This is a genomic window from Desulforamulus profundi, assembly GCF_002607855.1.
This window is the reverse complement of sequence record NZ_AWQQ01000091.1, coordinates 1-57,671: the sequence shown is the minus strand read 5'-3', so window position 1 is coordinate 57,671 and position 57,671 is coordinate 1. Positions and strand designations below refer to the sequence as shown.

At 50.6% G+C, this 57,671-nt stretch carries 51 protein-coding genes, 4 tRNA genes, 13 pseudogenes and 1 other annotated feature (1 of these 69 running past the window's edge); of the genes and pseudogenes, 57 read left to right on the top strand and 11 right to left on the bottom strand.

Annotation, left to right across the window (positions count from 1 at the left end):
• The 13 genes and pseudogenes from P378_RS14335 to P378_RS14275 all read left to right on the top strand — a co-directional run.
• A protein-coding gene (locus P378_RS14335; protein WP_099083721.1) for a prephenate dehydrogenase crosses the window boundary here: on the top strand, positions 1-807 show its 3' portion. The gene continues 129 nt to the left of window position 1, outside the view; 807 of the gene's 936 nt are visible here — the last part of the coding sequence; its start codon lies off the left edge, out of view; it ends in the stop codon at positions 805-807.
• An 11-nt stretch (positions 808-818) separates the two neighbouring features.
• Positions 819-2,107: pseudogene (gene aroA / locus P378_RS14330) on the top strand (3-phosphoshikimate 1-carboxyvinyltransferase).
• 247 nt (positions 2,108-2,354) lie between these two features.
• Positions 2,355-3,023 (top strand): (d)CMP kinase, encoded by a 669-nt coding sequence (cmk, locus tag P378_RS14325; protein WP_099083788.1) that lies wholly within the window; start codon positions 2,355-2,357, stop codon positions 3,021-3,023.
• A 9-nt stretch (positions 3,024-3,032) separates the two neighbouring features.
• Positions 3,033-3,611 (top strand): lysophospholipid acyltransferase family protein, encoded by a 579-nt coding sequence (locus P378_RS14320; RefSeq protein WP_099083720.1) that lies wholly within the window; start codon positions 3,033-3,035, stop codon positions 3,609-3,611.
• Between the two features lie 68 nt (positions 3,612-3,679).
• Positions 3,680-5,701, top strand: a complete 2,022-nt coding sequence (locus tag P378_RS14315; RefSeq protein WP_180261126.1) for a bifunctional 4-hydroxy-3-methylbut-2-enyl diphosphate reductase/30S ribosomal protein S1 — start codon at positions 3,680-3,682, stop codon at positions 5,699-5,701.
• Between the two features lie 134 nt (positions 5,702-5,835).
• On the top strand, positions 5,836-6,615 hold the full coding sequence (locus P378_RS14310; RefSeq protein ID WP_099083719.1) for a DUF1614 domain-containing protein: 780 nt from the start codon (positions 5,836-5,838) through the stop codon (positions 6,613-6,615).
• Positions 6,605-7,879, top strand: a complete 1,275-nt coding sequence (gene spoIIP, locus P378_RS14305; RefSeq protein WP_099083718.1) for a stage II sporulation protein P — start codon at positions 6,605-6,607, stop codon at positions 7,877-7,879. Before P378_RS14310 ends, spoIIP begins: the two co-directional genes overlap by 11 nt.
• 107 nt (positions 7,880-7,986) lie before the next feature.
• The gene (locus P378_RS14300; protein WP_099083717.1) at positions 7,987-8,877 is read left to right on the top strand and encodes a YIEGIA family protein; all 891 of its coding nucleotides are present in this window, start codon (positions 7,987-7,989) and stop codon (positions 8,875-8,877) included.
• Between the two features lie 21 nt (positions 8,878-8,898).
• The gene (locus tag P378_RS14295; protein ID WP_099083716.1) at positions 8,899-9,081 is read left to right on the top strand and encodes a capping complex subunit for YIEGIA; all 183 of its coding nucleotides are present in this window, start codon (positions 8,899-8,901) and stop codon (positions 9,079-9,081) included.
• A gap of 63 nt (positions 9,082-9,144) precedes the next feature.
• A complete protein-coding gene (locus P378_RS14290; protein WP_099083715.1) occupies positions 9,145-10,473 on the top strand; it encodes a DUF512 domain-containing protein in 1,329 nt (442 codons plus the stop codon).
• A 229-nt stretch (positions 10,474-10,702) separates the two neighbouring features.
• A pseudogene (der, locus tag P378_RS14285) lies at positions 10,703-12,021 on the top strand (ribosome biogenesis GTPase Der).
• Between the two features lie 46 nt (positions 12,022-12,067).
• Positions 12,068-12,670: a glycerol-3-phosphate 1-O-acyltransferase PlsY gene (gene plsY, locus P378_RS14280; RefSeq protein ID WP_099083714.1), complete on the top strand. Its 603-nt coding sequence runs from the start codon at positions 12,068-12,070 to the stop codon at positions 12,668-12,670.
• 16 nt (positions 12,671-12,686) lie between these two features.
• A complete protein-coding gene (locus tag P378_RS14275) occupies positions 12,687-13,733 on the top strand; it encodes an NAD(P)H-dependent glycerol-3-phosphate dehydrogenase (protein ID WP_099083713.1) in 1,047 nt (348 codons plus the stop codon).
• A 39-nt stretch (positions 13,734-13,772) separates the two neighbouring features.
• On the opposite strand, the gene P378_RS19775 is transcribed toward P378_RS14275, so the two are convergent.
• Positions 13,773-13,949, bottom strand: coding sequence for a hypothetical protein (locus P378_RS19775; RefSeq protein WP_180261116.1), 177 nt, complete (start codon positions 13,947-13,949; stop codon positions 13,773-13,775).
• 424 nt (positions 13,950-14,373) lie between these two features.
• Here P378_RS19775 and spoIVA point away from each other — a divergent pair, with 424 nt between their 5' ends.
• From spoIVA to P378_RS14245, 6 genes and pseudogenes are all read left to right on the top strand, one after another.
• Positions 14,374-15,852, top strand: coding sequence for a stage IV sporulation protein A (gene spoIVA, locus P378_RS14270; RefSeq protein WP_099083712.1), 1,479 nt, complete (start codon positions 14,374-14,376; stop codon positions 15,850-15,852).
• Positions 15,853-16,166: 314 nt separating this feature from the next.
• Positions 16,167-16,612: pseudogene (locus tag P378_RS14265) on the top strand (ACT domain-containing protein).
• A 23-nt stretch (positions 16,613-16,635) separates the two neighbouring features.
• Positions 16,636-17,927, top strand: a pseudogene (locus P378_RS14260) (homoserine dehydrogenase).
• 7 nt (positions 17,928-17,934) lie between these two features.
• Positions 17,935-18,836, top strand: a pseudogene (thrB, locus tag P378_RS14255) (homoserine kinase).
• Positions 18,837-18,893: 57 nt separating this feature from the next.
• Complete coding sequence (locus P378_RS14250; RefSeq protein WP_099083711.1) at positions 18,894-20,138, top strand: aspartate kinase; 1,245 nt, start codon at positions 18,894-18,896, stop codon at positions 20,136-20,138.
• Between the two features lie 178 nt (positions 20,139-20,316).
• Positions 20,317-20,738: pseudogene (locus P378_RS14245) on the top strand (universal stress protein).
• Between the two features lie 248 nt (positions 20,739-20,986).
• Here P378_RS14245 and proC read toward each other — a convergent pair.
• From proC to proB, 3 genes and pseudogenes are all read right to left on the bottom strand, one after another.
• Positions 20,987-21,832 carry a pyrroline-5-carboxylate reductase gene (proC, locus tag P378_RS14240; RefSeq protein ID WP_099083710.1) on the bottom strand — a complete coding sequence of 282 codons (846 nt, stop codon included), beginning with the start codon at positions 21,830-21,832 and terminating at the stop codon, positions 20,987-20,989.
• 18 nt (positions 21,833-21,850) lie between these two features.
• Positions 21,851-23,097 (bottom strand): annotated as a pseudogene (locus P378_RS14235) (glutamate-5-semialdehyde dehydrogenase).
• On the bottom strand, positions 23,085-24,185 hold the full coding sequence (proB, locus tag P378_RS14230) for a glutamate 5-kinase (RefSeq protein WP_099083709.1): 1,101 nt from the start codon (positions 24,183-24,185) through the stop codon (positions 23,085-23,087). The pseudogene P378_RS14235 and the gene proB overlap by 13 nt, the downstream one beginning before the upstream one ends.
• Before the next feature lie 42 nt (positions 24,186-24,227).
• Positions 24,228-24,445 (bottom strand) — a binding site (T-box leader).
• Between the two features lie 163 nt (positions 24,446-24,608).
• Between proB and P378_RS22085 the strand changes: the two genes are divergently transcribed.
• The 10 genes and pseudogenes from P378_RS22085 to P378_RS19770 all read left to right on the top strand — a co-directional run bounded on the left by P378_RS22085 (position 24,609) and on the right by P378_RS19770 (position 30,021).
• Positions 24,609-25,154, top strand: a complete 546-nt coding sequence (locus tag P378_RS22085) for a hypothetical protein (RefSeq protein WP_238473264.1) — start codon at positions 24,609-24,611, stop codon at positions 25,152-25,154.
• The gene (locus tag P378_RS22080) at positions 25,094-25,549 is read left to right on the top strand and encodes a hypothetical protein (RefSeq protein WP_238473263.1); all 456 of its coding nucleotides are present in this window, start codon (positions 25,094-25,096) and stop codon (positions 25,547-25,549) included. The genes P378_RS22085 and P378_RS22080 overlap by 61 nt, the downstream gene beginning before the upstream one ends.
• The gene (locus P378_RS22075) at positions 25,507-25,704 is read left to right on the top strand and encodes a GNAT family N-acetyltransferase (RefSeq protein ID WP_238473262.1); all 198 of its coding nucleotides are present in this window, start codon (positions 25,507-25,509) and stop codon (positions 25,702-25,704) included. The genes P378_RS22080 and P378_RS22075 overlap by 43 nt, the downstream gene beginning before the upstream one ends.
• A 107-nt stretch (positions 25,705-25,811) precedes the next feature.
• A complete protein-coding gene (locus P378_RS14220) occupies positions 25,812-26,258 on the top strand; it encodes a hypothetical protein (protein ID WP_099083708.1) in 447 nt (148 codons plus the stop codon).
• A gap of 169 nt (positions 26,259-26,427) precedes the next feature.
• Complete coding sequence (locus P378_RS14215; RefSeq protein WP_099083707.1) at positions 26,428-26,643, top strand: FmdB family zinc ribbon protein; 216 nt, start codon at positions 26,428-26,430, stop codon at positions 26,641-26,643.
• Positions 26,644-26,846: 203 nt separating this feature from the next.
• The gene (locus tag P378_RS23140; protein WP_274378734.1) at positions 26,847-26,972 is read left to right on the top strand and encodes a hypothetical protein; all 126 of its coding nucleotides are present in this window, start codon (positions 26,847-26,849) and stop codon (positions 26,970-26,972) included.
• A gap of 11 nt (positions 26,973-26,983) precedes the next feature.
• Entirely contained in the window at positions 26,984-27,748 is a 765-nt protein-coding gene (locus tag P378_RS14210) for a potassium channel family protein (RefSeq protein ID WP_238473261.1), read from the top strand.
• A gap of 71 nt (positions 27,749-27,819) precedes the next feature.
• Positions 27,820-29,441, top strand: a pseudogene (bshC, locus tag P378_RS14205) (bacillithiol biosynthesis cysteine-adding enzyme BshC).
• A 66-nt stretch (positions 29,442-29,507) separates the two neighbouring features.
• Positions 29,508-29,723, top strand: a complete 216-nt coding sequence (locus P378_RS14200) for an NEDD8-activating enzyme E1 regulatory subunit (protein WP_099083706.1) — start codon at positions 29,508-29,510, stop codon at positions 29,721-29,723.
• Positions 29,724-29,844: 121 nt separating this feature from the next.
• The gene (locus tag P378_RS19770) at positions 29,845-30,021 is read left to right on the top strand and encodes a hypothetical protein (protein ID WP_180261115.1); all 177 of its coding nucleotides are present in this window, start codon (positions 29,845-29,847) and stop codon (positions 30,019-30,021) included.
• 47 nt (positions 30,022-30,068) lie between these two features.
• Here the strand turns inward: P378_RS19770 and P378_RS22065 are convergent, their stop codons facing one another.
• The 3 genes from P378_RS22065 to P378_RS14190 form a co-directional block, all read right to left on the bottom strand.
• The gene (locus tag P378_RS22065; protein WP_238473258.1) at positions 30,069-30,320 is read right to left on the bottom strand and encodes a hypothetical protein; all 252 of its coding nucleotides are present in this window, start codon (positions 30,318-30,320) and stop codon (positions 30,069-30,071) included.
• Positions 30,287-30,823, bottom strand: coding sequence for a hypothetical protein (locus P378_RS14195; RefSeq protein ID WP_238473257.1), 537 nt, complete (start codon positions 30,821-30,823; stop codon positions 30,287-30,289). The genes P378_RS22065 and P378_RS14195 overlap by 34 nt, the downstream gene beginning before the upstream one ends.
• A 97-nt stretch (positions 30,824-30,920) precedes the next feature.
• On the bottom strand, positions 30,921-31,772 hold the full coding sequence (locus P378_RS14190; protein WP_099083705.1) for a methyl-accepting chemotaxis protein: 852 nt from the start codon (positions 31,770-31,772) through the stop codon (positions 30,921-30,923).
• A gap of 125 nt (positions 31,773-31,897) precedes the next feature.
• On the opposite strand from P378_RS14190, the gene P378_RS14185 reads away from it, so the two are divergent.
• Together P378_RS14185 and P378_RS14180 are read left to right on the top strand one after the other, a co-directional pair.
• Complete coding sequence (locus tag P378_RS14185) at positions 31,898-32,497, top strand: pyruvate kinase alpha/beta domain-containing protein (RefSeq protein WP_180261114.1); 600 nt, start codon at positions 31,898-31,900, stop codon at positions 32,495-32,497.
• 161 nt (positions 32,498-32,658) lie between these two features.
• Positions 32,659-34,392, top strand: coding sequence for a methyl-accepting chemotaxis protein (locus tag P378_RS14180; protein ID WP_099083704.1), 1,734 nt, complete (start codon positions 32,659-32,661; stop codon positions 34,390-34,392).
• Positions 34,393-34,442: 50 nt separating this feature from the next.
• On the opposite strand, the gene P378_RS23135 is transcribed toward P378_RS14180, so the two are convergent.
• Positions 34,443-34,565, bottom strand: coding sequence for a hypothetical protein (locus P378_RS23135; protein ID WP_274378733.1), 123 nt, complete (start codon positions 34,563-34,565; stop codon positions 34,443-34,445).
• Positions 34,566-34,800: 235 nt separating this feature from the next.
• Between P378_RS23135 and P378_RS14175 the strand changes: the two genes are divergently transcribed.
• The 3 genes from P378_RS14175 to P378_RS19765 all read left to right on the top strand — a co-directional run bounded on the left by P378_RS14175 (position 34,801) and on the right by P378_RS19765 (position 38,236).
• Entirely contained in the window at positions 34,801-36,243 is a 1,443-nt protein-coding gene (locus P378_RS14175; RefSeq protein ID WP_099083703.1) for a VanW family protein, read from the top strand.
• A 189-nt stretch (positions 36,244-36,432) separates the two neighbouring features.
• Complete coding sequence (locus P378_RS14170) at positions 36,433-37,953, top strand: Ppx/GppA phosphatase family protein (protein ID WP_099083702.1); 1,521 nt, start codon at positions 36,433-36,435, stop codon at positions 37,951-37,953.
• A 130-nt stretch (positions 37,954-38,083) separates the two neighbouring features.
• The gene (locus P378_RS19765; protein ID WP_180260932.1) at positions 38,084-38,236 is read left to right on the top strand and encodes a hypothetical protein; all 153 of its coding nucleotides are present in this window, start codon (positions 38,084-38,086) and stop codon (positions 38,234-38,236) included.
• A 285-nt stretch (positions 38,237-38,521) separates the two neighbouring features.
• Here P378_RS19765 and larC2 read toward each other — a convergent pair.
• Positions 38,522-39,659 (bottom strand): annotated as a pseudogene (gene larC2, locus P378_RS22060) (nickel pincer cofactor biosynthesis protein LarC2).
• A gap of 196 nt (positions 39,660-39,855) precedes the next feature.
• Between larC2 and P378_RS14145 the strand changes: the two are divergent.
• Complete coding sequence (locus P378_RS14145) at positions 39,856-40,314, top strand: DUF4446 family protein (RefSeq protein ID WP_238473256.1); 459 nt, start codon at positions 39,856-39,858, stop codon at positions 40,312-40,314.
• Between the two features lie 89 nt (positions 40,315-40,403).
• Positions 40,404-41,084 carry a phosphoribosyltransferase gene (locus P378_RS14140; protein ID WP_099083698.1) on the top strand — a complete coding sequence of 227 codons (681 nt, stop codon included), beginning with the start codon at positions 40,404-40,406 and terminating at the stop codon, positions 41,082-41,084.
• A 24-nt stretch (positions 41,085-41,108) separates the two neighbouring features.
• On the opposite strand, the pseudogene yyaC reads toward P378_RS14140, so the two are convergent.
• Positions 41,109-41,713, bottom strand: a pseudogene (gene yyaC, locus P378_RS14135) (spore protease YyaC).
• Between the two features lie 225 nt (positions 41,714-41,938).
• Here yyaC and P378_RS14130 point away from each other — a divergent pair.
• The 21 genes and pseudogenes from P378_RS14130 to P378_RS14040 form a co-directional block, all read left to right on the top strand.
• Positions 41,939-42,877, top strand: a complete 939-nt coding sequence (locus tag P378_RS14130; protein WP_238473255.1) for a YkvI family membrane protein — start codon at positions 41,939-41,941, stop codon at positions 42,875-42,877.
• Between the two features lie 221 nt (positions 42,878-43,098).
• Positions 43,099-43,614, top strand: a complete 516-nt coding sequence (locus P378_RS22055) for a CvpA family protein (RefSeq protein WP_238473254.1) — start codon at positions 43,099-43,101, stop codon at positions 43,612-43,614.
• 20 nt (positions 43,615-43,634) lie between these two features.
• Entirely contained in the window at positions 43,635-43,877 is a 243-nt protein-coding gene (locus P378_RS22050) for a hypothetical protein (protein ID WP_238473253.1), read from the top strand.
• Positions 43,878-43,971: 94 nt separating this feature from the next.
• Positions 43,972-45,363: pseudogene (locus tag P378_RS14120) on the top strand (aminopeptidase).
• A 60-nt stretch (positions 45,364-45,423) separates the two neighbouring features.
• Positions 45,424-46,293, top strand: coding sequence for a mechanosensitive ion channel family protein (locus tag P378_RS14115; protein ID WP_099083697.1), 870 nt, complete (start codon positions 45,424-45,426; stop codon positions 46,291-46,293).
• The gene (locus tag P378_RS14110) at positions 46,286-46,531 is read left to right on the top strand and encodes a DUF951 domain-containing protein (RefSeq protein WP_099083696.1); all 246 of its coding nucleotides are present in this window, start codon (positions 46,286-46,288) and stop codon (positions 46,529-46,531) included. The genes P378_RS14115 and P378_RS14110 overlap by 8 nt, the downstream gene beginning before the upstream one ends.
• 225 nt (positions 46,532-46,756) lie before the next feature.
• Positions 46,757-47,044, top strand: coding sequence for a 30S ribosomal protein S6 (rpsF, locus tag P378_RS14105; protein WP_099083695.1), 288 nt, complete (start codon positions 46,757-46,759; stop codon positions 47,042-47,044).
• Positions 47,045-47,081: 37 nt separating this feature from the next.
• Positions 47,082-47,498 (top strand): single-stranded DNA-binding protein, encoded by a 417-nt coding sequence (locus P378_RS14100; RefSeq protein WP_099083694.1) that lies wholly within the window; start codon positions 47,082-47,084, stop codon positions 47,496-47,498.
• 41 nt (positions 47,499-47,539) lie between these two features.
• Positions 47,540-47,773 carry a 30S ribosomal protein S18 gene (gene rpsR / locus P378_RS14095; protein WP_099083693.1) on the top strand — a complete coding sequence of 78 codons (234 nt, stop codon included), beginning with the start codon at positions 47,540-47,542 and terminating at the stop codon, positions 47,771-47,773.
• 157 nt (positions 47,774-47,930) lie between these two features.
• Positions 47,931-48,341, top strand: a complete 411-nt coding sequence (locus tag P378_RS14090) for a MarR family winged helix-turn-helix transcriptional regulator (RefSeq protein WP_099083784.1) — start codon at positions 47,931-47,933, stop codon at positions 48,339-48,341.
• Between the two features lie 293 nt (positions 48,342-48,634).
• Positions 48,635-49,600, top strand: coding sequence for a YybS family protein (locus P378_RS14085; protein ID WP_099083692.1), 966 nt, complete (start codon positions 48,635-48,637; stop codon positions 49,598-49,600).
• A 24-nt stretch (positions 49,601-49,624) separates the two neighbouring features.
• Positions 49,625-50,074: a 50S ribosomal protein L9 gene (gene rplI, locus P378_RS14080; protein WP_099083691.1), complete on the top strand. Its 450-nt coding sequence runs from the start codon at positions 49,625-49,627 to the stop codon at positions 50,072-50,074.
• 47 nt (positions 50,075-50,121) lie between these two features.
• A complete protein-coding gene (locus P378_RS22045; RefSeq protein WP_238473252.1) occupies positions 50,122-50,751 on the top strand; it encodes a hypothetical protein in 630 nt (209 codons plus the stop codon).
• Between the two features lie 106 nt (positions 50,752-50,857).
• Positions 50,858-52,062: pseudogene (locus tag P378_RS23130) on the top strand (S16 family serine protease).
• 114 nt (positions 52,063-52,176) lie between these two features.
• Positions 52,177-53,499, top strand: coding sequence for a replicative DNA helicase (gene dnaB / locus P378_RS14070; RefSeq protein ID WP_099083690.1), 1,323 nt, complete (start codon positions 52,177-52,179; stop codon positions 53,497-53,499).
• 436 nt (positions 53,500-53,935) lie between these two features.
• Complete coding sequence (locus P378_RS14065; RefSeq protein ID WP_099083689.1) at positions 53,936-55,222, top strand: adenylosuccinate synthase; 1,287 nt, start codon at positions 53,936-53,938, stop codon at positions 55,220-55,222.
• 171 nt (positions 55,223-55,393) lie between these two features.
• Positions 55,394-55,469, top strand: a tRNA-Lys gene (locus tag P378_RS14060).
• Between the two features lie 14 nt (positions 55,470-55,483).
• Positions 55,484-55,559, top strand: a tRNA-Glu gene (locus tag P378_RS14055).
• A gap of 30 nt (positions 55,560-55,589) precedes the next feature.
• Positions 55,590-55,665 (top strand) — tRNA-Lys (locus P378_RS14050).
• Positions 55,666-55,725: 60 nt separating this feature from the next.
• A tRNA-Gly gene (locus P378_RS14045) sits at positions 55,726-55,800 on the top strand.
• 390 nt (positions 55,801-56,190) lie between these two features.
• Positions 56,191-56,643: pseudogene (locus tag P378_RS14040) on the top strand (transposase); the annotation flags it as partial.
• 303 nt (positions 56,644-56,946) lie between these two features.
• On the opposite strand, the gene P378_RS14035 reads toward P378_RS14040, so the two are convergent.
• Positions 56,947-57,429, bottom strand: coding sequence for a hypothetical protein (locus P378_RS14035; protein WP_099083688.1), 483 nt, complete (start codon positions 57,427-57,429; stop codon positions 56,947-56,949).
• Between the last annotated feature and the right edge of the window lie 242 nt (positions 57,430-57,671).

The following is a 57,671-nucleotide window of genomic DNA, read 5'->3' as shown; positions in this document are numbered from 1 at the left end:
GTTCAAGTAGGCGCTGTCCAGCGCACTGAGACGCTGGCTGAGGCGGTGCCGGGAGCAGACCTGTTGATTCTGGCAACTCCCATTGGGGTTACCCTGGGAGTGCTGGAAATGGCCGTCCCTTATTTGACCCCCGGTACTGTCATTACGGATGTAGGAAGTGTTAAGGGCCAGCTGGTGGACCGGGCGGAGGCCATGCTGCCCGCGGGGGTTCATTTTGTGGGCGGGCATCCCATGGCCGGACGGGAAGTAACCGGGGTAGCAGGCGCCCGGGAGGATCTGTTTGAAGGCGCTTCTTATATTTTGACAACCACCCAATCAACAAATGCCGCAGCCTGCGTCAGGTTAAAGAGATTTATCCAGGCCCTGGGAGCCCATCCGGTGGAACTGGGGTGCCGGGAGCACGACAGAGCGGTGGCTCTTATCAGCCACCTGCCCCACCTGCTGGCTGCCACCCTGGTAATCACGGTTGCCGGGGAACCTGCCCAGGAGTTGCTGTTAAAGCTTGCCGGCGGCGGTTTCCGGGATACCACCCGCATTGCCGCAGCCAACCCGACCATGTGGCGGGATATACTGCTGACCAACCGGGAAATGGTATTGGAGGCAGTCTGCAAATTCCGCAGGCAATTGGAACAAATAGAGCAATCCATGCATGATTTTAACCAGGAAGAATTGGTAAGTTCTCTGGAGCAGGCCAAACAGGTAAGGGAGGCGCTGCCCGAGAACCGGAAACACCACATTGCATTACAAAAACTCTATGAAAAACTGGGAGAAGCTGAGGGCATACTAATAAATAACAATTTCCGATAGCGAGGAATACAATGAAACTTACCATCAACCCAGTGAAAAAACTCCGGGGCGTCCTATCGGTGCCGGGAGACAAGTCGATTTCCCACCGGGCTGTTATGCTGGGCGCGCTGGCCCGGGGAATCACGGAAGTGGATCATTTTCTGATGGGTGAGGACTGTCTGGCCACCGTTGCCTGCTTCAAGGCTATGGGAGTCCGGATTGAAGGCCCCGTAGAGGGCAAACTCAAGGTGCATGGAGTGGGTTTAGGAGGGCTGCAGGAGCCGGCCGATGTGCTGGATGCAGGGAATTCCGGCACCACCACCCGCCTGATGATGGGCATCCTTGCCGGGCAGCCCTTCTGCAGTATCATCACCGGTGACGAATCCCTGCGCAGGCGTCCCATGGCCAGGGTTACCGGGCCCCTTGCAGAGATGGGCGCTGTTTTCCTGGGGCGGGAGCAAAATAACCTTTTGCCCATGGCCGTACGGGGTGGGGCATTAAAGCCCATCCACTTTCAATCACCGGTGGCCAGTGCCCAGGTAAAATCTGCGATACTCCTGGCCGGACTCTATGCTGAAGGAGAAACCTCCGTCACCGAACCCAGCCCCTCCCGGGATCACACCGAGCGGATGCTGCAGGCATTTGGGGCGGCTGTCCGGGTAACGGGAAATACCGTGACCCTGAAGGGTTTCCCGGAGCTGCAAGGTTTAAAAATTACGGTGCCCGGGGACATTTCTTCCGCTGCCTTTCTGGCTGTGGCCGCCGCCTGCCTGCCGGACTCGGAAGTCACTTTGCAGGGGGTCGGCATCAATCCTACCGGGACGGGTTGTTAGAGGTCCTCAGACAAATGGGGGCCGGTCTGGAAATCGTCAATGAGCGGCAGCAGGGTGGGGAACCGGTGGCGGACATAAAAATCTCCGGAGGAAAACTACAAGGTACAGAAATATCCGGAGCGCTGATTCCCAGGCTGATTGATGAAATCCCCGTCCTGGCGGTGGCGGCAGCCTATGCCGAAGGAACCACCGTCATCCGGGACGCTGCTGAGCTAAAAGTAAAAGAAAGCAACCGAATTGCCGCGGTGGCCAGGGAACTTAAAAAATTCAGAGTGGACATTGAAGAACTGCCCGATGGGTTGGTGATCCGGGGAGGAAAACCCTTGACCGGCGCAACCTGCCAGAGTTACGGAGACCACCGCATTGCCATGGCCATGGCGGTGGCGGGTCTGGGTGCCAGGGGGCAGTCCGTCATTGAAGGGGCCCAGTGTATTCCGGTGAGCTTTCCCGGCTTCAACGATGCATTAAAATCCCTTTCTGTAAAATAATACAGCTGGAAGAGTATTTCCTCTTCCGGCTTTTTTATTGGCATCGGTAGTGTTCATCTTAGCATGTTACACAGCCAACGGGCTGCTGCCCGCCGGTACCCTCCGGGTGTATGCCACCTGGGACTTACTTGGTCCGGGGAGCGCCAGCCAAGTTTTTCTAAAAAAAAAGGAATTTCTAGCTCGATGTCGAAAGTTTAATGGTGCTATCGCTGTTTTTTTTGACTTGCTATTTGGAGGTTATACCCGGTTGCCAAACAGAATCTGTGTTGCCATTGACGGCCCCGCCGGGGCTGGAAAAAGTACAGTCGCGAAACTGGTTGCCCGTAAATTGGGTTTGCTTTATATTGATACCGGCGCCATGTACCGGGCCGTTACCCTTAAGGCTTTAAAGCAGGGCCTCAACCTGCATGAAGCCGGTGGATTGACCAACCTGGCCAGGGAAACCACCATAAAACTGGTTCCCGGTCTTCAGCAATCGGTACTGCTGGACGGGGAGGACGTCACCGAAGAAATTCGTTCGCCCGAAGTGACCCGCCATGTTTCCACAGTGGCCAGCGTTCCCGGCGTGAGGGAAGTTTTAGTGGAGCGACAGCGTCAAATGGCCTATGAAAACGGTGTTGTCATGGACGGGCGAGATATCGGAACGGTGGTTTTACCCCGGGCAAATGCCAAATTTTTTCTCACCGCTTCCGCAGAGGAACGGGCCCGCCGCCGGGCGAAAGAATTGGAAGATAAGGGTTATACAGTAGACATTGATAAGTTAATAAAGGAAATCCAGGACAGGGATTACACGGACAGCCACCGTTCGGTATCCCCTCTGGTGCCTGCCGGGGATGCCATTATCATCGACAGTTCCGGTATGAACATAGAAGAGGTGGTTGACACCATCATTTCCTGGATCGAGAAGAACAAGTAGGAGGATTTCATGTTCTATACAGTTCTCCGGGTAATCATCCGTGGGATACTCTTGGTTTGGCGCAGGTGGGAAGTCATTGGACTGGAGCATTTACCCGCCAAGGGCGGTTTGGTGGTTGTCAGCAATCACGTCAGCAACCTGGACCCGGTGGTTGTGGGGTGTGCCTTAACCAGACGTATCCACTTCATGGCCAAGGTAGAATTGTTTAAGATTCCGGTCCTGGCCACCATTATCACGCTGCTGGGGGCCTTTCCGGTAAACCGGGAAAAGTCCGACCGGCATGCCATTCGGAAAGCGTTGGAACTATTACAGACCGGCAATGTGGTGGGCGTATTTCCTGAAGGCACCAGAAGCAAAACGGGAGAATTACAAAAGCCCCATATCGGTGCAGCTATGCTGGCGGTGAAAGCCAATGTCCCCATCCTGCCCATGGCGTTAAAAGGGACCAGGGGCAGTTTAGATAAAATTACGGTTGTCATAGGAGAACCCGTTTATTTACCGGAACTGTGGCGCGGACGGCCCGGCAAAGAAGAGCTGGAGGCTTTAAGTGAACAGGTGATGGGAAAAATTTCCGGTCTGCTGGAGTAATTTTTTTTAACTGAGTGGGTAACATTTTTCACATCAGAGAAACTAAACCGGAACAGAGGGTGATCTCTATTGAAATATTGTTGGCCAACAAGGCCGGTTTTTGCTATGGCGTGAAACGGGCCATTGACCTGGCCCTGACCACTGCCAGGGAAAAGGAAGGAAATATTTATACCCTGGGACCGTTGATCCATAACCCGCAGGTGGTACAGGACCTGGCTGGTCAAGGGATTAAAGAAATAACCGGTCTGGCAGAGGCGGCCGGCGGCAGTGTCATTATCCGCTCCCACGGAGTGGGTCCTGATATCATTCAGCAGGCCAGGGATAAGGGTCTGGAAATCCTTGATGCCACCTGCCCCTTCGTGGCCAGGGCACAAAGAGTTGCCCGTGAAATGGCGGAGCAGGGGATTCCCGTATATATCCTGGGGGACCCGGGGCATCCTGAAGTTCAGGGAATCCTGGGTTGGACCATGGGCAAGGGGATTGTTGTCGAAAATGCTGATGAATTAAGTCGGGTGGATCACCCTAAGGTAGGGGTCGTGGCACAAACAACACAGCCATTGGCCAATTACCAGAGACTGGTGGAAGCACTCCAAAAACAAGGAGTGGAAGTGGATGCCCGTAACACCATTTGTCATGCCACGGGTGAACGCCAGCGGGCTGCGCTGGAGTTGGCCAAAGAGGTGGACGTAATGATGGTGGTGGGCGGCAAGAACAGTGCCAATACCAAAAAGTTAGCCAAGATTTGTCAGGAAACCGGGACTCCCACCTATCATGTGGAATCCGCACAGGAGCTGCGGGAAGAGTGGTTTCGCGGACATAAAAAATTTGGGCTGACAGCGGGCGCTTCAACACCTGACGCAATTATAGAGGAGGTTAAAAGAAGGATGAAGGAACTGGACCAGATGACCAATGGCGAAGAAGGAATGAACGAAGCTATGGAGGTAAAAGCTCCCCAATCCGGGGAGTTAGTCAAGGGCATTGTTGTTCAGGTGGGCCTGGACGAAGTGCTCGTGGATATTGGAGCCAAATCCGAAGGCGTTATTCCCCGTAAAGAACTGGCCTTTTATGGCGTAGATAATCCCCAGGAAATCGTAAAAGTCGGGGACGAAATAGAATGCGTTGTGATTAAAGCCGAAGACAACGAAGGGAAGATTATCCTGTCCAAGGAACGCGCCGACGCCGAAAAAGCTTGGGGTGGCTTGGAAGAGGCCATGGAAAACGGTACCGTCATCAAGGGTGTTGTTCGTGAAGTGGTCAAGGGCGGTTTGCTGGTGGATGTAGGCGTGCGGGCCTTCCTGCCTGCTTCTCTGGTGGAACGCGGCTATGTGGAAGACCTCTCCAAATACGTGAACCAGGAAGTGGAAGTGCGGGTCATTGAAATGAACAAACACCGCAAGAAGGTGGTTGTTTCCCGTAAAGCCGTTTTAGAAGAGCAGTATGCCCGCAAGCGTGAAGAATTACTGGAGACCCTCCAGGAGGGGCAGGTTGTTAAAGGTGTTGTACGCCGTTTAACCAATTTCGGCGCCTTTGTGGACCTGGGCGGTTTAGACGGTTTGCTGCACATTTCTGAAATGAGCTGGCACCGCATCAACCATCCCCAGGAAGTGGTTAAGGTGGGGGATGAACTGGAAGTGGCGGTCCTCAAGGTAGACCGGGAAAACGAAAAAATCTCCCTGGGTCTGAAACAGGTGTTACCCAACCCCTGGGATAACATTGAAGAAAAATATCCCGTAGGCAATGTATTCCCGGCCAAGGTTGTCCGCCTGGCTCCCTTTGGCGCCTTCGTTCAGTTGGAGCCCGGCGTTGAAGGTCTGGTACACATTTCTCACCTGGCAGACCGCCATGTGGAGAAACCGGAAGATGTGGTAAAAGAAGGCGACCAGGTGGACGTGAAGGTACTCAGTGTTGATCCGGCTGAAAAACGCATTCGCCTTTCCATCCGTGAAGTAAACAGCGAAGGACGTCCGGCCCGTGAACCGCACCCGCGGAAACAGGAAGAACCGGCGCCCCAGCCCCAGGTGCAAGAAAATACTGAAGAAAAGGTTACCCTGGGGGATATGTTCGGGGATATGTTTAAAGAGGATAAGTAAAGGTTTTTTAAAACGGTTGTCTTTATGACAGCCGTTTTTTTATGTCTAAGGTAAGTATTTGTTGTCGCATAATTTGACCGCCGGAGGGAAATCTATTTTTCAGATATGAATTTTAATTAAAAGGAGGCAGGTTTATGGATCGTTTTCCATTGGGACTTATTGTTTTGATCGTCGTATCTTTGCTGATCTTTTTTGGCATTGCCCAGCGAGCCCTGGACCGCATGAGATTGTCCGACAAGGGTGCCCTGGCGGTTATTCTGGCCCTTATTGTGGGCAGCTTCATCAACATTCCGATACCCGGCACACCGGTACCCCTGGAAATTAACCTGGGTGGAGCACTGGTGCCTGTGGGGTTGGCCATCTATCTTTTGACTAAAGCAGGTACCGGCAAAGAGGTTACCAGAGCCTTGATTGCTTCGGGCGTAACGGCGGTGGTTATTTGGTTTATTGGTTCCCGGATCATGACCGGTTTACCTGAGCCCGCAGGCAGGTTTGGCTTTATTGACACGCTTTATTTGTTTCCCATCGTTGCGGCGTTAGTTGCTTATATCGCCGGGCGTTCTCGCAGAAGCGCTTTCATTGGGGCTACGCTGGGTGTCCTGTTGGCGGACATAGCAAACTATTTTTACCTGGTGCAAAATAACGCCACCAATGCCACAAAAAGCATCGGAGGAGCCGGGGCCTTTGACTCCATTGTTATTTCGGGTATTTTAGCCATCCTGCTGGCGGACTTGATCGGGGAGGCCAGGGAAAGACTGCAGGGTGGCCCCACCTCCGAGGGAAAGCCGGACGCCCTGCTGGCCGGATTGAGAAAGCCTGAATTTGGTCGTAAAAAGAGGGATGACAAACCCCGGGACGACAAAGAAATGCGCAGAAAATCAGAGAGGGAGGAGGCTGATCCTTTTGAAGACTAAACAATTCTTTATTGTTCTTAGTATCTTGATGATGTTCGCGGGAGTCGGCGTTGTCGGTTACCTGGGATTATCAGAAGCCGTCCTGCCGGCCTGGAATCCCGCCTCTGTTTTGTCCAATGATGATGTGGATCATATGGTGGGCAAAGCAATTAGCATTGTTGATGCCAAAGGGTCGGTTATCAGCCAGGCCTGCCGTGTGTCAGTGGGTGATGAGATTATTAACCATAAAGGAGACTACTACCGGGTTATTAAGGTAGACAAAAACAGGGCGGTTGCCAAGTCCCTTGGCAAGGACAAAGATTTTTTAGCCTGGAACGAATACTTAACCGATGAGCGCCTGGCCATGGCTGCGGCAAACCGCCAGGGAGGCACCGTCGGCGTATACCATACCCACACCGACGAGGCCTATGTACCCAGTGACGGAAAGGAGAGCATTCCCTTTAAAGGCGGCATTTATGATGTGGGGAGATCCCTGGTGAACAGGCTTGAACAGAAGAGCGCAACCAGGGTGCTCTATGACGAAACACCCCATGATCCTCACGACAATGCGGCTTACCAGAGGTCCCGGCGCACGGCTATGAAATTGATGCAGCAAAACCCTGTTGCACTCATTGATGTTCACCGGGATGGCATTCCTGATCCCGGATACTACAGGGCCACAGTTTCTGAGAACAAGGTCAGCCAACTGCGCTTGGTGGTGGGCCGCCAGAATCCCAACATGGAGGCAAACAAGGATTTTGCCCGGCGGATGATGGCCTATGCCAATAAAGTTCACCCCACCATTGTAAAGGAAATCTTCATGGCCAAGGGCAATTACAACCAGGATTTAATGCCCACAGCCATCCTGATTGAAGCGGGCACCCACACCAATACCAAGGGAGAAGCTGAGCGGGGTGTCGCACTGTTTGCCGATGCCGTACCGGTCGTCTTAGGAATTGAAGGACCGCAGAGACAGGTTCCCGGCGGCGGTATCACCCAGCCCGGTGCCGACGGCGGGGGCGGTTGGAGAGCGGTTGGTTGGATTTTAGGATTGACCCTGCTGCTGGGTGGCGGCTTCCTGTTCCTCAGTACAGGCAGCCTGAAAGGTGTCACTGACCGCTTATCCGGTCTTGGCAAAGAATTTACCAATTACCTGGGCCCCATTCATAAAATAAGACAAAGGGCAAAGAAACCAGGGGGCGATACAAAGGTAACGAAAAAAGCCTATGACAACATGGCGGACCGGGCGGTTATTGACCAGCGGGATGAAGTAACAGAGGACTAGCTAAGGTAACCAATCCCAATCATACCTGTGGAACTATTCAAAAAGCAACTGCCGCCTTCAGCAGGAGGCGGCAGTTGCTCTATTCAGAGTTTCGAAGAGGTGATTGTATGGAGAAATACCTGCTGGTGGCGGTCAGCGGCATCCTGGCCGGTTTCCTGACCCGCATCGCCCTTCTGCGGGTGGATTACAGGCAGTACCCCGGCTACCCCCATGGATTTGTGACGCACCTTTCCATGGGCTTTATCGCAGCGTCCCTGGGAGCCATCGCCGTGCCGGCCCTTCTGAAACCTGATTATGCGGCTTTTACCTTTCTGGCCCTGGCAGCGCAGCAATTTCGAGAAATCCGGAGTATGGAAAGACAGACCCTGGAAAGTCTTGAAGAAAGCGAACTGGTGCAGCGGGGGAAAGACTATATCGAAGGAATTGCCCGGACCTTTGAGGCCCGCAATTATCTGGTGATGGCCACAGCCTTCGTCACCTCTTTAATCACGCAATTTTTGGGGTTACTGCCCGGCATCGCAGGTGGCATTGTGCTGGTCCTTATCAGCCTGCTTTTTAAATCCGGAGATACCATTGGCGATATTTGTGAAGTGGTGCCGGCAAAACTGAATTTTAAAGACACAATCCTGCATGTGGACCATATCAACATTATGTCCGTGGGTCTTAAGGACAGCCGAAAAAAGATTTTGCATGAGGGCCTGGGGGTTATCCTGAAGCCAAAAAATGACGATGCCCGGGCCACCATCCATGACATTGGCCAGAGATTGGCCATTGCCCATACGGCGGCCACCATTCTGGGCACCAAAAAAGACATCGACATGCCTGAATTTACTCCCATGCTTCGCAAAGACCCGGATACCGGGCAGGTGGGGTTTTATATCGTACCCAATGAGCCGGATATCAAGGCGCTGATTGAAGCGGTGAAGCAGGCGCCCGTTTTGGAAAGCGCCGCCACCAGGCCGTTGAAATCCAGGGCCGGACGTTACGCATCCGATTAGATACGGTGAGGGGGTGTTCGCTTGTCCAAGGGGACGATCATGGCGGCGGTAACCATTGCTCCTGATTACATCACAGGAGATCTTCCCATAGTCATCGCCAGGGACGAGGACGAACGGGAAAAATTGGCCCGCCATCTTGCCAATGTTTTGCAAAGTACCGTTCATGACCTGGGGAATGGGACATACCTCATCGTTCAGCACTAAATTCTTGACTATGATTGGCAGATGGTGGATAATTGATGCAGTACGTCCACGGGGAGATTTTTTATGAACAGCAACGGATTATTGATCACAGGTGTTGATCCAGACAGCATCGCAGGGGAACTGGGCATTCAACCGGGAGACAGACTGGTGGCCATTAATGACCGGCCGGTGCAGGATATATTGGATTATCGCTTCCTCTGTGCCACTGAGGAACTGGTGGCCCGGGTGGTAACCGGTCAAGGCGAAGAGTGGGAAATCGAGATCGAAAAGGATTATGAAGAAGATTTGGGGTTGGATTTTGGCGAGCATTCCTTTGGACCCACCAGGCGTTGCCAGAATCGCTGCCTCTTTTGCTTTGTGGACCAGATGGCCCCCAGGATGCGGGAGACCCTTTATATTAAAGACGATGACTATCGTCTTTCTTTTTGGCAGGGGAATTTTGTCACCCTGACCAATGTAAAAGAGGCAGAACTGCAGCGAATTATTGAACAAAAACTGGGACCCCTCTACATCTCCGTCCATACCACCAACCCCGAGCTGCGCTGCCGCATGTTAAACAATCGGCATGCCGGTAAAATCATGGATCAACTGACAAGGCTGGCCGGGGCCGGCATAGAAATGCAAACCCAGGTGGTGCTTTGCCCCGGCATCAATGACGGAAAAGAGCTGGTAAGGACCATCGAGGACCTGGCCGGCCTCTGGCCTGCGGTCCATTCCCTGGCAGTGGTGCCGGTGGGGATCACCAAATATAGAGAAGGGCTGCACGACCTGAGACCTTTTACCCGGGAGGAAGCGCGGCATCTCATAGAACTGATTGAAGGATACCAGCGCCGGTTTAAAGTCCGCTGGGACGATCCCTTTGTTTTTGCGTCCGATGAGTTTTACGTCATGGCAGGAAAACCCATTCCCCCCACCGAAAACTATGGTGATTTTCCGCAAATCGAAAACGGTGTTGGACTGGCCAGGCTCTTTTTGAATGAGTGGGAAACGGTAGAACCGGACCTGCCGGACCGGGTAGAACCTGACCGGACCGTTACCCTGGTGACCGGCGCCTCCGGGGCATCCTTTATGAACCAGGTGGTGGAACGGCTAAACAAGGTGAAAGGGTTGCGGGTGAACCTGGAGGTCGTCAAAAATACATTCTTTGGAGAAACCGTCACTGTCACCGGCCTGTTAACCGCAGGGGATATTATTGAAAGTCTGCAGGACAAGGAAATCGGAGACCTGCTGGTGCTTCCCACCGTCCTGCTGCGCAACGGGGAAGACCTGTTTCTGGACGACCTGCGGGTCTGCGATGTGTCTGAGCAGCTGCAGGTGCCGGTGGAAGTGGCGGAAGGCCCCCGGGACCTGGTGGAAGCTGTCCTGGGGATTAAACAGGATGCAAACTGGTGAAACTTATAAAAAACAACCCTGCGCAGGCATTTGAGAGGTGGGAGGTTAGAAGTGGGAGAAACGGTAACCAATTGTTTTCTTTACATCTCACCTCTTACTTCTCACATCTCACTTCTCATACGCCCGCTACGTTGCGGAAAAGCCAGTCTGCCTGCGTAAGGTTTGTTTATATAGAGGTATTTCAAAGGGTTTGCATAATATAAATTTCAGAGAAAAGGGGGAATACCCTTTGGCGAAACCCATTGTTGCTATTGTCGGGCGCCCCAATGTGGGGAAATCAACGCTGTTTAACCGGATTGTCGGCGCACGCATTGCGATCGTTGAAGATATGCCCGGGGTGACCCGGGACAGACTGTACCAGGATGCCGAGTGGCAAGGCCATGAATTTACCCTGGTGGACACCGGCGGCCTGGACTTTGCGGAGGATATCATCACCGCTCAGATTAGAAAACAGGCGGAACTGGCCATCAAAGAGGCGGATGTCATCCTGTTCGTGGTGGATGCCCGGGAGGTCTTACCGCCGTGGATGAAGAGGTGGCCAAAACCCTGCGCAGGACCGATAAGCCCGTTTTGCTGGTGGCCAATAAGGTAGAACATTTCGATAAAATTCCTTACTATGAGTTTTACCAGGTAGGATTGGGAGAGCCCATCCCCGTATCCGCTGCGGAAGGTTTAAACACCGGGGATTTACTGGATGAACTGGTAACGCTGCTGCCCCGGCAGGAGGAAGATCCTTACCCTCCGGATACCGTCCGCATTGCCGTCATCGGCAGGCCCAACGTCGGGAAGTCCTCCCTGGTGAATGCCATTCTGGGGGAGGAGCGGGTGATTGTCAGCAATATCCCGGGGACCACCCGGGATGCCATCGACTCACCCTTTGAGCGAAACGGCAAAAACTACGTCATTGTGGATACCGCCGGCATGAGACGTCGAAACCGCATTGATTTGCCCACGGAGCGATACAGCGTGGTCCGGGCCCTGCGGGCGGTGGACCGCTGTGACGTGGTTTTAATGGTCTTTGATGCCACCGAAGGAGTGGCAGAACAGGACAAAAAAATTGTTGGTTATGCCCACGACAAGGGCAAGGCCGTCATTTTGGTGGTCAATAAATGGGATCTTATCGAAAAAGATAATAAGACCATGAATAAATTTGAAAAGAAAATGAGAGAGGAACTGGGCTTTTTAAATTACGCCCCTACACTGTACATTTCCGCCCTGACCAAACAACGGCTGCCCAAGGTGCTGGAGATGGTGGATTACGTGGCGGACGAGGCCAATAAACGGGTGCCCACAGCGGATCTGAACAACCTGATTCGGGAAGCAACCCAGGCCACGCCGCCGCCGGGGGACAAACATCGCAAGCTGAAAATCTTTTATGCCACCCAGGGTGGCGTGAAGCCGCCGACCTTTATTTTGTTTGTCAATGAACCGGAACTGATGCATTTTTCTTACCAGCGTTACCTGGAAAACAAGATCAGGGATGCTTACGGCTTTGAGGGTACCCCGGTCCGGTTCTTCCTGCGCAGGAGAGATGCCGGGGACGAGTAAAGGAATACGGCCCTTCAAGCTTTTTTAAGATTCGGAGGAGTAAGTCTTGACTACTTTAGTCACTTTACTTGTAATTGCAGCGGCTTATTTAATCGGATCAATTCCCTTCGGATATTTGCTGGCCCGTTTCTGGAAGGGAATTGACATCCGCAAATACGGCAGCGGAAACATCGGGGCCACCAACGTCTGGCGTACCCTGGGCAAAGGACCTGGTATGGTTGTATTGGCACTGGATTTGCTGAAGGGTGTAACAGCGGTTTTGCTGGCTAAACAGCTAGAAAATACGGATATCGCCGTCCTGGGTGCTGCCCTGGCGGTCATGGCCGGGCACAGCTGGCCCCTGTGGCTGGGCTTTAAGGGCGGAAAAATTATAGCCACCGGCGCCGGCGCGGTACTGGCCATTGCCCCGCTGCCTTTGCTGCTGGCCTTCCTGGTGTGGGTAACGACAGTGGCGCTGACCCGTTATGTTTCCCTGGGGTCCATTTTGGGAGCGATCTCCCTGCCCCTCTGGATGATGGTCTTTCAGTATCATAAAACAACCCTGATATTTTCCGTACTGGTGGCCGCTTTTGCGGTGTGGAAGCATTCATCCAACATCAAACGACTTTTAAACGGCACCGAATTTAAAATTGGCCAGAAGAAGTCATAGGATTGGAGGACTGGGAATGACAAAAGTTGCGATGATCGGAGCCGGCAGTTGGGCAACGGCCCTGGCCCAGGTGCTGGCCCAAAACAACCATTCTGTGGTTCTCTGGACACGCCGGCAGGAATTGGCCCAATTAATTAATGAAGGGGAAAATCAAAGGTACCTGCCGGGGATAAAACTGCACCCCACCGTCACGGCCGATACGGACCTGGAAAAGGTGCTTCATGAAGCGGCAGCGGTGGTCTTCGGGGTTCCTTCCCATTGCTTTCGGGACCTGCTGCAGCAGTCGCTGCCCTTTATAAAATCCGATGCCGTACTCATTAATGTGGCAAAGGGTCTGGAGGAAAGCACCCTTCTCAGGTTGTCGGAGGTGCTGGCCAGCGAGGCGGGGGAAGCGACCCTGGGCCGCTATGCGGTACTTTCGGGTCCCAGTCATGCCGAAGAGGTGGGTCGCAATATACCCACCGCGGTGGTGGCTGCCTCGCAGGAAATGAATACAGCCGAGTACGTGCAGGACCTGTTTATGTCCCAGGACTTTCGTGTTTATACCAATCCTGACTTGGTGGGAGTGGAACTGGGGGGTGCTTTAAAGAACATTATCGCCCTGGGCACCGGCATTGCCGACGGGCTGGAATTTGGGGATAACACCAAAGCCGCCATGATGACCCGGGGACTGGCGGAAATCACCCGCCTGGGCTTCAGTATGGGGGCAAATCTCTTAACCTTTTCCGGGCTGGCAGGGGTGGGCGACTTGATTGTTACCTGCACCAGCATGCACAGCCGCAATCGTCGGTGCGGCATTGCCATCGGCAAAGGAAAATCCCTGGAAGAGGCGGTGGCCAGTATTAACATGGTGGTAGAAGGCGTCAGGACCACCCGGGTGGCCTGGGAACTGGCCAGGCGTCAGGGAGTAGAAATGCCCATTACCGAACAGACGTACAAAGTGCTGTTTAAAAATCTTTCCCCCCGGGAGGCGGTTTTAAACTTGATGGGCAGGGGAAAAAAATTAGAGGTTGAAGAAATTGCCCTCAGTACATTAAACTGGACACTGGAATCCGTTAAATAAACAGTAAGAGCAGGGGACCACCCTGCTTTTACTGTTTATTTACCTTTTCTTCTTGCCTCCAAAGAATTGGCTGAAATCAAAGGGGAACGGCGGTGTTTTCATCGGGGGCTTTTTGGGACCTGCCGGTTTTTCATGTACCGGGGGTTTTACGGCCGGTTTATCCTGAACCGGTTTTTTTCCGGGTTTATCCCACCCGGGACCAAATCCATAACTCATTAGTAATCCTCCTTTTTTATTTTAAAAGATGGTATATAGTCAATATATGGAAGGGTTTTGGGGTTGGTTACATCTTTTGATTCAATTGGCAAAAGAAATTTTAAGATTAAAATATACTTTTTAGGTTACCGCTAACAGTCATAAAGGGACAAATAGTAAATATCTTTAAAACAATAGGAAAAAAAGGAACCAGGAGCCAGAAACCGCAATCAGCCAGGATAATTTTCTGTCATAAAGTAGCAGGTCGCTCATATATATATAATGTTAATGTATGCCAATGGAAAAAAATTCAGGAAGAAGGGACTACCTTCCTCCTGCATAAAACAGTTTTTCCGGTCTCTACGGTCCATTATCGCGGAGGAGGGATGCAGCATTTCAATATAAATTTCCCTATAATTATATGAACAGGAGGGGATAATCGTTTATGGAAAAGTTGGATATCTTCCGCGATATAGCGGAGCGGACCGGGGGAGATATCTACCTCGGTGTGGTCGGCGGGGTGCGGACCGGTAAATCCACCTTTATTAAAAGATTTATGGAATTGGCAGTAATTCCTAACATTAAAAATGTGTACGATAAAGAACGTGCCAAAGATGAACTTCCCCAGAGCGGCGCCGGCAAAACCATTATGACTACCGAGCCCAAATTTGTTCCCAATGAGGCCGTGGAAATTGCCGTTAATCCAAGCCTTAAGGTTCGAATAAGATTGGTGGACTGTGTGGGATACCGGGTGCTGGGTGCGTTGGGTTACGAGGAAGAAGACGGTCCCCGCATGGTAACCACTCCCTGGTATGAAGAGCCCATTCCTTTTCAGGAGGCGGCCGAGATCGGCACCCGCAAGGTGATTTCCGAGCACTCCACCATCGGCATCGTGGTCACCACCGACGGCACCATTACAGATATACCCAGGGAAAATTATGTGGATGCCGAAGAAAGAGTCGTGGAAGAACTGAAGGATATTAATAAGCCCTTTGTAATTCTGCTGAACAGCGTAAGGCCCCATGCCAGCGAAACGTTGCAGCTGGCGGCCGAACTGGAAGAAAAATATGATGTGCCGGTGCTGCCCCTGGACTGTGCGGAGCTTAAACAGCAGGACATTTTAAAAATTCTGGAGCAGGTTCTTTTTGAATTCCCGGTCAACGAAGTCAACATCAGCCTGCCCCTCTGGATCGAAGAGCTGGAGGGCAAACACTGGCTCAGGCAAAACTTTGAGGATGCCGTCAGGGATACCGTACGCCATGTGCGCCGCCTGAGAGACATCGAAACCGCCGTTAACAATTTGGACGGCTATGATTTTGTTCATCAAGTCAATCTTAAGCATATGGATATGGGCACAGGCTCTGCTTCCATCGAAATGGTGGCGAAACCCGACCTGTTCTACCGGGTGATGACGGAAGAAACCGGTTTTGAAATTGAAGGAGATCACCACCTGTTTCGGTTAATGAAAGATTTGGCCGTGGCGAAACGGGAGTACGACAAAGTAGCCAAAGCCCTGACAGAGGTTCGTGAGACCGGTTATGGCGTTGTAACACCCCGGTTGGATGAAATGAATTTGGAAGAACCGGAACTGATCCGTCAAGGCAATCGTTTTGGTGTTAAACTGAAGGCCAGCGCCCCTTCTCTGCATATCATCAAGGCGGATATTACCACTGAAATCACCCCCATTATCGGGACCGAAAAACAATGTGAAGAGCTGGTCCAGTACATGCTGGCCGGGTTTGATGAAAATCCGCAAAAGATTTGGGAATCTGAAATCTTCGGCAAAACCCTGCATGATCTGGTCCGGGAAGGCATTCAGAATAAACTGCACCGGATGCCGGAAAATGCCCAGGTTAAACTGCAGGAGACTTTGCAAAGAATTGTTAATGAAGGTAGTGGCGGTCTGATTTGTATTATTATTTAATCGACCAAAGGATAACCCCACAGATAGCATAGGGTCTGTGGGGTTTGCTGTTTTTATGACGAATTTTGTTTACCATACAAGATCCGGGTAGGAATTGGCAATAGTAATAATGGTATTGTCAGAAAATTGGAAAGACATGTCAAATATTTGCCAGAGGGAGCAACAGGGAGAGAAGCTGCGAACCAACCAGGCATATTTGAAAAACCATGGTTTAAAAGTATATATTCGGTTTGAAGGGTTATTTTTGGAATGGTATAATGTCTACTGTAAAAGGATAAACATCCACTCAAAACGGACTGCGAGGTAGGGAAGAAGTGACGAAGAAAGAGCTGAAATACTTTTTGGTACAAGAGGATATTCTCCCGGAAGCCATTTTAAAAACGGTGATGGCCAAGGAGTTATTGCTGAAAGGTGCAGCCAATACCGTCAATGAAGCGGTAGAGAAGGTGGATTTAAGCCGCAGTGCCTTCTACAAGTATAAAGACAAGGTTTTTCCCTTTCACCAGTGGAGCAAAGGGAAAATCGTTACCCTTGCTTTGTTGATGGAACATCGGCCCGGTGTCCTTTCTACAGTATTAAACATTATCGCCTCTGTCAAGGGCAGTATTTTAACCATCAACCAGAACTTGCCGTTACAAGGGCTGGCCAACGCCACCCTTTCCGTCGAGACTGCGAGATGAATCAGGACCTGGAGGAATTATTAAAAATTATCAGTGAGGTAACAGGGGTTCGGGATGTCCGCCTGGTGGGCCAGAACTAGCCTGTGAGGGAAAGGGGATTTGTATGGAACAGGTAATCAAAATAGGGCTGTTGGGCTTGGTACCGTCGGCCGTGGCGTATATCGCATCCTGGAGGAAAACCAGGAAAACATCCGGCAGCGGGTGGGCACAAAATTGGAAATTAAAAAAATTCTGGTGCGCAGTTTGGAGAAGGATCGGGGAATCTCCCTGCCGGAAGGAATCCTTACCACCGACCTGGCGGATATTATTCATGACCCGGAAATCAAAATCATTGTGGAGGTTCTGGGAGGCATTCACCCCACGCTGGATTATGTTCTGGAAGCTCTCAACCAGGGTAAGAGTGTGGTCACAGCCAACAAAGATATGGTGGCGGAACATGGACAGCAGCTCTTTAAAGCGGCCCAGAACAATCAATGTGATTTGTTTTTTGAAGCCAGCGTGGCGGGCGGCATCCCCATTATTCGCACGTTAAAACAGAGCCTGGCCGGCAACCGCATTGAAGAAGTCTTTGGCATTATTAACGGAACAACCAACTATATGCTGACGAAAATGACCCAGCAAGGCTGCGATTTTGAGGATGTTTTACAGGAAGCCCAGGCCAAGGGCTATGCCGAGTCCGATCCCACCGCCGATGTGGGCGGCTTCGATGCGGCAAGAAAAATTGCCATCCTGGCTTCCATCGCCTTTAATACCCGGGTGCCATTACACCAGGTTTACACCGAAGGAATCACCCAAATTACCGCCCAGGACATTTCTTATGCTAACGAATTAGGGTATATCATTAAACTGCTGGGCATCGCCAAGGAGCGACCCGAAGGGGTTGAAGTGCGGGTTCACCCGACCTTTATCCCCAAGCATCACCCTCTGGCCGCCGTCGGAGATGTCTTTAACGCAGTTTTTGTGCGGGGCAACGCCGTGGGAGATACCATGTTCTATGGCCGGGGAGCAGGAGAGATGCCCACCGCCAGTGCTGTGGTGGCAGACATTATGGATGCGGCCAGGGATATCATGCGCAGTGTGCCGGGCATCATCGGCTGCACCTGTTTCAAGGACAGTCCTGTACTCGATATCGGCGATACCTTCAGCAAGTATTACATTCGACTGCAGGTGGCCGACAAACCGGGGGTACTGGCTTCCATTGCCCTGGTCTTCGGCAACAAGGAAGTCAGTCTTAAATCCGTTATCCAAAAGGAAGCCACCGGCAAGATGGCGGAACTGGTGCTGGTGACCCACAGGGTAAAGGAACAAAACGTCCAGGATGCATTGATGGATATCAAACAGCTTTCTTCCGTTATTGAAGTGGCCAATGTGATTCGGGTGGAAGGAGAAGAATAAGCAGCTCATGAAGAATACTGTCATCGTTTCCGTGCCGGCGACCACTGCTAACATGGGCCCGGGCTTTGACTGCCTTGGCATGGCCCTGGGACTCTACAATGATATTCATATGACCCTTTCTCCCGGCAGGATCTCCATTGAGGTTGAGGGAGAAGGGGCTGACGACATTAAAAGGGATGAAAGGAACATTGTCTGGCGGGCTGCCCAGCGGGTTTTTCAGGAAATTGGCCGGGAAAATCCCGGCCTTTGCATTACGCTGGTGAATAAGATCCCCACAGCCCGGGGCCTGGGCAGCAGCGCCGCCGCCATTGTGGGCGGCCTGGTGGCAGCCAACCGGCTGACCGGAGAAACCCTGTCCCGGGAGAAGATTCTGTCCCTGGCCACCGAACTGGAAGGACACCCGGACAATGTGGCACCCGCCTGCTGGGGGGCATGGTCATTTCGGTGGTGGCCGAAGGAGTGGTTCATACCCTGAAAATTTGTCCCCCCGGGGAGTTAAGTGCGGTGGTGGCCATCCCGGACTTTAAGCTGTCCACCCATGCTGCCAGGGAAGTATTGCCCAAACAGGTCAGCCTGCAGGATGCGATTTTTAACCTGAGCCGCTCAGCCCTACTGGTGGGAGCCCTCTGTGAAAAAAGGTTGGACCTGTTGTCCGTGGCGTCCCAGGACGTGCTGCACCAGCCTTTCCGGGCCCCTTTGGTTCCGGGACTGCTCAAGGTGATTGAGGAGGCCCACCGGGCCGGCGCCTTGAGTGTTGCCCTGAGCGGCGCAGGTCCCGCGGTGATTGCCCTGACGGACGGTTACAGTGAAGGAATCGCTCAGATCATGCAGGATACCTTCCGGGAAGCCGGCGTTAACTGCCAGGTGAAAGTGCTGCAACCGGCGGTTGATGGAACACAAATTTTATGATTAAATAGTTTTATGTGAGTAAAGGACTAAATCACCAGGAGAGGCGGTAACAAAAAAATGCTGGTTGTCAAAAAATTTGGCGGCAGTTCCGTAGCCAACCCCGAACGCATTAAGCGGGTCGCCAAACGTGTTGTGGAAGAGCATCAAAGGGGAAACCAGGTGGTGGTAACGGTCTCTGCTATGGGGGATACTACGGATGATTTAATTGCCTTAATGAAGCAGGTTACCAATAATCCTTCGGAGCGGGAAATGGATATGCTGCTGTCTACCGGAGAACAAGTTTCCATTGCCCTTTTATCCATGGCCATACGGGATCTTGGCTCCGACGTAATTTCCCTGACCGGTGCGCAGGTTGGTATTTACACCGATGATGTACATACCAAAGCCAAGATCTTAAAAATAGAAACCAGCCGTGTTATGGCAGAACTGAATGAAGGCCGGGTGGTGGTGGTGGCCGGTTTTCAGGGCATCAACCCCAACAATGACATTACCACCCTGGGCCGTGGCGGTTCCGATACCACTGCCGTGGCCCTGGCAGCGGCCCTGCAGGCCGATGTGTGCGAAATCTTTACCGACGTCGACGGGGTTTACACCGCTGATCCCAGGGTGGTGCCGGGGGCCAGCAAACTTTCCCACATTTCCTACGACGAAATGCTGGAACTGGCCAGCCTGGGGGCCCAGGTTCTGCATCCCCGCTCCGTGGAACTGGCCAAACAGTACGGGATACCCATTCATGTACGCACAAGCTTTAATTACAGTGAAGGAACGATTGTGGAGGAGGCTCCGAATATGGAAAATGCACCGGTGGTCAGTGGAGTGGCCCATGATTATAATGTAGCGAAGATTGGTCTATTTGATGTGCCGGACAAGCCAGGCGTCGCCATGAAGATTTTTAAGGCTCTGTCCGCCCAAAACATTAACGTGGACATGATTATCCAGAGCGCCATGCGCAACAGCATGAACGATATCGGTTTTACCGTCACCCAGGATGATCTTAGAAAGACCCTGCTAACCATTGAAGCCATTCAGGAAGAAGTGGGTTTTAAAGGTTATACCCACGACGAGGATGTGGCCAAGGTATCCATTGTGGGCGCCGGTATGATTTCTCACCCCGGCGTTGCTGCCGACATGTTTGAGACCCTGGCTGAGGAAGGAATCAACCTGGAAATGATCACTACTTCGGAAATTAAAGTTTCCTGTGTCATCAAAAGATCCGAAACCGAAAAGGCAGTCCGAGCTCTGCACAAAAAATTCAGACTGGACAACCTGGAAGAAGCCAAAAATTATGCAGGAATTACTTAGGTACCAGGTACCTAAGTAATTGGGCTCTGTTCTACGCTGTAGTGGACTGGTGCCTGATAGTCTTATTAAGAAAGTATGACGCATAAATGAATATTTTGCTAAATATTCGCATAAATAATGCAAGGATGTCCCACATGTCCTATAATAAAAAATAAAAAGAAATGAAAGGGGAACCAAAATGAAAATACTGGTACCTTTTGATGGCTCGGACGCTTCCCACAATGCAGTTCAATATGCGCTGAATTTGGCCAAAACCCACAGCTCCTATGACATTACCATTTTAACGGTGGCTTGCAACGACGCTCCCTTTGCCCGGGATTTTGTGGCCAACCCCATCGAAGTCCTCAACGCCTGCCAGGATTTCTTTAGGGGCAGTTTGAATAAGGCAAAGGCCCTGTTTGACGCCGAGGGCATTCAGGTCAACACCGTTTTGGGATCCGGTGATCCTGCTGAAGTGATTATCGATTTGGTAAAAGAGCAGGGGATTGACAAGGTTATCATGGCAGAAGGGGGCTGTCAGGTTTGACCGGCTGGGTCCTGGGCAGCGTCAGTGCCAAGGTTGTGGCCAATGTAGATGTTCCTGTGACACTTATCAAGTAAACAGACAAAACCCCGCCATGCGGGGTTTAACTTTCATGTCAACATTTTTAAATTAACATTTAAAAAAAAGGTGAAAACATCTGGATTTAATTTTTTTCAGTGGGGGCAGGGGTGGTTTTTTTGTCCTTGTAAATAACCTGTACGGACTCTTTCAGTTCCCTGGTTGCTTTTTCTTCCAATGCAGCTCACCCCCTCAGGGATTAGCTTGCGACCCGGGTGGCGGCTTTAAACCCGTCATGCTTTGTCAATTACTGGTGGGCATACTGTTTTTCCACAATTATGCGGCCCAGTTCCTGGGAGCGGTGGGTGGCCCGTAAAATGGCTTTGCGGATGGTGGTTTGAAAATTCCCCTTGTTTAATTCATTGATCCCGGCCATGGTTGTGCCGTTGGGCGATGCCACCTGACGCCGCAAAACCTCGGGTTTCTCACCTGTTTCCAGCAGCATTTTGGCGGCCCCCATCAGTGTCTTCAAGACCAGGGGCCGGGCTAGTTCCCTGGGGATGCCGGCGGATTCGCCGGCCTTTTCCATGGCCTCCACCAGGTAATAGATGTAAGCGGGACCGCTGCCGGACAGACCCGTCACCGCATCCAGCAGGCTTTCTTCCACAATGACCACTTCACCTACCATGCGAAACACTTCTTCTGCCAGCCTGAGCTGCTCCGGGCCGGTGTAGCGGCCGGCGCTGAGACCTGTGGCCGATTCTAGCACCGCACAGGAGGTATTGGGCATCGCCCGCACCACAGCCACTTCAACGCCCAGGCCGTCCTCAATCAGGGAAGTGGGAATCCCCGCCAGCACGGAAATGACCAGCTGGTTTTCTTTAATGGAGCCGGCCAATTCCTCCAGGGCCGGGAAAATATCCTGGGGTTTTATGGCCAAAATAATGACGTCTGACTCACCGGCCGCCGTTTTCTTATCGGTAACCGGCACGATGCCGTAATAGTTGCGCAGGAAATTCAACCGCTCCCCGTTGCTCCGGTTGGAGACCCGGATTTCGCCGGGGCGGACCATCCCGGCGGACAGCAGTCCTTTCACCATTGATTCACAGATGTTGCCGGCGCCTATAAAAAAGAAGGTTTTTCCTTCCAGCATGCTTGAACCCTCCTTCCGTCAGGAACGGACCTGACCGGTTCCTCTGACGACATATTTATAGCTGGTTAATTCCCTGAGGCCCATGGGTCCCCGGGCGTGCAGTTTTTGGGTGCTGATGCCGATTTCAGCGCCAAAGCCGTATTGAAACCCGTCTGTAAAGCGGGTGGAAGCATTATGGTAAACCGCAGCAGCATCCACCTGCCGCAAAAACTCCGCTGCGGTATCCTGGTTACCGGTGACAATGCTCTCTGAGTGCCGGTGCCATAGGTTTGAATATGATCCAGGGCCTCGGGTAAATCTGCCACGATTTTCACCGCCAGAACGGGCGCCAGGAACTCTGTGGCCCAGTCGCTTTCCTCCGCCGGTTTTACTTCGGGCACCATCTTCAAGGTAGCGGGACAACCCCGAACTTCCACACCTCTGTCCCGCAGGGCCTGCACTGCCCCCGGCAGCCAGGACGGGGCAATCTCCCAGTGTACCAGGAGGGTTTCTGCCGCGTTGCAAACCCCGTAGCGCTGGCACTTGGCATTGAGAATAATTTCCAGGGCCATGGAAGGATCTGCTTCTTTGTCGACATAAACGTGACAATTGCCAACCCCGGTCTCAATGACCGGCACCGTGGCGGTTTCCACCACCCGTCGGATAAGCCCGGCGCCGCCCCGGGGAATGACCAGGTCCAGCAGGCCGTTCAGCCGGAGCATTTCATCCACCGCATGCCGGTCCCCGATATCGATAAATTGTACGGCCGCCGCCGGAATGGCGGTGCCCTCCAGCCCCTTCTTGATGGAGGCCACCAGTGCCCGGTTGCTGTTGAGGGCGCTGGAACTGCCTCTCAGAAGCACTGCGCTGCCGGCCTTTAAACAAAGGGCACAGGTGTCCACCGTCACGTTGGGGCGGGCTTCATAAACCATGCCCACCACACCCATGGGAACCCGGATTTTGGCAATATTTAAACCATTGGGCCTGCTCCAGGATTCCATCACCTGGCCCACCGGGTCTTCCAGTTCCACCACCTGTTTGATGCCTTCCACCATATCCTCGATGCGGGCGGCGGTAAGGGCCAGGCGGTCCAGCAGGGAGGGGCTGAGGCCGGCCTGCCGGCCGTTTTCCAGGTCGATTTCATTGGCGCACAGGATGCTTTCCCGGTCCGCCAGGAGCTGCCGGGCCACCGTCAGCAACGCATCGTTTTTCGCTTGCGGTTCAAGGATTGCCAGCTTTCTGGAGGCTACCTTTGCCTGCCTGGCAAGTTCTCTCACGATTGACATGTGGAAAAACTCCTTTCGCAGACTAACCAGTCTCGATTAATGACTTCCAAACCCCGTCCGGGGTTTTTAATGACCAGCCGCAGGTCATCGGAGGAGAGGTTGGTAATTCCCCTGGCCAGCTCGACCCCCCGGTCATCTTCCACAACCACCACGCTGCCGGCCGGGAAGTTTCCCCTCACCCCGGTAACGCCCACTGCCAGAAGACTCTTGTTGCCCTCCGTCAGGGCCTTCACGGCGCCCCGGTCAATGGTTAAGGTCCCCCTGGCCACGCTGCCAAAGGCAATCCACTGCTTACGGCTGCGCAGGGAGTGAGGGGAGGGCTCAAAACAGGTACCCACCGCTTCTCCCGCAGCAAGGGACAGAATAACGGCCGGGTCTTTGCCGCTGGCCACCACGGTGCGCAAGCCGCTGCGGGCCGCGATACGGGCGGCGGCCAGCTTGGTGCGCATGCCGCCGGTACCCACCGGAGTGCCGCTGCCGCCGGCTGCCTGCACAATGCTTTCATCCACCTGCCGGACCACCGGTATCAGCCTGGCGGTGGGGTCTTTCCGGGGGTCTCCGCTGTAAAGACCGTCAATGTCCGTCAGGATAATCAGAAGTTCCGCCTCCACCAGCCCGGCCACCAGAGCGCTCAAGGTATCGTTATCCCCAAAGCGGATTTCGGCAAAGGCCACGGTGTCGTTTTCATTAACAATGGGCAATACACGCCGGTTCAGCAATACATTTAACGTATTGCGGGCATTAAGATACCGGCGCCGGCCCGCCAAATCCTCTTTGGTCAGCAGCACCTGACCCACCTGAATCCCCCGGGCCAGGAATAACTCGTTGTATTTTTCCATCAGCAGGCCTTGCCCAACGGAAGCCGCCGCCTGCCTCTCCGGCATGGTCAGGTTGGACCGGCTCCAACCCAGCTGACCCAGACCGGCAGCCACCGCGCCCGAAGACACCAGGACCGGCTGCCAGCCCCTGCGGAAAAGTTCGGCAATGGCGCCGGCCAATGCCATCATGCGGGATTGATCCAACAACCCGCGGCTGTTTGTCAGGCTGCTGCTGCCGATTTTAATGACAATTCGTTTGTAATGTTCCAATTTTGCAGCCCCCTTATCTGGAAAAACAAAAACCCTTTCGTCTCAAAGGACGAAAGGGTTGACTTTCGCGGTACCACCTTCATTAATGCACGAAAAATATGCATTCACTTGCTGCCCTGTATCGGAGGCCACCGGTCCGGTTTATTCCCGAACAGCTCCGGAGCGGGATTTCAAAATCATAGCCTGAGGAACCTTCCAGCCGCTGAGTTCCACTCTCTATCAGACCTCGGATTTTTACTGCTCTCCATCATTGCCTGGATATTTTTTTGTTGGATCAATTATAAACATTTTAAATCTCAAATGTCAAGCAACCCATTGTTAAATTTATGTTTACATAAAATGCCGGCAGGTATTTTGTCGTGGCACCATACCGGGGGGGAAAACATAAAATGCAGTTATAAGAAACTTTTGGAGGAATTTATTTTGTTGGAAATTGTTAAAGTAAGCGGCCAGGGCCAATGGCAAAGATTTTTTGAAGTCCCCTGGCGGATCTATGCCCAGGACCCGCTCTGGACACCGTTTCCCCGGGACAGCGAGAGACAGATGTTCAACCCGCAGGCCAATCCCCTGTTAAGGCATGTGCACCCGGAATGCTTTCTGGCCATGGAGGATAAAAAACCCGTTGGGCGTATCGCGGCCATCACCGACGACCTGCTGGCAGATGAAAGAATGGGCTTGTTTGGCTGTTTTGAATCGGTTAACCGTTCTGAAGTAGCCCGGGAGCTCCTCAAGGCGGCCTGCCAAAGTCTTGTGGAGCGAGGGAAAAGTCTGGTGCAGGGGCCGGCCACATTAAATACTTCACAGCAGGTGGGCTTGCTGGTGGAGGGCTTTGACCGACCCCCTCAAGTGATGATGCCTTATAACCCCCCTACTATTCAGAACTGTTGGAAGAAAACGGTTTTTCCCAGTTGCTGGACTTATATTCTTATCTCTGGCTGCCGGAATTTACCAGGGAACGCGGCAAACTAAAAACCGTGGCCAAAAGAGTGAGCAGGATTCCCGGTTTGCATCTGCGTCCAATCAATCTCAATGACCCCTGGAGGGAAGGAAAAAGACTGGCCGATATACTCAATGAAGCCATGACAAACCAGTGGGGTTTTGTTCCCATGGATCAGGAGGAGGCGGCTCATTTTTTAGCCGGTTTAAAGAATTATACGGCTCCGGAAATGCTGACCTTTTGCGAAGTGGAGCATAAAACAGTGGGCGTCTGCCTGATGATGCCCGATTTGGGACCGCAGCTCCGGGCCGCCCGGCAGTCCGGCTTTCTCACGGCCCTCCAGGGATGGGGCAGACCGGCATCCTGCGGGTCGGGGTGCTGGCAGTGGTTCCGGAATACCGCCGCCGGGGAGTGGTGGCATTGTTAATCGACAGGGCGATGGAGACCGTTATCAGAAAAGGTTACCGCCAGGCAGAACTTTCGCTGATTATGGACTCTAACAAAGACATGAACAGTATTCTTACCTCTGCCGTGGGCAGTAAAGTAAATAAAAAATTCCGGGTCTATCAGAAGCAGCTGTAAAACAATTTAAAGGTACAACCGACTTTATGGAAAAATTTGTGACCTATTGACGGTCTGAAACGTATTATGAAAAATAAAAATGTTTTATGTGAAAGGAGTTAGAGAGTATGTTTAGATTTCCACCCTTCAGGGACCCGCGGGCTGCGCTCTTTGGACTTACTTTGTTCAACAGCGCCAATCCGGGGCTGGAAAAACAGCTTGAAGTCTTTGCCCACATCCTGGAGGCCACCCGAAATTCACTTTCCGTGATCCGGGGTGAAATGCATAACTTTGAAACTTCCATGCTTTCCCTGACGGCGCCCAATACCGATTGCACTACCCAGCCGGTCCATGAAACCGTTCAACAGGATGCAACCATCAGCTATACCAACCCCAATCACACACAAACGTCGTCTCAAACGCAGCAGTCTTACACAACCGTTCAAACAATGGATGTTAAAGATGAACGTGAAAAACAGGTGAAAGAACAATTGGAGAGATTTATCCAGCAAAATCCCAATAAAATGAATGAGTTCCTGGATGACCTGGAGCGCCTGATCAGAAAATATCGTTAATAGTAAATCCGCGGTTCTTTGAGCAACCGTGGATTTTATTTTTTCCATAAACGGTTACTTCTGCCCGCAACACTGGCAATACTAATGATTGGGTCTGTCCGAACAGAAGGAATTTTACGGATCATGTCGAATAACCTATGTTCGTTGAGCAATGATCGGAGGTGAGAACATGCCTATTTTTGAATTTTCCTGTAGAGCCTGTGGCAAATTTTTTGAGAAACTTCTACTGGCCGGTCGTGAGGAACAAATCAAGTGTCCCGAATGCGCCAGTGAGGATGTCGAGAAAAAGATATCCGCTCCTTTTCTGCCCAGTTCCGTAGGCAAACCGGCAGACAGCGGTTCCTGCAGCGCGCCCAAGGCGGACGGCTGCGGTTCCGGCGGCTGAGGCATCTAAGAAGTTACGGTCCGTAACTACACTTTGTTAAACCGGGATTTCCCGGTTTTTTGCTTTTTTCAATGGGTTGCGGCACCCCGGGAAGACTATGTCCAATAGGTTTACGGGTTCGCGAACAGTCGGGTTTTTCTGATTCTAACTTGTCCTCTGCCCGGAATATAGTTAAAACAAAGGAGCGGGCAGGGGGTGCTGACGTGGGCCTGTTGGAAATGCTGCATAGCTTTGCGGTTGTGTTTGGTTTGCTGGGAACGTTGTTGCTTTTGATTCATTCCTTCAGCCTGTACATCGCTCACAAAGAAGACAGCCTCTGGTTGCCGTGAGCCTTTTGCGATTGGTCGGGCGTGCTGCCAGGTTAATCAAGTATTCCCTGGGGTCAATTGCCCAGATGCCCCTGCTTTTATTAACTTTTTTGGTCATCTATGGTTTGTTATTGTCCTTCTACTACTGGTACCAAAGAATCCAATCCGATCTTATGGGCATTCTCGGGCTGAGTATTATAACAACCATGATTTCCCTGGGCTTTGTGGCCCTGTTGCTGTCTCCCATCATGTATATTACCCAGAAACTGCTGTTTGACTGTGAAATTGAATCCAGGATTTTCAGGGCTGCCGTTTATTCAGTTCTGGTGCCTTTTTTCTATATCTTCGTTATCAATGACATTACTGCGACGGGTCCCCTGGTGGAAGGGATTATGCTGACGGGTCTGAGCTTAAGTTTTTACCAGATCTTCAAGGGGATTTTTTTCTGCCTGCAGGCTCCGGCAGCGATGTTTGCCCATTTTGACAGGCGTTTTGTTCCCGTCTTAATGATTGTTTCCTGGCTGCTGGTCATTATTTTCAATCTTTATGCCATGATTCTGCTGGTTTCCCATACCGACCCCTATTCCTTTATCGATGGCACCGGACCGGTTACCGAACCGCTGCGTCTCCTTTATTTTACCGTGATTACTTTTACCAGTGTGGGTTATGGAGACATCACGCCCCGGGGAAGCTTTGCCGTCTTTATCACCATTATCGTCTCAATCACCGGTTTTTTGTACTCTGCTCTATTTATAGGAGGCATCCTGGCCGCCTTCACCGGACGGAGAAAAGAGTAAGGCAGGCAGGATAATCCCGGGTAGAAAAAGAAACAATGCTTAATGGACTTGAGTGATGGGAGGAATTTTGTTTGCGTATTCAGGAACTCAACGGTTTCTATTCCCAGCCCCTGGGTAGAGCATACCTTAGTGACTTTCCGGAGGTCAGCCGCTTTTTTACTTACGACCCCGGGCAAATAGAGGGATTTGCCGCCCGTCTGAAACATTTGTCCGCTAAAAAAAAAGGACAGCTTCAACTTTTGGCGGAAACCCTCAGACAAGATAATCTGCAGCTGGGCTGCGGGGATAAAACCTTAAAGAATATCAGCCTGTTGGAAAAAGGTTTGGCGGTGGCCGTGGTTACCGGTCAGCAGCCCGGCCTGCTGACCGGACCGCTGTACACGGTGTATAAAGCCATGGGGGCCATCAAACTGGCCCAAGAGCTTTCGGCAGAGTTGAATCACCCGGTGGTTCCGGTGTTCTGGATTGGCGCTGACGATCATGATTTTGAAGAAATAAACCATATTTTTGTGCCCACTTCCGAAGGGCCTAAAAAAATTACCTTAACAGAAAAGCCTGCCGGTCGGTTTTCCCTGGGGCATGTTCCTGTGCCGCAGGAGGTACCGCTGTTTCTTCAGCAACTGGAGGAATTAACACCTCCTGTGGGATGGCAGCAGGAAGGGCTTGCCCTGTTAAGAGAGACTGCCCGGCAGTCGGAAAATCTCGCCCAGTGGTTTGGCCGGTTAATGACTTTTCTTTTTAAAGATGACGGCCTGGTCCTGATGAACCCGGTCCTACCGCCTCTGAGAAGGTTATCCGCCGGCCTCTTTCACAGAGCGGTAAAGACGGCACCGGAAGTGGACCGTTTGTTGCAGCGGGCCTGTCAAGAGGTTACGGCGGCGGGCTTTTCACCCCAGGTACAGAGCGAAGAAGATAAGCTGCATTTGTTTATCTATATAAAAGGCCAAAGAACCGCGCTGTATTTGAAAAAGGATCAGTTCACCGACCGGCAAGGAGTGAACACCTGGGAGAAAGAGCAGCTGGCGCAGCTTTCTTTGAACAGCCCGGAGTTGTTCAGCCCGGATGTTGTCCTGCGACCGGTGGTTCAAGAAGAACTGCTGCCGGTGCTGGCCTATGTGGCCGGACCCGGAGAGATCAGTTACTTTGCCCTGCTCAAGAACATCTTTCAGCATTTTGGCCAGGAAATGCCCGTTGTTTACCCACGTCCCAATATGACCCTGGTGGAACCCCTGGTGGAGAAATTGCTGACCAAGTACCAGGTTCCACTGCGACTGCTGCCCGCGGGTTTAGGCGGATTTATCGATGCTTACGTTGAGCGAACGGATGAAGTGGGGATAGAAGGGATTTTTGCTGATTTCCGTTCTGTTTTAAGAGAAAAACAGACAAACATTGTGAAAGAAGTGGCGAGTATAAACCCGGAACTGAAAGGCTGGGCAAAGAAAACCTGAGACGTTTGCTGCGGGTTATTGACTCCTTTGAAGATAAAGTGAAACAGCGTCACCGCAAGAACAATCAGGTGGCCATCCGCCAATTAAACAAGGTGAACGCGATGCTTCATCCCCTGGGACAGTGGCAGGAAAGGGTTTACAATATCTTTCCGTACCTAATGAAATATCAACCGGATTTGTTAAAAGAAATATATCATGCCATCCGTCTATTTGACTGGAGACAAAAAATTATCTTTTTTGATTGAGAAAGTATTCACTTTCTCATAAAATGGAATAAAATATAGCAAAGGGAAAAAAGGAGGTATACAGGGATGAAGTACCAGGTCAACGTTATTGAAGCAATTAAAAGATTCCGGGAATTAGATTTAACCGTTTCCCCAGTTCCGGGTACCAGCAAGTATTGTGTTTCCTTTCCGGGAGGTCACTGCACCCTGTTAAAGGAGAAAATGCTCTTGGAAATGGCCTGTAACCTGAAGGGCAACCAGGCAGCCGAGATCTACGAGCGTCTCCAGGCCTCCGCACGCTAGGAAAATGATTGGAAGTAAATCTTCACTGCCGGGTGAAGATTTTTTCATTCTTTTACTGTATAATTTTTCTGGTTACTCTTCTATTAACTATTGGTAAATTCTAGGGGCAAGGAGGCCGAAAATGCTGGCGGTAAGTTTTTTCTTTGTGCTGGCAGGGGGTATCCTGCTGTTTGTTGGTATTATAGGTCTTTTTTTAAATCAATTAACCAGGCAGCATGCCAATCAAAAGAAGTGGCTTTTTTTATCCTCAGGCGGATTTATCAGCTTGCTTTTAGGCATGCTAATGGCAATGACTTGATGCCGGTTCCTTGAAATGCAGAATAAAAAGCGCTTAGTCCCGGTGGGCTAAGCGCTGATTTCATTCATAATGTTTTTCCAGGTTGTCGGCTCCACATAGCGATACCGGCAGCCGTCCTGATAATAATCTTTGCCCTGCAGGGCCTTTTTCGTCAGGATGGTCGGACCCTCGTGACTGACCACTTTGTAGATTCTCAGCATCAGTTCCGGGTGAATATTGCTGTTCACCTGGGTGGTAAACAACCACAACAGCCGTGGTACTTTCTTTATTCCACAGGGGGAAATGATGTTGGCTGCCATGGCCCGGATGACATCCTGATCGTCCTTACGCCGCTCCAACCGCGTATCTTCAAAGGCCTGCAGTAAAGTGGTTTCCCCCCTTTCACGTTAATGGCGCCTATCACGGTACTGGCTTTTTCAATGACGGGTTGATCAAAGGTGATGTGGCCGTCAATTTGAATTTGCAGGGCATTTTCCAGCCTTCTTTTTAAGCCATCCCTTCCTTCCTGAATCCAGACCCGCCCAACGGTGGTTTGTTTACCATCTGTTTCAAGATGGGCAAAGACCGGGACACTAAGAATGCCAATCCTGCCGCTCAGGGAATCAAAATTCATCAAGGTCACGGCCTTGAGGGTTTGCCGGTCGGTCCAGATGCACAAAATATTGGTTTTATTTTGTTTCCCGTTGGCAGCTTCCAGGATGGATACCGGGGTAAGGAGTAATGAAAGGATGACAGTGGCGGACAACAAAATTTTGCCCAGCCGCCTTTCTCGGTTTTCCAGTGTTAATAGAATTCTTTTCATAGTTCTTAGTATGCCGGGAAAACAGGAACTTTATAACAGGAAACAATGTAAACAAAAAAACCAATTAAAAAGGGTTGCCCGGTCCGGACGACCCTTTTTAATTGGCAAATTCCGCTAACTTACCGGCAAATTCTTTCATCTCATCCGCCATCTGGCCCAGCTGTTGGACTGCCTGACCAACCTGCTCGGTGGTGGTGGTTTGCATCTGGGCGATGCCGGTTGTTTCTTCAATACCGGCGATGATGGTCTTCATAGATTCCTCGATATTTCCAAGGATGGTACTGATTTTTTTGGCGGACACAACACTGTCCTCAGCCAGCTTGCGGACTTCGTTGGCCACGACACCGAAACCACGGCCATGGTTGCCTGCCCTGGCTGCCTCGATGGCGGCATTGAGGCCCAGCAGTTTTGTTTGATCGGCCACTTTTTTAATAAATTCAATGACCTCATCGGTATCCTTAATGTGTTTTTCTGCTTGAAACACAGCAGAGTTGAGCTTTTCACAGTGGCTGCCCAGCGCCCTGGTAACTGCGTCAATGGCCGCCGGAACACTTTGTACCGTGGTGTTTAATCCTTCTGCCATGCCGGCCAGCTGTTGGGCCTGGGCCCTTAATTCCTGAGCCGCTTCTTCCTGGCCCCGGGCTACGGTATACATTAATTTGGATATCATGGCATCCGCCAGGCGAGTGTTTTCCTGCTTGTTCTCCATGATGGCCTGGTTAACGGCGGCATTACCGGTTACGTCCAATACGACGTCCAGGTTCGGCACCTGTAGGAGCTGCTTAAAATCAAGAAAAGTTGGAATTCCGGACTCCCTGGCGGCCACGAGAGCGGGGGCGTTTTGGTTTAAGTCCGCTATACCAACGACGGTTATTTCCGAGAGGGAGGACATCAGGCGTAACATGGCTAAACCGCCCCGACCACCACCCACAATGCCCAGTCGAATCAATCTGATAACCTCCTCCTAAAACGTTGAATGATATATTCTCTATGCATCTTTTGTTTTCCTACCTCATAATTTAAAATATTTTGTATTTTCGTGTCTATAACTTGTTTGCCTGGTCGAGGTTTGATATGGTATTGGCAGGAAAACATGACGCAAAGGAAGTGGTGCATTTGGTTTACTGGGCCAAGGAAGGAAAGGAAAATACCGAAGCAACCCTGGAGGCTGCCCTTCAATATGCCAGGGAAAGAGGAATCAACTCCATTGTTGTGGCATCCAGTACCGGGGCTACCGCAGAAAAGTTCATCGGCTGCGGCAAAAAAGTTGTTTGTGTGACGTACCAGGCAGGCTTTAAAGAACCGGGGAAATTAACCATGAAACCGGAAACCAGAGAGCGTTTGCAGCAGGCAGGCATTGACGTGCTGGCGACCACCCACCTGATGGCGGGTTTGGACCGGGCCCTTCGCTATAAGTTTCAGGGGATTTACCCTTCGGAAATTATGGCCTATACATTGCGAATGTTTGGCCAGGGTGTCAAAGTATGTGTCGAGGTGGCAGGCATGGCCCTGGATGCCGGGTTAATCCCTCACGGCGAAGAAATTGTGGCGGTGGCGGGAAGCGGCAGGGGGGCGGATACAGCAGTTGTTATGGTGCCGGCCCATTCCCAGTATTTCTTTGATACTAAAATCAAAGAGATTATTTGTAAACCCAGGGAATTTGAACATCACTAAAACTTACACCGGCTTTTGGCCGGTGTTTTTTGATGAGTGACAGTAAATTGTACAACGACTGCATTTGGTATATTTTAAAGCTTCTTAAAATTAATGTTGTCGGAAGTTATCCAATACACTATAATAAAAACTATGTTGTCAAGATTTGGGGGGATAGGCACATGATACCAAGGCAAGGGAAAAGTTCCGGCATTTTTACCATCCGCACCAAATTGCTGCTGGGATTCGGGGTAATTCTATCGCTCACCACAGCAGTGGGATTCGGCATTTTGTATATGTTTGATCATGTCAACGATTCTTATAACCGGTTAATTGCCAACGAGGTCCTGGTAATGAATCAAACCCAGGCCACCCTGGTTAAATTTGAACAGGCCGCCCTGGACTTAAGGGGTTACATGCTGACCGGCGACCCCAACTATATCCTGAGGTACCAGGAGGGCCAGCGTAATGTGCAAGAGGTGATTGGCCGCCTGGGGAAATCCATTACCTCACCGGAAGGGAAAAATTTTTACAATTCCCTGGTAAAAGCGGTGGAGGATTTCAAAGTTTACGGGGACAATGCCGTTGCTTTAAAACAACAAACCCTGCTCATGGAAGACAAGCTGGCCGGTTACCAGCAGATTGAGGAATACCTGAACCAGGGAAAGGGCACCGTGGAGCGGGTGGTGCAGGCCGGCAATGCCATTGTGTTATTTATGGAGGACCAATTAGAGAAAGGCAAACAGCATAACAATGCCGTGTCAGGGCAGGTAAATCAGTTTGCCTTCATCGGTATGGCGGTTTCAGTGATCCTAAGTCTGGTGATTGCTGTTTTCATTGTCAACATGATCAGCAGGCCGGTCCGGGAGTTGACCCGGCAGGCCAGCCGCATCGCCGAAGGGGATCTGACGGCTGACAAGGTGTGGGTGAAAAGCAAGGACGAGCTGCTGGTCCTGGCCAAGGCCTTTAATAAAATGACGGAAAACCTGAGGACCATTCTTTTCGAATTGAAGGATAAATCCTCTCTGGTGGCCTCAGGGGCCCAGCAGCTTACTTCCACCATCCAGCAAACCTCCTCCGGTATCGCCACGTCAACCGCTTCCATGCACCAAATGGCGACCACCGTTGAGCAGGTGGCCGGCAACACCCAGAGCGTTTCCCGGGTGGCCGAGTCTGCCAGCCAGCAGGCCAAAGAAGGACAGACGGCGGTGGATAACATCCGCCGGCAAATGGATCATATTATCCTGTCCACCAAACAGGTGGGGCAGGCCATCAACAAGCTGAACCAAACCTCCCGGGAAGTGTTCCAAATCGTTGACCTGATTACCGAAATCGCGGAGCAAACCAACCTGCTGGCCCTCAACGCAGCCATTGAGGCAGCCAGGGCCGGCGAAGAGGGGCGAGGCTTTGCAGTGGTGGCAGAGGAAGTGAGAAAGCTTGCCGAAAGGTCGGCCAAAGCCGCAGGGGAGATCAAGGTCCTCATTGCCTCCGTCCAGGAAGAGTCCACCCGGGCCGTAAGCGCTATGGACAAGGGTACCAGTGAAGTGGAAACCGGCAGCCAGATTGTGCTGCAGGTGGGTTCCGTCCTTGAATCCATTATCCATTCGGTGCAGGACGTAGAAGAGCAGATTCGGGAAGTGGCCGCAGCCTCAGAGCAGATGTCCGGCGGTGTAGCCAGTGCTGTATCTACCTTTGAAGAACAGACAGCCATCATGCAGGAAATCGCCTCCATGGCCGATGGATTCTCTGCCATGGCTGCACAGTTGGAACAAATGTCCAACGCTTTCCGGTTAAGGGATGCCGGAGAAGATTTGCCCCTTAATGAAAGCAGCGATACAGGTGAACCCTCCGAAGAAAAGGATCAAAAAGAGCCATTGATGGAACAAGAGGAAGAGAATACCGGCAAGGTTGCATAAAAACAAATAAAACAGGGGGCAGGCGGTATAAACCTGCCCCCTGTTTTTCTTTATTTATTTTTATATTCGTTTTTCTCAGGAACATTTAGGAAATTGTTGCGCAGGACTTTACCGCTGGTGGCCCGGTAGTTGATACCGGCAAAACCTTTTTCCATGGGTTTTTCTTTCGCCATTTTTAAATCCCTCCTTTAAACTATTGTGTGTATCGTTTAGGCAGATTACTCTTGATAGATTTTAATCCTGCTGCCAATTATTACTGATTTGGGTTCGCTGCAACAAAAGGAGAAAAAACTGTGCAGAGAACTTAAATAACTTGTAGAAATTTTAAAGACATGGAAACCTTTTGTCTCTTTTTACGTCTTATTGCATGGGATCATATTTACTAGTTAAAGAAGGAAGGTTTTTGCTTTGCCCAAAAAGGTTAAGAAGTCAGGGGTCCTTTACCTGGCTGTGATCCTTGGCATCAGCGTTTTGCTGGCGGGCGCCATGACGTACGGAGTGATCTTCAAATTGCGGAGCGCCGAGGCAAACCGTGTTCCCCCCGGTGTATTTGTCGAGGGGGTTGAACTGTCAAACCTGGAAAGACAGCAGGCCAGCGAGAGATTAAAAGAACTTGAACAGGCTTTGATGAATAAGCAAATCCTGTTGACCTACCAAGACAAATCCTGGTCAATGCCTTTAAAAGAACTCGGTTTTACGGTAAACGTAGAAGATGTTCTGGACCAGGCCTTGCGGAATGATGTCAATGCCTTGTTCAAACGTGTACAGACTTACTTTCACCCGGTAAAAAGAGAAATTACTCTTTCCATAGGGTTAAACAAGGAAAAATTAGCCTCCGCCCTGAGCCCCGTGGCGCAGGCCATTGAACGCCCTGCCAGTGACGCAAAACTGGTTGTGGCAGAGGATGGGCAAGTCATCATGGTGCCCGACCAAAGGGGTCTCAAAGTAAATCTGGATCAAGTTTACGCAGGTCTTCTTAACACGGACATTCATCAAGCGACGATTCAACTGGATCTAAAAGTGGATGAAATAAAAGCGGGAAAAACCCTGGCGGATATTGAGAATTTAAGGATAAACGGCAAGATCGGAGAGTATACCACCCATTTTGATGCCAAGAACATAAACCGGACCATCAATATTCGGACCGCAGCCAACCGGATCAACGGTGTCATACTGGCGCCGGGCCAGGAGTTTTCCTTTAATAAAACCGTTGGGGAACGCACTGGCAAAGCCGGTTACCGACCGGCGGCCGTGATTGTAGCCAATAAATTTGAAGAAGCCTTAGGCGGCGGGATTTGCCAGGTCTCCACCACCCTGTACAACGCCGCTCTGCTGGCCAATTTAACTTCTGTGGAACGCCATAACCACTCCCTGGCCATCGGATACGTTCCCCTGGGACGGGATGCAGCGGTGGCCTGGAACCAGCTTGATTTTAAATTTAAAAATACCCTGCCCGGACATGTTTACTTACGAACTGTTGTAGGCCAGGGATTCATCACCATTCAGGTTTATGGTGACACCGCACTGAAGAAAGACATTACTGTCCGCAGTTGGGTCACCGAAACCATCGAGCCGGACCAGGTGATTAAAGAATTTGATCCCACCCTGCTGCCCGGTGAGGAAGTGCTGATGTCACCGGCCTATGCGGGTTTCCGGGCCAAAGCCGAAAGAATCATTAAAGAGAACGGCATTGTGGTTAAGAGGGAAGCGCTGCCGGACAGTTACTATTACCCGAGGCCAAAAATCGTTAAGGTTGGGCAGAAGGATGAACAAACAAAGCCCGCAGACCAAAAAGTTGATTTACAAGCTCAATCGGGTCAAACCCGGGAAATAATCGAAACTGAGTATTAAGAGAATGTGGAGGTCACCTGCCGTGGGGCCTCCACATCTTTTAACCACCGATGATGGATAAAAAGGGACTGATCTGGCAACCCCCTGGAGAATCTGCTACAATTAAAAGTAAAACTTAAGGGATTTTAAAAATGCGTTAACAAAATTTTAAAGATAGAATGATAAAATTTGTCAAACCGGGAGGAAATTATGTCGAAAAATATTGGAATTATCGATCTTGGCTCAAACTCGATACGTCTCATTTTGATGAAGATCGGTAAGAACGGCTCCTATAAACTGTTGGACGAGATCAAGGAGACCGCCAGAATTGGGGAAAACATGGGACCCGAAAGGGTTATCAAGGGCCCGGCCATCGACAGGGCGGTTCAAACCACGAAACTGTTTCAGAAGTTCTGCCGGGCCAACAGGGCCGACGGTGTGCACGGTGTTGCCACCGCCGCCATTCGCAGTGCAGTAAACGGCGGTGAAGTACTGGAAACTATTATGAAGGAAACCGGGGTATCCTTCCGCATCCTGTCGGAACAAGAAGAAGCTCATTATGAATACCTGGGTGTTGTTAACAGCCTCGAATTTAACGATGCCTTGCTGGTTGATATCGGCGGCGGCAGCACGGAGTTGATTTTGTGCCGGGACCGTAAAATCGTGCACTGGGCAAGCCTCCCCATTGGCGCTGTCAATCTCACAGAAAATTTCCTGCCCTCAACAGTGCCACAACCCGATGAAGTGAAACAGTTGGAGAAATATCTTGCCGATCAATTTGCAACCATTCCCTGGTTGGAGTCCGCCAGAGGTTTGGAAATCATCGGAGTGGGTGGCACCATACGGAACCTGGGGCGTATCGACCGCAAGCGTACCCGCTACAGCCTGAACCTGCTGCACAACTACAGGATTCACTCTGAACGGGTCAAAGAAATTTATCATCACCTGCAAAAAACCACCGTGGAAGAACGCAAGGCCATCCCGGGCCTGTCCAAAGAAAGGGCGGACATTATCCTGGGTGGTCTGGCCGAAGTATCCAAACTACTGAATTATACAGGGGCGCCGGGTATTCGCATCAGCGGCGCAGGTCTCAGGGAAGGTGTTTTCTATGAATACCTGTTCAGGGATTGGCCCGAACCCGTCGTAGACAATGTCACCGAACACAGCGTGCAAAACTTTATGGATCTCTACCAGGTCCGGCGGTATCATGCGGAACATGTGGCCAAACTTTCCCTGTCTTTGTTTGACCAACTACGGCCACTGCACGGTTACGGCCTCTGGGAGCGGAAAATTCTCCGTATCGCCGCCCTGCTGCACGATGTGGGGAATGTTGTCAGCTACTACAACCACCATAAACATACCATGTATGTGCTGCTAAATGCCCGGCTGAACGGGCTTTCCCACAGGGAGCTGGTTTTAGTATCCCTGGTCGCTGCCTGTCACGGCAAGATCGATCTGAAATTTAAGCTTCAGCAGCATTCCGATGTGCTGTTTCCCCAGGACGGTAATATGGTCCGCAGGCTGGGCGTACTGATTCGCATGGCGGAGAATCTGGACCGCACCGAGTCAGGGGTGGTGCAGGATGTCATTTGCACCATCAAGGAAAAAGAGGTGCAAATCGATTGTGTGACCAACGAAAATGCCGATTTAGAAATCAGAGAGCTCTATAAAAAGGTAACAAATTTCAATAAAGTTTTCGGGATTAAATTTAAGTTTCCTAAGGAGGTTTGAAGCAGTTACTAAATAGCTATTTAAATCTGCTAAAAAAGCAATATAACAGGAGGTGAAAAAACCTGTTTCTTGCGGTTTCACAGTTGTGATTAATCATAAAGATTGCTAGAATAATGATGTAAATATTTCCATGTCGCAAAGACACGCTGTGAAAGTCGGGCATGGAATACTATCAATCCAGGTGGAGGTAACACCTTCTCCGGGCAGTACGTTTGCTTTAGGCAGCGGCGGGGAACCCTGCGGGGTGATCCACCCGGAACATAAGCGAGAGCTTATGGCCTAGCAGTTGAATCCTGTGATACTGCCTCTCGTTAGTCGRCGGGAGAGAAASCTAAATGAATCTGGATTATCCTGTATAAATCAGATATGTTTAGCTTTCAGAAACCAGGAACTGCTTACTAAAATAAAGGCCCTGCCCAATGTGAAAGAGACCAATACCGGGTAGGTGGGCCCTGTCATCGGCGTACACACCGGGCCGGGACTGATCGGGGTATGTATCTGTAAGGTTTAATAAAGTAGAAAAGGGGTCTGAACTTTTCAGGCCCTTTTTCGTGATGAAAACAGTAAATTACGGTTCCAAAGATTCCTGTAAAGCTTCCGCTGCCTTCAATGTTTCCTGATAAACCCGGCTGATGGGAATACCGTACGTCTTTGCAGCGGCTTTACAATCTTCGTATTCCGGGGTAATCCGAAGGACAGGTTCCCCGGGGGCCAAACGGGCAATTTTTATACCGATGGGTCCATAGGAGGTATTTACTTTGGCGGTTTCCCTCAAGGCGATAATTCTGTTTTGATAACCAATGCGCACCCCCAGGGAAGATGTCTCTTTGAGAATCAACTCCGCAAAAATCTTGACATCACCGGGCTTACAAAGCACCGATAACTTCGTGCCGAGCCGGCCTTTTTTCATAATGATGGGGGTAAGAAAGACATCCAGGGCTCCCTGGCTGAAATATTTTTCCATAATATAAGGAAAAATTCCGGATTCATATTGTCGATGTTGGTTTCCAGGGCAGCAATTTCGTCCGAGTAACGGGTGGGAGTATCTGTCCGGCCAAGCATCACCCTGAGCAGGTGTGGAATGGGTAATGAAAGCCCGCCCTTTCCATAACCAATGACCAGGGGTGTCATCACCGGCAGCGAAGCAAACTCATCCACCAGCACATTGATGAGAGACGCCTCGACAGGGCGGACCAGTTCGCCCTCCACCGGGCCTATTTTCACCGGCAGCCCCTTCACCAGTTCAGCAGTGACAGGGGTGGGCACCGGCAGCCAGGTGTCATTGTTTTTGACCAGACCGGAACCCAGGGGGAGGGATTGCATGATAATTTTATCCGGAGCCAGGTGTTCGATACAGGCGGCTATGCCAACAAGCAATATCAGAGAATGTAGTGAATTTTCAATAGCAATCTGTTCCAACGGCTGCCCGGTCACCCTTGCCTGGGTCATGGTCAGACGGAGGAATGTCTCCGAGGTAATTTTTTTACAAAAGGACTGAGACCGCTGTTTTCCAGCAGGCCAATGATCTGTTGTGGACGATCATCAGGGGACGGGTCAACGCACGACACCTCAACCCGTTTTGCTGTAACCGGCAAGCTTTCTTCGTCATAAAATTTGATACGGCAGCTGCCGGTAGAGATCTTGGCCAGTTGAGCCTGTAAAAAGTCTTCTTCAACACCCAGCTGCAGCAGCGCCCCTAAAAGCATGTCCAGGGTAAAGCCGCTAAAGCAATCGATAAATAAAATTTTCAAAAAAACACCCCTGTTAATTATTTTGGCTGTTGTAGTTCAAAATTCTTTGGTATAATGTTCCTCGGATGTTATTTAGTAATCCTTATCAGGTCCTTGCAGACAAGTTGTGCCAACATTAGTATAGCGCAAAAAATAAAAGGGTGGTAACGCCGTGAATAATTTATGGCAAATAATTGAAATAAATTCATCCATTATTATTTTGGTGCTGGCGGTGATCATTTTTCTTCTTTTCATCAGCCAGGTGATCCTGTTCCGCCGTTTTAAGGATGTCAACCGGCGGTACCGCCTTTTAACACGGGGGCCTTCCGGTGCGGATTTGGAAGAAATTTTACAAAATTACGCCGGCGATGTTAAAAAACTGAAGGCAAAAGAACAGGAGCTGAAACGGGAACAGGATATTTTAAAAGAACAGGTGGCGCAGTGTGTTCATAACCCGGGCTTGATCCGTTTTAATGCCTTCGACAACATGGGCAGTGACCTGAGTTTTTCCATGGCATTGTTGGATCGCAGAGGGGACGGGGTGGTCTTGACCGGTCTATACGGCAGGGATGAAACCAGAATTTATGCCAAACCCATTCGAAAGTACATCAGATTACAGCCTGGCCGATGAAGAAGTAAAGGCCGTTCAGAGATCCCTTGAAAAAGTCTGAATAAGAAACCCCTGATTGGCCCACCTTATTGATACAAGGAGGGTTTCTTTTGTTTAAAGATCGGATTGATGCAGGACAAAGGTTGGGCGAGGCCCTGAAAAAATTGCAAATTCAGGACGGTATCGTTATCGCCGTTCCCAGGGGAGGTGTGGTGGTGGGAGCCCAGGTGGCCCAGATACTGGACATCCCCCTTGACATTATCATTCCCAAAAAAGTGGGGGCGCCACAAAATCCCGAGGTGGCCGTCGGAGCCGTTACCGAAGACGGTACGGTGATCTATAATGAAAATTTACTGAGCCGGCTTGACCTGTCGGAAGAAGATTTGGCACCCACTGTCAAAAAGATTATCAGTGAAATTAAACGAAGGATGAAGTCCTACCGGGGGACCGGCAAACCACCGGCTTTGGAGGGCAGGCATGTCATACTGGTAGACGACGGAATTGCCACCGGATCCACCATTATCGCGGCTCTGAGGTCCATTAAAAATTCCGGTTGCAAAGCCGTCACACTGGCCATCCCAGTGGCCCCCCCTGACACGGTGGAGCGATTGGAAAAAGAAGTGGACCATTTGGTCTGCCTGGTATCCGAGGAACCCTTTTATGCAGTGGGACAGTTTTACCGTAATTTTAACCAAATCCGTGATGATGAGGTCATATCCATTTTCAAAGGATATAAGCATATATTGGAAAATGTCGGCGCAGCACAGGACGCCAGTAAGCCTTTAATTTAAGTATAAAAATAATCAATCCCGAAGTTAGCAACTCCGGGATTGATTTTGCATTATTTGAGCGGCTTTCAGCAGGCCGTCTGCAATCAGGTTGGCCAGTCTCATTACCAGGTTCAAGCGGGTGTTTTGCAGCACCATAAACTCCATAAAGCCTCCCACGTTGACCACACCGGTAATATGCAGCTGTCCAACGGCGGGCAGCGACTTATTCACTCCGGCCCCGGGCAGCAGGGACCCGTCACCGATGTTTACACAACCTACATTTTCCAGGTGACCCAGGCAGGCATCCACAGCAACAATCAGCGCGTCGGGGTGCCTGGATTGAATTTCCGCCAGCCTTTCATTCATATTGCTGGCATGCACAGGTTCGTCCAACGTACCGAAGACCTTAAAATGGTGGTCGGAGCTGGCTGCCATTTTGGTTCCCACCAGGGCCCCAGGCAATCACCGGTGGAACGGTCGGTACCGATGCAGACGATCACAACTTCAGCGTCACCCTTTACTCCATAACCCTGCAGCCGGTTGACCAAATCCATACTAAAGCTATCCACAGCGAGGGGATCCTCGACACTGATTATTGTTTTCAGGGGTAAAACTGCTTGCTGGTGTAGTGTATTCATGTTAACTGACATCCCATCACTTCCTCTCAAAGCAAACATACTATATATATTCCCCGCTTATTCTCGGTTTATTCCCAAAAAGTTGATTTCGTAAAAATAAATCATATCCTGAGTGATATACAGTGGTTTTTTCATTTTTTGTTCAGCCCACCGTCTTTTTAGCATAGGTATCTAGGGAGATTGAGAACACTCATCTCTTACTTCTCACATCTCACTTCGCAAAAAGAGGGTGGCTCAATGATAAAGCGGGAAGGCATCGGGCTGTTAATAAGATTGGTGGCAACCTATGTGGGGGCAGTGATCGGAGCAGGTTTTGCGTCGGGGCAGGAGATTTTGCAATTCTTCATTTTATTTGGTTACCAGGGACTGCTGGGTGTACTGGTGGCGACGGTCCTATTTGCCTATCTCGGCGCCGTGGTGCTGTATCTGAGTGTTAAATTACGTTCCGGCAGTTACCAGGAACTGCTTTCTTACTTATTGGGGCCATGGGCCGGCAGATTTATGGACATTGTGAGCATCCTCATGCTGGTGGGGGGTCTGGGGGTAATGCTCTCTGGAAGCGGCGCTGTGCTGCAGGAATATCTGGGTCTGCCCCGGTGGACAGGAGTAGGCCTGGCCTTGCTGGTCATTTTCTTTGTAATTCTGCGTGGGTTAACAGGATTATTAACCGTGAATGTAATATTAGTTCCGGTAAAGTTGGTGGCGGTCTGCCTGATCGCGGGCCTGGCCCTGGCAGACAAAGGGCTGCCTGCTGAACTGCCCTTTACCAACCAGCAGGGGGTCGGGGGCAACTGGCTGTGGTCCAGCCTTTTATACGTTTCATTTAATATGATTGTTCCGGTGGCGGTGTTAGCTTCCATGGGGCGTTCCATTGACAAGAGAACCGGTATCCTTGCGGGAATCCTGGGCGGGCTGGGGCTGGGGGCCGCTGTGGCCATGGTAACCCTGGCGGGCCTGGCCTTTTACCCCCAGGTAACAAATTATGAAGTTCCCATGCTGTATATGGCCGCCTGCATCAGTACTGCCCTGCGGCCTGTGTTTGCGCTGTTAATTTGGGCGGCCATCCTTACCACCGCCATTGCCAATGCCCATGGCTTTGCCAGCCGGTTGGCTCCCGAAGGGGCAAACGCTACCGGCTTTTCGGATTTGCGGTGTGCCTGGCGGTATTGCCCCTGACCTATCTGGACTTTTCTTTTTTGGTCAGGCTGTGGTATCCTTTGTTTGGCTACGCAGGGATGGTGCTTTTTTTCTCACTCTTGCTTGTGCCGCTGTTGAAACCCCGGAAGCGATGATGTCAACCAATTCCCGGAGGAAGGATTCTGGCAAAAACATAGCGAACACAGAATAAACGATGAGGACGCATGGCATACCCCGTGGAGTTTTTTTAATAGGCGGAGGTGTACAAAATTAATTGGTTAGATTACTTTTTATTGTTTATCCTGATCCTAACAAGTTTTAAAGGGTTCAGCAGCGGGGTATTTGCCGGTGTTATCCGGTTGGCCGGTCTGCTTTTATCCTTTGGTGCTGCCGTTTTCTATCACGTCAAGGTTGCCCGGTGGCTGGCGGACCAGTGGGGCTGGGCTGACAGCATCGCCCAATTTCTGAAACCCCTGGTAAAACTCCCGGATCCTTTCAACAGTCCGGAAATATTGAAACTGCCCGTTGGGTTGCTGGAAAAGATCAGCGACCAAATCCATTTGCCGTCTCCTTGGACAGATATTATCGCGCAATTGAGCCTGCTGGGGCCGCATCACACAGTGAGCCATGCCGTCAACCTGCTGCTGGCCCACGGTATTTTAAAAATAATGGCCTTTTTGGGCATCTTTATTCTAGTGAAGACGGCCATTAATTTAATTACTTCCATGATTGCTGTGGTATTAAAATTCAGCCGCTGGGGCCGCTGGACAAGTTAGCGGGTTTTGCCCTTGGTTTTTTGGCCGGCGTTGTAATAATCCTGGTGATTATTACGGTGCTGGTACCCCTGCAGGTTCCCCTGGCCCTGCTGGGTATGCAGGGGCTGGCGGCAGCCCTGGCAAAGGGAATCAGCGGTTCCTTCTTTATGGCACAATTTGGCCCTTTGGTTGAGAATTTAGAGATCCTGCCGCCATTGATACCGGAGTTCAGCAGTCAATTTTTGTTTAAATACATCCCCAACGGGCCGGGCACGGAAATATAAACGGTGTTTACATTACCTATCTCCAGGAAAACAGGGGAATAATAAATGGGTCTTGAAAAGCATGACCAAACCAATACAAGGGGGAAAATCATTTATGGCAAAAACAGACCGGCTTAAATACAGTCGCAAAAATGTTTGGGAGCACGCCGGTGAAGGAAGGGTTCAGGAAATGATGGCCTTCGCCGAAGACTATAAATCCTTTCTTGCCTATGCCAAAACCGAACGCTCCTGTGTACGGCAAATAGTCAATACCGCCCTGGCCAATGGATTTGTGCCGATTGAACAGTGCCAAACTCTACGGCCCGGGGATAAGGTGTGTATCAGCGCCAAGGAAAAGGTTGTGGCCCTGGCCATCATAGGGCGGCAGGGTCTGGAGAACGGGATCAGTTTAATCGGGTCCCATACCGACGTGCCAAGCTGGACCTGAAACCCCACCCGCTGTACCAGGAGGAAGGAATGGCCTTTTTTAAAACCCACTATTACGGCGGCATTAAAAAATACCAGTGGTTGACCATACCCCTGGCCCTGCATGGCATTGTCTGCCGGGCAGACGGTCAAAGGGTGGAGGTTTCCATCGGGGATCGCCCCGGAGATCCGGTGTTCACCATCACAGACCTGCTGCCCCACCTGGCGAAGGATCAAATGGTGAAAAAACTCACCGAAGCGGTGGAGGGCGAGCAGCTAAACCTGTTGGCCGGTGGCTTGCCCCTGCAGGGCGGCGAAAAGGATGCCGCCGTGAAGATGAACATCCTTACTTTACTGCATCAGAATTACGGCATCACCGAAGAGGATTTTGTCAGTGCGGAATTGGAGGTGGTTCCGGCAGGACCGGCCTATGATGTTGGATTGGACCGCAGCATGGTTGGGGCCTACGGGCAGGACGACAGGGTCTGTGTCTATACCTCCTTGCGAGCCATCCTGGAGACTGCGCCCCCGCCCGCACCCCGGTGGCGCTCTTTATCGACAAAGAGGAAATTGGCAGTACCGGCAGCACCGGCATGCAGGAAGATTCCTGCAGAATGCCGTGGCGGACATCGGCTCAAGGCTCCATCCCCAGTTTAACGAACTGGCGCTCTACCGGGTCTTTGCCAAGTCCATTGCCATTTCTGCCGATGTAACGGCAGGATTGGACCCCAATTATGAGGGGGTGCTGGAAAAAATGAATGCCGCCAGAATTAACGGTGGGGTCGTAGTCACCAAATATACCGGGGCCAAGGGCAAATATCACACCAATGATGCCAGCGCGGAGTATGTGGCTTTTGTGAGAAACCTGCTCAATCAAAATCAAATCACCTGGCAAACCGGGGAATTGGGTAAAGTGGACCAGGGAGGCGGCGGCACCATTGCCCATATGATTGCGGAACTGGGGTTTGAAGTGATTGACTGCGGGGTAGCCCTGCTGTCCATGCACTCACCTATGGAAATTGCCAGCAAGGCAGATATATTTGAATGCTATAGAGCCTATAAGGCATTCTTTGGGGCGTAATATAAGTAAGCATTCTCTGAACAGTGAATTGCGCCACAGCAAAATTAAGGGGAGGAGAGCATGGATCTAGCATCGTTAAAACAATGGCTTTTAGGAATGTATACCCTGGAAGACCTCCAGGGAGCATTGGCTACCACATTGAGAATCATCACCACTCTGATCCTGGCCAAACTGCTCATCCATTTTGGCGGCAAACTGGTGGAAAAAATCTTCATTACCAAACCCGGCAAATTTATCAGTGACAACAGGGCCCAGACCCTGACCGGTTTACTAAAGAGCGTCCTCCGCTACGGAGTCTATTTTGTGGCAACCATGTCCATCATCGAAGTATTTGTCCCCAATGCTGCCAAAACCGTGCTGGCAGGGGCCGGCATCCTGGGTTTGGCCGTGGGCTTCGGGGCACAGAACCTGGTACGGGATATCATTACCGGTTTCTTTATCCTGTTCGAGGACCAGTTTGCCGTGGGCGAATATGTCACGGTAGCAGGCATCACCGGCACCGTGGAAGAAATCGGTCTGCGGGTAACAAAAATTCGTGAATTTGGTGGCCAGCTGCATATCATTCCCAACGGGATCATTGATACGGTAACCAATTACAACCGCGGGGGCATGCAGGCCATGGTTGAGATAGGGATTTCTTACGAAGAAAATATTGACCGGGCCATCCAGGTGCTCAAACAAATGAGCCTGGAGTTTGCAAAAACCTGGGCGGAAGACCTGATCGAGGGGCCGGATGTGCTGGGAGTTGTAAGGTTTGGAGAATCGGATGTGGTGATCCGCATAACGGCCAAAACCAAACCCATGCGCCAGTGGGAAATTGAACGGCAGTTGAGAAAGAGCATTAAGGAAGTGTTTGATAAAGAGGGAATTGAGATTCCCTACCCCCGCAGGGTACTGATTTCGACAATGGGAGGTGAGCCGGGTGCATAAGTATCAGGTAGGAGATGTGGTACAAACCCGTAAACCCCACCCGTGCGGCAATAATACCTGGGAAGTGATGCGCACCGGCATCGATTTTCGCATTAAATGCCAAAAATGTGGCCGGGTCCTCATGCTGCCAAGGCCTAAATTTGAAAAGAGCGTCAAGGCGGTGATCAGCAGCCTGAAAGCAGTTCTTAAGGGTCCAGTTGGTAGCCTTTTAGGTATTCCTTTGGGGTCTGGTTGTTAGTCTTACGACGGGTATCGCTCTGGGGTCTGGTTGTTGGACGAAGGCTGCATTCCAATACCCCTTGGTCTAACAACTGGACCCTCAAGCTCTTCCCTAAAGTCGAAAAGGCTCTTGCCTTTTATAAACATTGATGATATAATTTTACAGTGCCTTTATGGGCATGTTTCCACCCTGCTCTACCTGAGGGGTAGAGCCGTTTAGTCCGTAGGGAGGAGGTGAACTGTTGTGCGCAATTATGAAGTGATGTATATCATCAAACCCGAGGTTGAAGAAGAAAAAGTAACTGCATTGGTAGAGAGATTTAAAGGTCTGGTGGAAGAGAAAGGCGCCGAAGTTACCAAATTAGACAAATGGGGTAAGCGTCGCCTGGCTTATGAAATCAACAAGATCAAAGAAGGTATCTACGTATTAATGCAGTTTAAGGCAGAGTCTGCCGCAGCCGCTGAGTTAGACCGGGTTATGAAGATTAACGATGACATCATTCGCCACATGATCACACGCGAAGATGAGTAGATTTTGTTAAATAGAACAACCCAAGGCGGTGTTAAAAATGCTCAATAAGGTTATTTTAATTGGGCGTCTGACCCGGGATCCGGAACTTCGTTATACCACCAACGGCATCGCAGTGGCCAAATTGACATTAGCGGTGGATCGCCCTCAATTTAATAGGGACAAAGAAAAAGAAACGGATTTTATCGATATTGTGGTGTGGCAGAAGCAAGCAGAGACCTGTGCCAACAATTTAGGCAAGGGTCGCCTGATTGCTGTGGAGGGCCGCCTGCAAATTCGTTCCTATGACGATAGCCAGGGAATTCGCCGTAAAGCCGCTGAAGTGGTGGCTGAGACCATCAAGTTCCTTGATTGGCCGAAAGATCGGGAAAATCAAGGGGGCGGCGGTAACAGTTCCTTTGGTGGCGGCGGTTTCGGAAGCGAGATCAGCTTTAATGGAGATGACATACCGTTCTAGGGTTAGACTAAAAACCAGTACCCCAGCAAGGAGGGAAAACTGTGAAACGTGAACGTGGACGCAGAGGTAAAAAGCGTGTTTGCAGCTTCTGTGTAGATAAAGCAACAGCCATTGATTATAAAGAAACTTCTAAACTAAAGAAATACGTTACCGAGCGTGGTAAAATTTTACCCCGCCGTATTTCCGGCAACTGTGCGCATCACCAGCGCATGCTGACAACTGCCATTAAGAGGGCCCGTAATGTTGCCCTGCTGCCCTTTACCGCAGAATCCTAGGATCGTTAAAAGGATGAGGATTAATTCCCCATCCTTTTATTTGTTTTTAGAAACATTGCCACTATAAATACCTCAAAATAGAACGCTTTATGGACTTTACCATTGGTAACAAGTATAATATTGTAAAAATCCTTTGACTGGAGACCGGTAATTGTTCATGGAGAATAAACTAGCCTTTAGCCTGTATATGGCCTTCAAAAAGATGCAAATTCAATTCAGCGATTTAGCCGAGCAAATGGGCTTGGACCCCGCCCCTTTGTCCGCCTTGCTTAAATTATGGCGGCAGGACGGGCTCACCATTACCGAATTGGGGGACAAACTCTTTTTAAAGGCCAGTACCATTACTTCTCTGATAGACCGCATGGAGCGGGACGGGTTGGTACGCCGGGAGAGAAACCTGGAAGACAGGCGGGTCGTCAGAATCTTTCTAACTGAAAAAGCCAGGAATTTGGAGGGGCAATTTCCCAGCTTTGAAGAGTATATTCAAGATAAAGTAAAGGATCGTTTTACTGCAGAAGAAATTGAAACCCTGATTAGGCTTTTAAATAAAATGGAAGCGGCCCTTTAACTAAAGCCATGACCCCGAAAAGCTGTTAACCTGTGACAGGTCAACAGCTTTTCTTTCTTCCTTAGCTATGCCGCCCCGGTCCATAAACAATTAATGGGCCAAAGTCCACCGGAATGTGCTGATTTAACCAATGGCGGGAACAAATAACACCGGGCCATTGCAGGAAATGCCACCGGTACCAGCGAATCTTTAGTTGTTTCAAGGTATTAAAGGGGGGTCACGAAGTGGAAAAATGGTACGGGGACCTGACCTCCCTTAAAACCTATATGACGGATAAGAAGAGGTGATCTTTTTTGGCTTCCTTGAGAGACACCCGGGCACTGGTGGACGGGGCCTTTACGGCGGGCCTTACAGCAGTGCTGGGCTTGCTGGGGATGTTCATTCCCCCGTTTTTGTTTTTAGTGAGCATACTGATGCCAATTCCTCTGGCTGTTTTGGTAAGACGCAGGGGTTTATATACGGGCCTCCTGTCCCTGGTGGTAACCGGACTTTTATTGATGGTCCTTTATCCAAACCCCTTGAAGGTCCTGCTGGTGTTTATCCTGTTTGGGCCCCTGGGGCTTGTTTTAGGGCTGCTCTATAAAAATTACGTAGCGCCGGGCCATGCCCTGGTGGCAGCCTCCGTGGTTTCCGTTATCGCTTACCTGACCGTCACTGCCTTAACTGCTCTTATAGCAGGCGTAAATATAGAAATGCTGCACGCCGCCATCAATGAATCTCTCAACAAGGTGTTTTCCATGTATCAAGAAGCAGGCAACCCGGTACCGGCAGAGCAGCAGGAGCTGTACAGGGAAACCATAAAGGCTTCCATCCTTTTGCTGCCGGCAACCTTTATCATCCATGGCGTGGTATCCGCAAACCTGGCTTATATGGTGGGAAGCAGAGTGTTAAAGAGACTGGATTATAAAGTGAATACCCTGCCTCCCTTCAGTCAATGGAGGCTGCCCTGGTACACCATCTGGGGAATCATCCTGGGTCTGATTTTTTTCCTGGGAGGCAACCATTTTGCGTTAGACACCGTCAAAATAATAGGGCAGAATATCCTGACGGTCTTTCTCTTTATCTTTTTTGTCATCGGACTGTCGGTGGTCGCCCATTATTACAAGCTGGTGCCTTTTTCCAAGCCCTTTAAAACCTTGGTTTTGATCCTATTAATTTTTTATATTATCTTTATGTACCCGGCCATTATGGTGCTGGGCGTTCTGGATACCGTTTTCAACCTTCGCCGGCCCATACCGGAAAAAGGAAAGTTAAGATGATTTTTTGATATAAGGAGGATTACCATGCAGGTTGTACTTTTACAGGACGTTGCCAAACTGGGCAAAAAAGGGGACATTGTTAACGTAACCGAGGGTTACGCCAGAAACTTTTTGTTCCCGAGGAACCTGGCTTCCCCGGCTTCCGAGGGCAAGCTGAAAGAAATTCATACCCAGAGACAAACCCAGGCGGCCAAGAAGCAAAAGGAAGAGGAACAGGCTAGGCAACTGGCGGCCAAAATCAACAATTTAACGGTGGTATTAAAGGCCAAGGTGGGCGACGCCGGTCGATTGTTTGGTGCCATCAGCAGCAAGGACATTGCGGACGGCCTCAAGGCCCAGCACGGGTATGACATCGACAAGAAGAAAATTGTACTGAAAGAACCCATCAAGACGCTGGGGACCCACAGAATCACCATTAAAATCCATCCGGTGGCCCAGGCTGAAATAAGCGTAGACGTTGTGGCCGTAGAGTAAGTCGACAGGAACCGGGACGGGACCAGGCATTGAAAGGAGCAGCACAAATGAAAGTTTTCCTCGAAAGGTTCATAAGCGGCAGCAAAGAACAGGATTCCGGCCAATTTTCCAAACTGGATCAACTGCAGCGGCAGGTCACTGCCATGTACGGGCTGTTAAGCAGTATTTACGGCTCGGACAAACTGGTTCTCCGGGCAGGAAAATTGGAAGCATTGCAATTGATGCGTTCCGACAGGATTGAGGAAAGGGTACTGGCTTTACAAAAGCTGGTGTTTGAAGATCCAACCTACGAAGCACTGCCTACCATCGAAGAGATCCCAGCTATCTTAGAAACCCTGCAGGACGAAATTGCCGATACCATTGCCCGGCGCACCGTAGAAGAGGAACTGGAAAAGAAGATCGGCGAAAAGATGAACCAGCGTCACGAAGACTACATTCGTGAAATTAAAATGCAGATTATCAAAGAAAACAGCGGGCCGGAAAATGCCCAGACCCTAAAAAGGCTTGCCATTTTGGAGAAGCTGGACTCAAAGAAATTGGCTACTTCCGCCATGGAAATCCTGCGCCCGGAGACCTTTGAGGAAGTCATCGGCCAGGAGCGGGCTGTGAAAGCCCTGCTGGCCAAGCTGGCCTCCCCCTTTCCCCAGCACATCATCCTTTACGGACCCCCGGGGTAGGCAAAACCACCGCCGCCCGGCTGGCCCTGGAAGTGGCCAAGGGCATTAAAGGAGCTCCCTTTGCCAAGGATGCTCCCTTTGTGGAAGTGGACGGTACCACCCTGCGTTGGGACCCCAGGGAAGTGACCAACCCCCTGCTGGCTCCGTCCACGACCCCATTTACCAGGGAGCCCGCCGGGACCTGGCGGAAACAGGCATTCCGGAGCCGAAGCTGGGCCTGGTCACCGATGCCCATGGCGGCATTCTGTTTATCGATGAAATTGGCGAGTTGGACCCGGCCCTGCAAAACAAGCTTCTCAAAGTGCTGGAGGACAAGCGGGTCTTCTTCGACTCGTCCTATTACGACCCCAATGACCCCAATGTGCCCCAGTATATTAAAAAGATCTTTGAAGAGGGCGCGCCGGCGGACTTTGTCCTCATCGGCGCCACCACCCGGGACCCGGAAGACATCAACCCGGCCGTGCGTTCCCGCTGCGCCGAGGTGTTCTTTGAACCCCTCACTCCGGCGGCCATTCAGGACATTATTAAACAAGCGGCAGCCAAGTTAAAGGTAAAAATCGATGTTCAGATTCCGGAAATTATTTCAGAATACACCATCGAGGGCAGAAAAGCCATCAATATTTTGGCGGATGCCTACGGCCTGGCCTGCTTCCGCCAGCAGGAGCACAGCGGCGTCCCGGTTCATATAGCGGTTCAGGATGTCTATGAAGTGGTACAGGTCAGCCGTCTTACCCCCTACGTGTTAAACAAGGCCTCCGATGAACTGGAAGTGGGCAAAATCTTTGGCCTGGGAGTAGCCGGCTACCTCGGCTCGGTTTTGGAGATTGAAGCGGTAGCTTTTCCCGCCCGCAGCCCGGGCCAGGGAAACATCCGTTTTAACGACACCGCCGGCAGCATGGCCAAGGATTCGGTATTTAATGCCGCCTCCGTTATTCGCAAACTGACCGGCGAAGATGTCAGCAATTACGATATTCACGTCAATGTGGTGGGTGGCGGGCGCATAGACGGCCCATCCGCCGGTGTGGCCATTACGCTGGCCATGCTCAGCGCCATTCAGGACGAGCCCATTCTCCAGAACATTGCAGTAACCGGGGAAGTTCCATTCAAGGAAAGGTACGGGCCGTGGGCGGGGTGTTTGAGAAAATATATGGCGCCAAACAGGCGGGCATCAAGAAAGTGTTTATTCCCAAAGAAAACATTCAGGACGTACCGGTAGATTTAAAAGGCATTGAAGTGATTCCCGTGCAAAGGGTGGAAGAAATTTTAGAGCACATTTTACCGGAAAAAGAGGCCGGGAATTTAGCCAGTTAGCTATCTTGTTGGGAATCCAGTTTTCAGCAATCTGCCACAAACCTTTGTTTTACCAAAGGGTGAGGGCGGGTGGCTGAAGGCTGGACAGATAGAATGACCCGAAGGGTGATACCCATGTTGGACCGTGTACCACCACAAAATATAGAAGCGGAACAATCGGTGCTGGGGGCCATGCTGCTGGAGAGGGACGCCATCTTCAGGGTGATGGAGTTCCTCAAACCGGAGGATTTTTACCGCGACAGCCACCGGATCATTTACGAAGTGATCCTGGAGCTGGCCGAGGCCGGCCGGCCGGTGGATCTCATCACTGTCACCGACCTGCTCCGGGCCAAGGGCGATTTGGAGAAGGTGGGCGGGGTCACCTATGTGGCCACCCTGGCAAACCTGGTGCCCACAGCCGCCAATGCCGAGTATTATGCCCGCATTGTTGAGGAAAAGGCCCTGACCCGGGCGTTGATTTCCGTGACCACCCGGATTTCCGCCCGGGGCTACGAGGGAAGCGAAAATCCCGAAGAACTGCTGGACGAGGCCGAACGATCCATTTTAGAGTTGGGCCAGCGCCGCAGCAGCGAGACCTTTACACCCATCAAAGAAATTTTGGTCAAGACCTTTGAAGAAATCGAGCATGTTTACAACAACCGGGGCAAGATCTCCGGGGTACCCACAGGGTTCCACGATTTGGACCGCATGACCAACGGCCTGCAAAAAGGGGATTTAATTATCCTGGCTGCCCGTCCCAGTATGGGCAAAACCGCCTTTGCCATTTTGATCGGCCAGTATGCGGCGTTAAAACGCCAGGTCCCGGTGGGCATTTTCAGTTTGGAAATGTCCAAAGAGCAACTGGTGCAGCGTATGTTATGTTCCGAGGCCATGCTCGACGCCCACAAGGTACGGACAGGGGATCTTTCCGACGAAGATTGGGCCAAGCTCCATGAAGCCGCGCGCTACCTTTCCCGCGCGCCCATTTATCTGGATGACACCGGCGCCGCCACAGTGCGGGAGATCCGTTCCAAGGCCAGGCGGTTGAAGGCCGAAAAGGGCCTGGGGCTGATTATCATCGACTACCTGCAGCTGATGTCCGGTGGCAAGCGCATCGAAAACCGCCAGCAGGAAATTGCTGAGATCTCCCGCAAACTGAAAGCTCTGGCCAAGGAGCTTCACGTCCCGGTGCTGGCCCTGTCCCAGTTGAGCCGGGCGGTGGAAAGCCGTACCGATAAACATCCCATGATGTCCGACCTGCGGGAGAGCGGCAGCATCGAACAGGATGCCGACCTGATCATGTTTATCTACCGGGACGAGTACTACAACCCGGAATCCGAGAAAAAGGGCATCGCGGAAATTATCGTGGCCAAGCAGCGGAACGGTTCTGTTGGCCCCATTGAACTGGGATTCTTTAAGGAATTTGTCAAATTCGTCAATTTAGCCCGCCGGGAATAACAAAAAAGGATTGCACAAACAAGAACAAATTGGACGGAGCCAGGTTGCCCTTTTTGCAGGATAATCTGTTGACAATAACAAGAAACTGGGTTAGTATATTCCTGTTTGGGAACTGTTTAATATCTCATACTTTACTTGTATACATCAAATTCATGGGGGTATTCTACCGGAAACTCAAATAGAACGCTTTTTAAGTTTCTGTTTGGGTTATTTTTATGTCAATGGGAAGAATATCTAACAGGAAACGGGAGAGAAGCCCGGGAAAGCAGGGTTCTTTGATAAAAATATTACTCCCGTAGTTAGTGAAGAAAAAATCTTGCTCAGCGTGCCGGAACAAGTGATAAAGCAGCAACCTTATAAGGCTTGCCGAAAACGAAGTGCGGTGTCCGGTGTATAGCCGTTTAGGAATTTAAGCGAGGTTTTAGGAGGTGCTCTTATGTCTACAGTTGTGATTATCGGTGCCCAGTGGGGAGACGAAGGCAAAGGGAAAGTAACGGATTTTCTGGCGGAGAAAGCAGATATTATAGTTCGCTATCAAGGCGGCAACAATGCCGGCCATACCGTGGTGGTAGACGATGCTGAATTTAAGCTGCACCTGATCCCTTCGGGAATTTTGCATCCGGATAAGTTAAGCGTAATTGGCAACGGCGTTGTTATTGATCCCGGTGTTTTAAAACAGGAACTGGACTCCCTGGCGAAGCGGCGTGTACCCATTGGCAAGCTGCGCATCAGCCAGCGGGCCCATATCATTATGCCCTACCACCGTCTGATGGATGCCGTTGAGGAAGAGCAAAAGGGCGAAGCCAAAATTGGCACCACCAAGCGGGGCATCGGCCCCACCTATACCGACAAAGCTTCCCGGGTGGGCATCCGTGTGGTGGACCTGATTGATAAAGAAGAATTTCCTAAATTGTTAAAGCAGAATATTGAGCGCAAGAATATCCTGTTTGAGAAAATATTTAATACCAAAGGGTTTGAATACGAAGAGGTGCTCAAGGAATACCAGGGCTATGCAGAACTGCTGGAGCCCATGGCCGAGGATGTTTCCCTGCTGGTACATAACGCCATCAAGGAAGGCAAGAATGTGCTCTTTGAAGGGGCCCAGGGGACGTTGTTGGACCTGGACCACGGCACCTATCCCTATGTAACCTCTTCTCACCCCACCGCTGCCGCTGCCTGCCTGGGCACCGGTATCGGACCCACTAAAATTGACAGGGTTCTGGGAATTGTGAAGGCCTACACTACCCGGGTAGGCGAAGGGCCTTTTCCCACGGAACTGATGGATGAATTGGGCGAAGAAATCAGAAGAAACGGCAATGAATTTGGCACCACCACCGGTCGTCCCCGTCGCTGCGGCTGGTTCGATGCGGTCATCGTGCGCTATGCCGCCCGCATCAGCGGCCTGGACAGCCTGGCCATCACCAAGCTGGATGTGCTCAGCGGCCTGCCGGTGGTTAAGCTCTGCTCCGGCTACAGTTACAAAGGCGAGCTCATCCGGGAGTTCCCTGCCTCCCTGAAGGAACTGGCCAAGTGCGAACCGGTTTACGAAGAGTTCCCCGGCTGGACCGAGGACATCTCCAAGGTGACCCGTTACGAAGACCTGCCGGACAATGCCAAGCGGTACCTAGAACGCATTGTTGAATTAACCGAAGTGAAGATCGCTCTCATTGGCGTTGGCGTAAAACGCACCCAGACCATTATCATGGAAGACTTGTTTGCCTAGAAACGAAAGGGGCCGTAAGGCCCCATTTATGTTAAATCTGCTGTGTATCATGTTACTTTTTTGTTAAAAAGTTAAAGGAATATTTTTAGGACAAACTTGTTGACACTTCTTTTACTATACTGTAATATAGCACATGTGAGGTTACGAGGGCACCTTAAAATATCAATATCTGATCCATTAGCTCAGTCGGTAGAGCACCTGACTTTTAATCAGGGTGTCCCGCGTTCGAGTCGCGGATGGATCACCACCACAAGAATTTGTGGCCCCTTGGTCAAGCGGCCTAAGACACCGCCCTTTCACGGCGGTAACACGGGTTCGAATCCCGTAGGGGTCACCATTTTTGTTTTTTTATCTCTGTTTTTAAGAAGACCCATTAGCTCAGTCGGTAGAGCACCTGACTTTTAATCAGGGTGTCCCGCGTTCGAGTCGCGGATGGGTCACCAAAATTTTTCTTTTATTTAGTTTGATTTTTTCAAACTTGTGGATATAATTATTATTAAAATGCGGGTGTAGCTCAATGGTAGAGCATCAGCTTCCCAAGCTGAGGGTTGCGGGTTCGATCCCCGTCACCCGCTCCAGTATTTTAGGCCTCCGAAATGCTCGGGAGGCCTTTTCTTGTGCGACAGGCAGTCGCATCAGTCTCGGATAAACACCGGGGCAATTTATGTATTAAGGACAGCGGTTACGGTACTTAGGTAGAAACGAACCAAGAGTGGTATTGACAGTTGCCTGAATATTGTATATTTCTATATCTAAATAATTAACTGTCATTCATCACTAGCGTTGCATAAATAAATTTCCAAAATGTCAATATCTAAAATTCTAGAAAAAAACCAATAAATCATTGTTTTTCCAGCAATATCCTGTAAAAATGATTAAAATCTCCTTATAATTGAGGTATAACAGGTAGTCCTGTCCATAATCTCAAAAATAAGGAGACATCGCATGGACAAGGATACCAATAAWGTGTTATTCACCAAATTCGTAACTCTATGAAATATGTAACCTACAAGGAGCAGAAGGCGGTAATGGCCGACCTTAAGAAGGTTTACCAGGCATTAACCCTTGAAGAAGCCGAATTTGCCTTTGAGGAATTTAAGGAGAAATGGGGTAAGAAACACCCCATCATCATCAAGTCTTGGGAAAACAACTGGCTGGAACTAACGGCATATTTTGAATACCCTTATGAGATCAGGAAAATGATCTACACCACCAACATCATTGAAGGATACCACCGGCAGTTAAGAAAGGTGACAAAAACCAAAACTGCCTACCCAACGGATGATGCTTTGAAAAAGATTATTTACCTGGCAACAGAATCAATCTCAAAGAAGTGGACTATGCCAATCCGGGAATGGAGGAATTGTATCTCCCAACTTGCAATTTACTTTGGGGATAGAATTCAGCCAGGGATTGCCTAAAAAACAATGGGTTAGGTAACGGGTTTATCGCTTTAGTTCTCCCGGAGATAGTCATAAAAGGAAGAAAGCTGGGAATAATATCCTCAGCTATCTCCGGCAGAACCCTGCGGGGCGCTCGGGTTGCTCCCCAGCATTGCCCTATCCTCCCGACAGGTAAGAGCCACTATAAGCCTACCCAACATCATAACGGAATAATCCAATTACACAAAATTTTGTACACTCCCTACTCAATGAGGATAAAACAGGGAAAAAATAAGAAACAGGTTCTCACACAGTGGGAGCCTGTTTCCTTTATAAAGGTAATTATTTTATACTCATTGCTTCTTTGGCCATCGGCATTAGTTTGGGGTCCTTCATCATGGCCATGAAAGTATCTTTCATTTGGGGGTCGGCCATTATTTCCATCATAGGCTGCATCATGGCCGGGTCGGACATGATTTTGACCATAGCTTCTCTGGTCTTTTGGTCACTCATGATCTTCACCATGTTTTTCTGCATATCGGAGTTGTGCATCATGTCCATCATGACGGGCATCATTTTTTCAGAGCTCATGATTTTGGTCATTGATTGGCTTGCATCGGGGGAACTCATGGCCTCTATCATCATGTCAGGGTTCAGGTTCATCATACCTACTATATCACTGGCATTCATTCCCTGCATTTGGTGTTGTTCCTGAGAGGCGGCGGTATCAGCCTTTTTCTCTTCCTTGCCGACGCAACCGCTTACCAGTGCAGCCATTAATATTAAAGAGACTGCTACCAGGAATACCTTTTTGATTTTTAACATTTTGTTGACTCCTTTTATTGCAACTCGTTTAGACATTGGAATGATCCCAACTATGTAGCAATAGTCACCTCCCTAGCAAATACATTTATTACTTATTACAATTTTCGACTATTTTTGCTATTTACCTGCTGTACCAAATATGACATTTTTGTAACAAAAAAGAATGTACATCCGCACTTGACCAACAGCTATCCGCTAATAACAAGAGCAATTTTTACCGGAGGATTTAGCCTGGTAGAGGA

What these genes read in the sequence shown, in the direction of transcription:
- P378_RS14320 (WP_099083720.1), top strand. Translation starts at nt 3,033, where the DNA reads ATGTTCTATACAGTTCTCCGGGTAATCATCCGTGGGATACTCTTGGTT.
- P378_RS14310 (WP_099083719.1), top strand. Translation starts at nt 5,836, where the DNA reads ATGGATCGTTTTCCATTGGGACTTATTGTTTTGATCGTCGTATCTTTG.
- P378_RS14300 (WP_099083717.1), top strand. Translation starts at nt 7,987, where the DNA reads ATGGAGAAATACCTGCTGGTGGCGGTCAGCGGCATCCTGGCCGGTTTC.
- P378_RS14290 (WP_099083715.1), top strand. Translation starts at nt 9,145, where the DNA reads ATGAACAGCAACGGATTATTGATCACAGGTGTTGATCCAGACAGCATC.
- P378_RS14275 (WP_099083713.1), top strand. Translation starts at nt 12,687, where the DNA reads ATGACAAAAGTTGCGATGATCGGAGCCGGCAGTTGGGCAACGGCCCTG.
- P378_RS19775 (WP_180261116.1), bottom strand. Translation starts at nt 13,949, where the DNA reads ATGAGTTATGGATTTGGTCCCGGGTGGGATAAACCCGGAAAAAAACCG.
- spoIVA (WP_099083712.1), top strand. Translation starts at nt 14,374, where the DNA reads ATGGAAAAGTTGGATATCTTCCGCGATATAGCGGAGCGGACCGGGGGA.
- P378_RS14250 (WP_099083711.1), top strand. Translation starts at nt 18,894, where the DNA reads ATGCTGGTTGTCAAAAAATTTGGCGGCAGTTCCGTAGCCAACCCCGAA.
- proC (WP_099083710.1), bottom strand. Translation starts at nt 21,832, where the DNA reads ATGCTGGAAGGAAAAACCTTCTTTTTTATAGGCGCCGGCAACATCTGT.
- P378_RS14220 (WP_099083708.1), top strand. Translation starts at nt 25,812, where the DNA reads ATGTTTAGATTTCCACCCTTCAGGGACCCGCGGGCTGCGCTCTTTGGA.
- P378_RS14215 (WP_099083707.1), top strand. Translation starts at nt 26,428, where the DNA reads ATGCCTATTTTTGAATTTTCCTGTAGAGCCTGTGGCAAATTTTTTGAG.
- P378_RS14200 (WP_099083706.1), top strand. Translation starts at nt 29,508, where the DNA reads ATGAAGTACCAGGTCAACGTTATTGAAGCAATTAAAAGATTCCGGGAA.
- P378_RS19770 (WP_180261115.1), top strand. Translation starts at nt 29,845, where the DNA reads ATGCTGGCGGTAAGTTTTTTCTTTGTGCTGGCAGGGGGTATCCTGCTG.
- P378_RS22065 (WP_238473258.1), bottom strand. Translation starts at nt 30,320, where the DNA reads ATGGCAGCCAACATCATTTCCCCCTGTGGAATAAAGAAAGTACCACGG.
- P378_RS14195 (WP_238473257.1), bottom strand. Translation starts at nt 30,823, where the DNA reads ATGAAAAGAATTCTATTAACACTGGAAAACCGAGAAAGGCGGCTGGGC.
- P378_RS14185 (WP_180261114.1), top strand. Translation starts at nt 31,898, where the DNA reads ATGGTATTGGCAGGAAAACATGACGCAAAGGAAGTGGTGCATTTGGTT.
- P378_RS14180 (WP_099083704.1), top strand. Translation starts at nt 32,659, where the DNA reads ATGATACCAAGGCAAGGGAAAAGTTCCGGCATTTTTACCATCCGCACC.
- P378_RS23135 (WP_274378733.1), bottom strand. Translation starts at nt 34,565, where the DNA reads ATGGCGAAAGAAAAACCCATGGAAAAAGGTTTTGCCGGTATCAACTAC.
- P378_RS14170 (WP_099083702.1), top strand. Translation starts at nt 36,433, where the DNA reads ATGTCGAAAAATATTGGAATTATCGATCTTGGCTCAAACTCGATACGT.
- P378_RS19765 (WP_180260932.1), top strand. Translation starts at nt 38,084, where the DNA reads ATGTCGCAAAGACACGCTGTGAAAGTCGGGCATGGAATACTATCAATC.
- P378_RS14130 (WP_238473255.1), top strand. Translation starts at nt 41,939, where the DNA reads ATGATAAAGCGGGAAGGCATCGGGCTGTTAATAAGATTGGTGGCAACC.
- P378_RS14115 (WP_099083697.1), top strand. Translation starts at nt 45,424, where the DNA reads ATGGATCTAGCATCGTTAAAACAATGGCTTTTAGGAATGTATACCCTG.
- P378_RS14100 (WP_099083694.1), top strand. Translation starts at nt 47,082, where the DNA reads ATGCTCAATAAGGTTATTTTAATTGGGCGTCTGACCCGGGATCCGGAA.
- P378_RS14090 (WP_099083784.1), top strand. Translation starts at nt 47,931, where the DNA reads ATGGAGAATAAACTAGCCTTTAGCCTGTATATGGCCTTCAAAAAGATG.
- rplI (WP_099083691.1), top strand. Translation starts at nt 49,625, where the DNA reads ATGCAGGTTGTACTTTTACAGGACGTTGCCAAACTGGGCAAAAAAGGG.
- P378_RS22045 (WP_238473252.1), top strand. Translation starts at nt 50,122, where the DNA reads ATGAAAGTTTTCCTCGAAAGGTTCATAAGCGGCAGCAAAGAACAGGAT.
- dnaB (WP_099083690.1), top strand. Translation starts at nt 52,177, where the DNA reads ATGTTGGACCGTGTACCACCACAAAATATAGAAGCGGAACAATCGGTG.
- P378_RS14065 (WP_099083689.1), top strand. Translation starts at nt 53,936, where the DNA reads ATGTCTACAGTTGTGATTATCGGTGCCCAGTGGGGAGACGAAGGCAAA.
- P378_RS14035 (WP_099083688.1), bottom strand. Translation starts at nt 57,429, where the DNA reads ATGTTAAAAATCAAAAAGGTATTCCTGGTAGCAGTCTCTTTAATATTA.